Raw genomic sequence first — 57,671 nt, forward strand, 5'->3', positions numbered from 1 at the left:
TGCTAACGTGCGGCCGGTTATTTCCTTTAAAGGCACCAAAGCCCGTTACGAGAATATCGATATTATTACCATTCGCGAAAATACCGAAGGTATGTACTCTGGCCATCGGCAGCAGGTATCAGAAGATGGTCTGATTGCCGAAGCAAGCAGTATCATTACCCGCGAAGGCGCAGAACGCATAGCCGTATTTGCCTTTGAAACGGCCCGTCGCGAAAACCGTAAAAAAGTGACCATTGTTCACAAGGCCAATATACTGAAATCAACCTCAGGTTTATTTTTAAAAACTGCCCGTGAAGTTGCGGCCCGTTACCCGGATATTGACGCGCAGGAAATGATCGTTGATAACGCCTGCATGCAGTTGGTGATGAACCCGCAGCAATTTGACGTTATTGTTACCACCAACCTGTTTGGTGACATTTTGTCGGACTTGTGTGCTGGTTTAGTCGGGGGCTTAGGGATGGCACCAGGCGCTAACATTGGGAAAGACTGTGCCATATTTGAAGCCGTGCACGGCAGCGCCCCGGATATTGCCGGCAAAAACCTGGCTAACCCAAGCTCGGTTATTCTGGCGTCAATTCAAATGCTGGAATACCTGCAAATGCAAGATAAAGCAGAAAAAATTCGGGCAGCTCTGGCAGACGTTATAGCCAGTGGTGACAGAACCACCCGCGACTTAGGTGGCAGCTTTGGTACCACTGATTTTACCGCAGCGATGTTAGAACGGCTATAATCGGTTTTTCAAAAGAAATAGCTACCTGTTGGTGGCTATTTTTTTAGCGGTAAGAGCGCAGGAGTAAACATGAGCGAGCAACAAAACAACCCATTACACGGCATTAAACTAGAGCAAATTGTCACCGCTTTGGTTGATCATTACGGCTGGCAGGAGTTGGCAAGGCGGATTGATATTAACTGCTTTAAAGTGAACCCGTCGGTAAAAAGCAGCCTGAAGTTTCTACGGCGTACCCCATGGGCCCGCGAAAAAACTGAAGCGCTGTTTATCGCCACTACATTTCATCAGCAATAACCGGTTAAACATGAGCCAGCGCAGTCAACACCACCTAATGCAAAACATTTATTTATCATCTATTTACCAATAATTAATAAAAGCACCAACTACAACACCCTCTCCCTTCATTGATCGCATTATTACTGATTTAATACATGCGATTTGCTATTTGCAAGCCAGCTAAACTGTCGGACTTTTTTACAACGTCAAGCATTAATATTGGTTAAATTTTAAACAAATTTGAAATAACAAGTACTTAATTAGATGGCTCGATTATTGCCTCGTCAGATGTTAGCAACCCCCCTTAACCTTAATGAAGTGCAAAACAATAAAATTAAACAACTATTAACAACCATCAGAACATTTAGCTATGCAGAACTTGCTGCTTCTAATTGCTAGCTGGGCCGTGTTGTACCGTTAGGATTGAAAGATAATTTGGCTGCGTAACCTGAAAATCATAATGATGTAAATGGGAGAAGCAAATGAAATCAAATAACTACCTTTTAAGTGTTGCGCTATCAGCCGCGCTGGCGAGTACATACGCACTGGCAAATGCATCGCCGCATATCCTCCAGGTTGATGCCAGCCAGCTTAGCGCAACCGATACCGCCCCGGCTGCTTTAGCAGCGTCGGGGATGTATATCGTGGAGCTGAAAGACGCTACGGCAATCAATATGGCCACCAAACTCGGAGAGCTGATTCCCAGCAACCAGATGGTTATCAACACTGGCAATAATTACAATGCCAGTTCGCCGAAAATAAAAGCTTACGTTGCTGCAGTGAAAGCCAAGCAAGCGGCCGTTGCAACCGAGGTTGGTGTCGTTGAGGTGTTACACAACTACGCCCACACCTTTAATGGCTTTTCTGCCCGCCTATCACCGGCGCAACTGAAAGCCATAAGCAAGCACCCTGATGTTGCAGCAGTTTATCCCGACGAAGTACATCAACTGCACACCTCGAATACACCCACGTTTTTGGGTTTAATTAACGCAGCTGGTGATGGCCTGCATGATAGTGGCATAGTCGGTGAAGATGTTATTGTTGGCATTCTGGATTCGGGCATCTGGCCTGAAAATCCCTCTTTCATCGCTGCGGCAACTAATGCTGCTAATACCTACGGACCAGCTCCAGCGGGTTGGGCTGGCGAATGTAACGTAGGTAGCGTAGGCTCATTTGTACGTGATGGCGTGGTGATTTATGACGACTCCACCGCGCCGTCAGACGAATTTGCTTGTAATAACAAATTGATTGGTGCGCGCTATTTCGGCAGCACCTTCTCAAGCGTGTATGAAATGCAGTTTGGCTTAGGTGAATTCGCTTCTGCAAGAGACGCCGATGGCCACGGTAGCCACACTGCGTCAACTGCCGCAGGTAACGCTGACGTGACAGCTGTTTTAGGCGGCGCAGAGGTAGGTTCAGTATCAGGAATTGCACCGCGTGCGCGGCTTGCTGCATACAAAGTTTGCTGGAATGCAAACTATGTCAGTCCAGCAGGTGTTAACGAACGAGGTTGTTTCTTTGGAGACAGCCTGGCCGCAATAGACCAGGCGGTTGTTGATGGTGTCGACGTATTAAACTACTCAATCGGCAACTCACAAGCAATTAACACCCCAGTGTATAACGCTTCACTTAGTGCTGCTAATGCCGGCATATTCTTCACTGCTTCTGCTGGCAACAGTGGCCCTACAGCAGCGACGGTAAGTAACATCGCTCCCTGGATTGCAACAGTTGCGGCCTCTACTTATGACGGCACTTCAGCGGTTATTGGTAATGAGCTAATAATCAATAGCGGTACATTAGCGCCGGGCGAAATTTTCTCCGTTCCTGCGGTAATTGGTACACCGGTTCCTGAAGGAGGTGTCACAGCAGATTTAGGTCTCGCCAGTCCCGTTGAAGCCTGCGGCCCCTTAAGCAATGATTTGACCGGTCAAATTGCACTTATCGCACGTGGCGGTTGCCCGTTCGTTGATAAGTTATTGAATGCAGAAGCAGCTGGCGCCATTGGTGCAGTAGTATACACCCTGAGCGGCACGCCTATTGCGATGGGCGGAGTAGACCCGGGCATTGGTATTCCGGGTGTAATGGTATTCAATGCTGACGGTCTGGCTTTAGCAGATAGCGTAAGTACAGGTACTACAAACGTGACGATGTCTCGCAATGGCGCTGCAACTGAAGCGACTGAAGTGGGTAACATCATGGCTGGCTTCTCGTCACGTGGTGTCAATACCCAAACTGCCGACATCCTGAAACCAGACATAACTGCGCCGGGTGTGCGAATTTTAGCAGCGTCCAGCCCACAACAGTTACAATTTGGTGGCAACCCGCAAGGCGAAAACTTTGCATACCTGCAAGGTACGTCCATGTCCAGCCCACATATTGCCGGTATGGCGGCGCTGTTAGCGGGTCAGTATCCAAACTGGACGCCAGCGCAAATCAAATCAGCTATTATGACCACGGCACGGCAAGACCTTGTGAAAGAAGATAGCGTTACGCCCGCTGATCCATTTGATTTTGGTGCCGGACATGTAGCACCAGCGCCTGCTTTAAATCCAGGCTTAGTCTATAGCGCAAACTTAGGTGACTATCTTGGATTCTTGTGTGGCCAAGGCGAAGCAGGTTTAGTGTCATCTGCCAGATTTGGCGCTGATTGTACCGACATAGCTAACGCTGGTTTTGCCACTGACGCCAGTCAATTAAATTACCCTTCAATCGCGATTGGCGAACTTGCCGGAACTGAAACCATTTCTCGTACAGTAACGGATGTCTCGGGTAATGGTGGTACTTACAATGTTGTGGTTGATGCACCTGAAGGAACCGCTGTTTCAGTTGCAACCTTTGATGCTGCTGGCAACGTAATACCCAGTGGATTACTGGAAGTTGCACCAAACGGTACTGCAAGCTACAGCTTAACGTTCAACTCCGTACCTGGCTTTCCGGCCAATCAGTGGGTATTCGGTTCAGTAACACTTGAACGCACTGACGGCTTGACAGTTCGTAGCCCTATTGCGGTTAATCAGATACCAACACAAACGATTATTGTACCGGAGTTGCTGTCGCTAGAGTTAAACCGGGGCCGCGTGTTATTCTTTGTTGAGACGTTGTATTCAGGTAGCTTTGGGGTCGAACATCAGGGGCTCAGCTTACCCTTTGGTGTAAATAGAACTTCACCTAGCAACCCAGGCGCATTTAACTTTGGTATTAATGTAGCCTCGCCAACATTTTACACCACGTTTGGTGTACCTGAAGGTGCAACTTTACTGAGAATAAGCACCCGTGATGTCTTAGTTAGCGTTCCGGGTACCAACTTAGACTTAGTACTGTACACCTGCGTGCCCTCGCCAACAGGAAATAGCTGCTCACCTTTACAGACTTCAACAGGTCCAGATGCAAACGAAGATTTAATCATTGTTAATCCGGAAAATACGGTAAACAGCGGTCTTAGCTTCTATCTGTTGTTTGTTCAAGGGGTAGATTTACTGGGCAATGCCACTGTTGATTACACTCAGCTGATATGGATTCTGGATGGCGCCGAACCCTCTACCGTGGTTTCTGCCTCAACCCGCGCGGTTGAAAATCGTTTGCAGAATATCAGCCTCAGAACACGTGGCTTAGCGTCAGGTTTATATATGGGAACCGTTACCTTTACCGATGGTAATGGTGAAGTACAGGGCACCACGGCACTGGAAGTCGTCCAGCCGTAGTCAGGGAACGCCGGGATAGCCGAACTATCCCGGCATTTTAAAAAAATAAGGAAGCAGATAATGAAATCTCTCACAAAACTAATTAGTAAATCGTTACTGGCTATTACGTTAATGTTTGCCACATCGTTTGCCGCTAATGCCACGCTTATTAATATTAAGCAGGACATCATTGGTGATTTCTTTGGCAAAATTGGCTCTATTGAAATTCAGATAAATAAAAATCAGCTGAATACCGGCGTCCTGGATACCGCGTTTGGCGATGAGATTACTCTGGTAAACATTAACCTGAGCGATCTGTACTCCTGGGGTGACGTGTTTGATATTTTCCTGTTTGAAGTAGTTATTGATAGCGACAATATCTATGCTGGTATCGAATTTTTTGAGTTCGACGGCGATGATGTTGGCTTTGGTCCACTGACGTGGAGCTATCAGATGTTTTACGAAGCGGCGTTCGATTTCGGCTACTTAGAAGTGTTTGACCTTGACGGCAATTTAGTTGAGTTCGATTCTTTCCGCCTCGGCACGGCGCAGGTGGTATCAGCGCCTTCAACTCTGGCGTTGTTTACGCTGGCAATGGCTGCCTTACTTATCCGTCGCCGCCGTATCGTTTAAACCGTTTTAGTGTTATCAAAACCCAGCAAGGCTGGGTTTTTTCATTTTTATCATGCTAAATATAGAAAGCGCTTAATTGACGGCGACCTGCAGGATGGGCATAGTGTCCCACTGATACATTGGTATTATTAACGGTAGCTGTATTGTTATGCGTAGTGCTTCTTTTTTTATTCTGTTACTGGCTTTTAAGCTTAGCGCTTCGGAGAATCTGAGCGATCATGAGCAATTTTGCCAACAAGAAGTCAGCACAAGCTGCGAGCAATACATAACGCAGCAACTGTCAGCTTTATCTTCGTTCAGCCATGGTTGGTACCGGATAAAGGGCTTTCAGCTCGATTATATGTTTGATCAACGTCAGTTTCAGCAACTGCAAGCAGAGGCCGAACTGTTGCTGCAACAACAAGCGCTACCCGATATGTTAAAGGTGCAAGTGCATTTTTATTACGCTAAAACCCTGTTTATCAGTGGACAAGCTGAGTTGGCAAAGCACTATGCCAGCACGGCTATGCAAATGCTGCAACAAGTATATAGTGCCTTTGGTAATCCGCTTCGAATAATCGAGTTAGCCAACTTACAATACTCGTTAGGCGAGCTGGAGCAGGCAGAGCAGCTGCTGAATCAGGTTCAGCTGAAATATCAAAAAAGTAAAGACCCGTTGTTTCTCTATGAACTCTATTCAAATAAAGCACTACTTAGCCATCAGCGCGATAAGCTCGATGAAGCTGCACAGTATCGCACCGAGGCGTTGAACGCTTCACTTGTTATGGGACACAACAATAAGATTATTATCGCGATGGGTAATCTGGCACGTACTAAACAATTGCTGGGGCAACTGCAAGCCGCTTATGAGCTTTACGAGCAATCTCTGGTTTACACCTCACAACCAGAGTATCAGGTACAACATGCCATCCATCTTGTCCGGCTGACAGAGATCTGTCTGCAACAACAGCAACCTGCGCAAGCCCTCACTTTTTATACCCGTATTGATCCGCAATTACTGGGGGAGTTCCACCAACAGCTTTACCAGGAGTTTGGCAGTGTTCTGGTGGTTGTTACAGCGGATAAATAACACCGCTTTCTGACCCCATTACGGGAGCAAATTTTTAGAGGCTTGTTTGGCTTTTAAGTATTTTAACAATTCGGCTGTTAACAATTTCCGATAAGTTCCAATTATACAGCTTAGGATCCGTTGTGCTGTAAAACGTAATCACAACCGCATCAAGTTCATGGTCATATTTTGCGAAACTCTGATATCCCGGTACCCAGCCAGCATGTTCATACTGATAAATGGAGGAATATATGGCCTGTTCTTCGCCATCAAAAACTGAACCCTCTATCATTGCTCTGAGAAACCGCCCTACATCTTCCGCTGTCGCTACCATCCCATGTTCGTCTGCCTTCAAATCATAAGGATGTCCAACATGATAACCACTCATTACATCGTCCATATTTACTTCAGTTAGCGAACTAAAAGTATTGCTAAGGTTAAGTGGCATTAAAACCTGTTTCTGAATGTACTGGAAATTCCCATAACCGAGCTCATCATCCATTATCTTATTAATTAACAAATAGTTCGTATTACAATATTCGTAATCTTCATTGGGCTTAAAATTGGCTGCCTTGTCCAGTATCAATGCAAGACTTGCGGCATAAGTCTGGGTTGGCTCGACCCAAAAGTTAGGCGCGTCGGTAAAATTAGGAATGCCACTACGATGTTGAAGCATCATTCTTAACGTGATTTTATCTGCGTGCTCGATCCTTCCCAGCAGTTCTGGTAAATAATCAGCAATTGTTTTATCCAGCGAAAGCCGCCCTTCACTGACCAGTTTGGTTACAGCCACGGCATCGTATAGCTTACTAATGCTGGCAATTTTAAAAAGGGCTTGAGGCCTGGCGGGTACCTTAGCGTCTCGATCGTGCCATCCTGCAGCGAAATATTGTCCGGGTTGCGCCGTTTGATCAATATAGACAATCACGCCATCAAAACCATGATTAATAGCTTCATCCAACTGCGCTTGTATGGTATTTGGCAGCGGAAGTACCCATGCTTTTACTAAAAGCCACGGTACAAAAAACAAAGAGGATATAGATGCAACTATCAGCGCTATCCGCAACATCAGTTTTGCTTTATTTTTGTTCATAACACTTCAGTTGGTTATTTGTTTAATTGGCCAAAGGCTCCACCCTGACGAGCGACCCTTATTACGAAGATAACTCAATAAGCCTTTCAGTTACATATCTGGAGCCAAATCTTATGTCTTGCTGAATTGAGCAGTAAATATTAAAAACTGCCCCCATTGATTGTTAATGCTTGCTAAAACGCTCTTCTGCCCCCAGTTTATCACTACGTTCAGTTAGTCCAGCGCCGCGGTTCACCAAGACGCTAAGGCTTGCCCCTCAATGTATGAGGTAACACCGGTTTGCGACAAACCAAACCAGCTAACTCTTTAAGGAGCAAAAAATGTCGGACAGCAACATCGAACTTATTTCTACCATTAGCGAAGACAACAAACTCGCACTTTCCTTGCGCGAGATCGCTATGCCTGAGCCTGGCGAAAACGAAGTGGTCATCCGCATTGACGCCGCCCCGATTAACCCCTCCGATCTGGGCGTGATGTTCAGCGCAGCCGATATGACAACTGCCAGCCAATCCGGTAGCGACGATCGCCCGGTCATCAGTGCTGATGTCCCGGCAAAATTCATGGCTGCTGTTAAAAAGCGGGTTGGCCAGCCTATACCTGTAGGCAATGAAGGGGCCGGTACTGTTGTCGCTGCGGGCGCTTCAGCCACTGCGCAAAGTTTACTGGGCAAAACCGTTGCAGTAATTGGCGGTGGTACCTATCGCAAATATCTCTGTGCCAATGTTAAAAGCTGTCTGGAACTGGCGCCGGGTACTACTGCAGCCGAGGGCGCTTCAAGCTTTGTCAACCCGCTGACAGCGCTGACCATGGTAGAAACCATGCGCGCTGAAGGTCACAAGGCTATCGTACACACCGCCGCTGCCTCTAATCTCGGACAAATGCTTAACCGCATCTGTATCGCCGACGGCATCGACCTGGTCAATATCGTCCGTAAGCCAGATCAGGAGGCTTTACTCCGTGACCAGGGCGCCAAATACGTGATTAACTCCAGTAGCGACAGCTTTATGGCCGACCTGACCCAGGCATTAATCGCCACTGGCGCCACTATCGCGTTTGACCCTATTGGGGGCGGTAAATTGGCGAGCGATATTCTTACCTGCATGGAAGCTGCCGTCGCTCGCAATATCACTCAATACAGCGTGTATGGATCTGACATCTATAAACAGGTTTATATTTATGGCGGGCTTGATCGCGGCCCCATCACGTTAAACCGTAACTTTGGTTTTGCCTGGGGTGTGAACGGCTTTTTATTGTTTAATGCGTTGGGGAAACTCAGTAAGGAAACCACCTTCGCCATGCGCAAGCGTATTGCTGCCGAGATTAAAACTACGTTCGCCAGCCACTACACTGACGAAGTATCCCTGGCGGGTGCGTTACAACTGGATGCGATAGCAGTTTATGGCAAACAGGCTACCGGAGAGAAGTTCCTGATTAAACCACAGCACTAACTTTTATGCTCTGGCTAGAAGGTCATCAGCCGTTCTCATGCAGGTTTTCGCGCTAGCCGTTATAAATCTGACCGCCGCCGTTGGCATAATGCTGCAGTACCGCATTAGCTGCATCGCGCTGAACCAGACGGACGACTTCGATACCGGCATCAGTCAGGTACTGATAGCTGCTGGCCTCTACCGGCCCTTCATCAAAGCCGATGGCTCTGGCATCGTCTGCGGTGGCGGCGCATACCAGCCGTTTTACCCCGCTCCACAGCGTGCCACCCAAACACATGGCGCACGGCTCACAGGACGTAAACAACTCGCGTCTGACGCCATCGGCATTCAGGCTGAAGCTTTGCAGTTGCTGCCCGGCCAGCATTATGGCCACCATTTCGCCGTGGGCTGCCGGGTTATGCATTGGCATTACCCGGTTTACGCCTACGCTAAGTAGCTTACCGCTATCACAATCAAAAATGGCACTGCCAAAGGGGCCGCCGGTAGCGCGCAGCACATTTTGCTTTGACAGCTCTACCGCCAGGGCCATTTTCTCGTTGTCATCAGCATAAATTTTCTGCCAGTCGACAACGTCGTTAATCCAGTCAGGTAGGCTAATTGTTAACTGTTGTACTGCTGCCATATGCTTAGTGCTCCGCCAGCGGCTTGCTGTAGGCCAGTTCCATATCCCAGGGCAGCTGGATCCAGGTATCCTGCTCGATGTCGGTAACATAATGGTCTACCAGGGGCTTACCCTGCGGTTTGGCATAAACAGTAACAAAACAGGCCTTGGGGAAATGCTCACGCAGCGCGCGGGCGGTTTCACCGGTATCGACTAAATCGTCAACAATTAACAGCTTGGCGTTATCTTCCAGGCTGGCATCTTTTAAAATACGTAAACTGCCCTGTTTATCATGCTCATAGCTGGCAACACAAATACTGTCTACTACCCGGATATTCAGCTCACGTGCCAGTATAGCAGCAGGCACTAAGCCACCGCGGCTTACTGCCACTATCGCACTGAAGTCCCGGCCCAGTAGTTGCTGTGCCAGTTCTTTGCTGGCCCGGTGAAACGCTTCCCATGACACATAAAACATTTTATTGGTGGTAAGAGACATAATAATTCCGATTTTAATCAGATAAATAACTAAATTAATGACAGCGCGATTTCAACCATTTCATTGAAGCTGGTCTGGCGTAAATCAGCATCCAGCGCCTCACCGGTACGAATGTGATCGCTTACCGTTAAAATGGCCAGTGCGTTAATGCCATACTCAGCGGCAACACCATATAAGCCCGCCGCTTCCATCTCTACCGCCAACACGCCATATTTTTCCAGGGTATCAAACAGGGTTTCGCTTGGGTTGTAAAATAAATCGGAGGTGAACACATTGCCCACTTTAACGTTAATCTGCTTAGCGCGGGCAGCGTGGACCGCTTTTTCCAGTAAGTCATAGTTTGCTATCGCGGCAAAATCCATACCTGCCAGACGGTTGCGGTTAACCCCTGAGTCTGTGCTGGCGCCCATGGCGATAACCACATCACGTACTTTTACCTCAAGCGGTAAAGCACCACAGGAGCCAATGCGGATAATATTCTTAACCCCATAGAATTTGGCTAGCTCTGTGGCATATAGCGACATCGACGGAATACCCATACCAGAACCTAATACACTAACAGGCTTGCCTTGATAGGTGCCGGTATAGCCAAACATATTGCGTACTGTATTGACGCAAACTGCATCGGTTAAAAAGGTCTCAGCAATGTGTTTAGCCCGCAGCGGGTCGCCCGGCATTAAAACGGTTTGCGCAAAAGCATCATCTGCTGCGTTAATATGAGGAGTAGCCATAGTTCTCTCTTAGTGTAATTTAGCAATAAAGGAATCGCCGTGCGCCATCGCGTCCAGCTTAAAATAATCGGCCAGAGTCTGGCCTATGTCAGCAAAGCTCATGCGCTCGCCTAAATCAGTGCTGGCCAGGCCGTGCTGATACGCCAGCACCGGAATATATTCCCGGGTATGTTCGGTACCCGGCCAGGTTGGATCACAACCATGATCCGCCGTCATTAACAACAAGGTATCTTCAGCGCAGGCGTTAAGCAGTTCGGGCAAGCGGCTATCAAAATACTCCAGTGCTTCACCATAACCAATTGCATCACGCCGATGGCCGTAATTTTGATCAAAATCCACCAGATTAGTAAATACCAGGCTGTTATCTGGCTGTTTCGCCATTTCAGACAACGTGGTGTCAATCAGCGCCGCAAGACCAGTGGCTTTAATGTTTTCGCTGATCCCCTGATGAGCATAAATATCCGCTATTTTACCGATGCTGATCACCGTGCCACCTGCCCCGGTTAGTTTATCCAGCACAGTGGGTGCTGGCGGTAAGACTGAATAGTCACGGCGGTTGCCGGTGCGGGCATAGTTATCAGCGCTATCACCTAAAAAGGGCCGGGCGATAACGCGGCCAATATTGTATTCATCTAACAGCTCACGGGCTACCCGGCAAAAGCTCAGCAGCTTTTCCAGACCAAAATGTTCCTCATGGGCGGCGACCTGAAATACGCTGTCAGCAGAGGTATAACAGATTGGCCTGCCGGTTTTAATATGCTCATCCCCCAACTCGCGCAGGATATCAGTACCGGAGGCATGACAATTACCTAAAATGCCGGTTACCCCGGTCCGCTTGCATAATTCAGCAATAAATTGTGGCGGAAAACTCTCTGTTTTTGCGTCAAAGTAGCCCCAGTCAAACAGCACTGGCACGCCGGCCATTTCCCAGTGACCACTGGGTGTATCTTTACCACTGCTAAGTTCACGGGCATAACCATAGGCACCGACCGGCTGTACGCTGTCGTCCACTTCTGGGGCTCTGCCTGCGGCAGCAGTTGCCGCCTTTACCAGGCCTAAACGCGCCAGATTGGGTAAGGCCAGCTGACGGCCTTTATGTTTAACGAATTCACGCGCGATACTGCCAAACGTATTCGCACCCACATCACCAAACAGCTCGGCATCGGGCGCACTGCCAATACCAAAACTATCCAGAACCAGAATCACTGCCTTTGCCATACTGTGGACTCCCACTGCAAAAATGTACCGGCGGGATCTGAGCGCATGCTATGCGAAATCGCGCCGCCCAGAACCTGAAAAATAAAAAGGGCACGCACTTTAATACGCGGCCCGGCCTTTTACAAGTTTAACTGCTACTTTGGCGCTTGCAGCTGATTTTATCAAGCTTTACCCTGTTGAGCGCCAAACAAAAAACGGCGCCAATGCGCCGTTTGTTTGGTTAGCCGTACAGTTAAGGACGATTGCTGGCAGTATTACTGCGGTAGCTGCTGATATCCCATGTTGTACAGGGTAAAGCTGAAGATATCTGCAGCCTGATCTATCACCATCGATACCGGCATACCCGCACCGTGACCGGCGTTAACATCAATCCGGATCAACTGCGGATTAACTTTAGTGGCTTTATCTTGCAGCTCAGCAGCAAATTTAAAGGAATGCGCAGGTACAACCCGATCATCGTGATCTGCCGTGGTCACCATGGTGGCCGGATACGTGGTACCTTCCTGCACGTTATGCACCGGTGAATAGCCTTTTAAATACTGAAACATATCAGCAGACTGCTCAGCTGTGCCATAGTCATAGGCCCAGCCCGCACCCGCGGTAAAAGTGTGATAACGCAGCATATCCAGCACGCCCACAGCAGGTAGCGCAACTTTAAATAATTCAGGACGTTGCGTCATGGCAGCCCCTACCAGTAAGCCGCCGTTTGAACCACCTCGAATAGCCAGTTTGTCAGCAGACGTGTACTGCTGCTGTTGCAAATACTCTGCCGCAGCAATAAAATCGTCAAACACGTTTTGTTTTTGCTGTTGCACCCCGGCATTGTGCCAGGCTTTACCATACTCACCACCACCGCGCAGATTTGCTACGGCATACACGCCCCCCATTTCCATCCATACCGCATTTGCTACGCTGAATGAAGGGGTAAGGCTAACGTTAAAACCGCCATACCCATACAAAATGGTCGGGTTAGTACTATCTTTTTTCAGGCCTTTCTTATAGCTGATGATCATTGGCACCTTAGTACCATCTTTCGACGTATAAAAAACCTGCTCTGAAGTATAGTTTTCAGGGTTAAACTCAATTTTCGGGCTGTTATATAAATCAGACTTGCCAGTCTCTGGCACAAATGCATAAATGCTGGAAGGGGTGGTGTAATTGGCAAACGAATAATACAGCTGCTCAGCGTCTTTTTTGCCGCTAAAGCCCCCCACACTGCCAATTCCGGGCAAATTAATGTCTCTGACCAGTTTACCGCTATAGTCATACTGTTTTACTTTAGCAATCGCATCAACCATGTAGTTAGCAAACAAGTAACCTGCGCCTTTACTGATCCGCAAAACATTTTCGGTTTCCGGAATGAGCTCCTGCCAGTTATCCGGGGTAGGTTTAGTGGCAGAGGTAACAACCACTTTGCGGTTTGGCGCATTAAGATTGGTCACCAGATACAGTTTGTCGCCGTCATTATCCAATAAATCGGTATCCGATTCAGTATGATCAAGAATCGTTACAAACGGACTATTTTCTTTGGTTAAATCTTTTAAAAACAGTTTATTGCCAGAGGTTGATACCGCGGCAGACACCAGCAGGTATCGGTCATCTTCAGTAACAGATGCTCCAACATAACGATGCTTCTGTTCAGCCGAGCCACCAAACACCACGCGATCTTCAGTTTGAGCAGTACCCAGTTTGTGATAGTACAACTTGTGCTGATCGGTCATAGCCGACAGTTCACTGCCTGCTGGTTTATCATAACTGGAGTAAAAGAAGCCGTCATTGCCGACCCAGGAGATACCACTGAACTTAACATCAATCAGGGTTGGCTCCAGCTGCTCTTTTGTTTGCGCGTCAATCACGATGATTTTGCGCCAGTCGCTGCCACCCTCAGAGATAGCGTAAGCCGCCAGGCTGCCATCACGGGAAAATTCTATATCAGCCAATGAAGTGGTGCCATCTTCACTAAAGGTATTTGGATCTAAGAATACTTCAGCTTCGCCGCCATCTTTCTGCCGGTACAACACGAACTGATTTTGTAAACCATCATTTTTATAAAAATAGTGGTATTCGCCTTCTTTAAAGGGTGCACCAATACGCTCAAAATTCCAGGATTTCTCTAACTTGGCACGAACTTGATCCCGAAATGGTATTTGCTCCAGGTAGGAGAAGGTGACCTTATTCTGCGCCTTTACCCAGGCTTCAGTTTCGCTGCTGCGATCATCTTCCAGCCAGCGATAGGGATCAGCCACTGCGGTATCAAAATAGGTATCAACGGTCTCGCCCTTGCGAGTAGCGGGGTATTCTAATTGCTGGCGTTGCTCTGTACTCACGGTAACATCCTGGCTGGGTTTTGGATCTTGTTTAGCACCACCGCATGCACTGAGCATAGCCGTCGCTAACAGGGTAATCGCGTATTTCATTACAAGTAAACTCCATCGTTATTGTTCTTAAATAGAAGCGCTTATATCTGATGACTTCCTAAAGGAGTGTAAACAGCAGACCTGACCTGAGCTTACCAAAGATAGCGGCGGCTGCCTATTTCAACTAACTGAAATTTATGTGGACTCACAGGAAATATCGGGGTGTTATTCGCAAAGCAAAACGCCAGCAATATGCTGGCGTTTCAACTGAGATGGTGCCCAGAGGCGGAATCGAACCACCGACACGCGGATTTTCAATCCGCTGCTCTACCGACTGAGCTATCTGGGCAAAAAAATTGTGCTGGTAATATTGTCCTGCACCTGGCAGCAACAGAACACCAAAATATGGTGCCCAGAGGCGGAATCGAACCACCGACACGCGGATTTTCAATCCGCTGCTCTACCGACTGAGCTATCTGGGCAATGCGGGACGTATTAAACGGATTTTGCTAAGCTAAGTCAACAGATTTTTTCTAAAAGCATTGCAACCGGACAGGGATTAATCAAAGGGTGCTGCTTTGTTCGCCAGCTCCTAAAATTAACACTGCGCCAGCTACAAAAAACTTGTTACACTGTCCCCAGTTAACCGGCACGCCTTTCAATGCATTTAGATGGACAGCTGATGGAAAAAACCACCTACACCAAACCTATGTTTCGCCGCCTGGTATTAATGGCCTTGTTAATTCTGTTATTACAAGCCGCCTTGTTTATCTTGTTTACCTTGCCAGACCAAAACCGGGAAGAACAGCAGCTCGCCCGGTTAACTGCCGAGACAACCATCCTGGCCAGCGCATTAAGCGGGCCGCTGCGGGATGATAATATCCAAACTGCCGAGCAATTACTGTTACAAGCCCGTAATGCAGATATTCATCGGGCTATATATTTGTATCGCCAGGCCAATCAACAACTGGAATTGATCGCCAATACGGTAAACCTGGCTAATTTCGTACCACAGCCTGAATTGGCGAATCGTGAAATCCGCCAGGGCAACTACTTAATCGTCAGTAGAATCGTCAGCAATGACGTCGGGACAGTGCTGGTGAATGTGAATTATATTCCGCCAACCAGCCAGCTCCCCCTGTTGCTTGCCTTTATCATCAGTGCTGTGGTCGGTGTTTTACTTAGTTTAAGCTTTGCGTATGCCATTTCAGTTTATTTCGGCCGCAAACTGACGCCATTAGTAAGCGGCACTAAAACTGCGTTAGACAAAAACCAATATGATGGCAGTGTCGAGAGCCATGCCCAGGATAACTTTGGCGTGCTGGGCAGTTATATCAATAAACTTTTCAGGCGTATCGAGCAGGGGCAACAGGCCCTGAAGAACTCTGAAACCGATATCGCCCAGCTAAAGCAGGAAGTTGACACCCGGATTAAAGAACGAACAGACGCTTTAGAAACCGCCAAGCTAACTGCCGAGCGCGCTAATGAAGCAAAATCAACCTTTTTAGCGACCATGAGCCATGAAATTCGCACACCGATGAATGGCATTATCGGCACCATAGATTTACTGAGAAAAACCCAGCTCTCTACCTCACAATTCAGAATGACGGATACCATCCGTGAGTCATCTTTCTCGTTACTGCGCATATTGGATGATATTCTGGATTTCTCGAAAATAGAGGCTGGCAAACTGGAGCTGGAGAATATTCCGGTTTCCCTGGTCGATATCATTGAGGCGGTCGGTCGCATTCTGGTATCAGTTGCCTATCAGCGGCAAATTGATCTGAAATTATATATCGACCCGAAAATACCTGATGGCTTATTCGGTGATCCGGTCAGGTTGCGTCAGATATTATATAATCTGGCCGGCAACGCCATCAAATTTACTGAAACCACACCCCAGAAAACCGGCGTGGTGGTGATCCGGGCGGATTTAATGGAAGAAAACATTGAGTTTAGTCAGGTTCAGTTTAGCGTTGTTGATAATGGCCGGGGCATGACCCAGCGCCAGATTAACCATGTATTTCACCCGTTTAATCAGGCAGAAGGGTCTATTACCCGTAAGTTTGGTGGCACCGGCCTGGGGCTGTCTATCTGTCAGCGGCTGACCTCGCTAATGTACGGTGATATAGACGTGCACAGCGAAGTAGGTAAGGGCACTGAATTTAAAGTCAGGATCCCGATGCGCCGCTCTGACGAAATTGATTATGTTGGCAAAGAGCTGTTGCGGGATGTGCATATTTGCCTGTTTACCCAGGACAGCGACAATCAGGAACATTTAAGCGATTACTTCCTGCATGCGCATGCGGAACTTGAAGTCTTCAACAACATTGAAGCATTATTCAAGCGTGCCTCCGCACAAAAACCACTGCCGCCCAAGCAGGCTGCCGTGTGGGTGCTTGACGCAACCTATGAGCAAATCTCTGCTGAGCACATTAAAATGCTGCAGCAGGTGCCACAGCTGGAGCCTGTGCAGTTTATTGTAATTACCAATCAGGTTGAGTTATCAGAGCACAGTAATGAGCAAACGTACTACCTGCATAGCTCTCCTATATGCCGTAGTCATCTGTACGACGCCATTTTAGTAGCCGCCAGGCGCAAAGAGAAACCAAAACCGCAACAAACATCCAGTCTGAACTTAAGTAAAGGCGCTCCGGATATTGAAACCGCCAGGCGCGACAGACAGTTAATTCTGCTGGCTGAAGACAATATCATGAACCAACGGGTGATTGTCGATCAGCTAAATGCGCTCGGTTATGCTGTTGAAGTGGCAGATGATGGCGCTGTTGCGCTGGATATGTGGCGACATTACCATTACCCGTTAGTGCTAACCGATTTACATATGCCCAATATGAGTGGCTACGATTTAGCCATTGCTATTCGCAAAGAAAGTTTAAACCGGCAGGATGATAGTAACTTCAGTCGGATTGTCGCCGTTACCGCTAACGCCCTCAAAGGTGAAGAGCAAAAATGTATCAGTATTGGTATGGATGGTTATATTACCAAGCCCCTGGAACTGGTTACCCTGGAAACCATGCTCAAACGCTGGCTGCCCAACACGGAAAAAAAGTCGGCCACTGCGGCTGCCAGTAACGCTGAACCAGGCCAGCTACCCTCGCCCATTTGTTTTACCACCATTGCCAATTTTCTGGGCAATGAACCGGCGAAGCACGAGGAGTACCTTAACTACTTCGTTAAGCACGCCAAAGAGTTATTGGCTGAATTAGCCACTGTAGCGAAAGACCAGAATCGCAGCGCGGTCAGGGCTGTTGCCCATCAATTCAAATCAGTAGCCAAAAGTGTTGGTGCCGTTAGTCTGTCAGCGGAGGCATTAAAACTGGAACGGGCGGCGGAAAATAGTGACTGGTCAGTCATTAATGAACACGGCCGGGTAATGCAGGAGAAATACCAGGAAGTGGTTAATTACGTGCGTCAGCGCTATTAACCAAGGGGCAGGTACCACTGCCGTTACCAACATTATACCCTGTTAAAAAAACCGGCAATATTGCCGGTTTTTTTAACAGGGTAACCCCAAACTCAAGCATGATCAGCTGGCAGAAGTATCCAGCGGGGCAAAGCTTTTAACCAGTTGGTCAAGCTGCTGCATCTGGCTCAGATATCCTTCCAGCTTTGCTAAAGGTAACGCACAGGGACCGTCGCATTTTGCCTGCTCAGGATCAGGATGGGCTTCAATAAATAACCCAGCCAGACCAAGCGCCATACCAGAACGCGCTAACTGAGCAGCCTGAGCACGCCGGCCATCTGCTGAATCGGTTCGCCCCCCCGGCTTTTGCAGCGCATGCGTTGCATCGAATATTACCGGCGCGAATTGCTTCATTTCATCCATACCCAGCATATCAACCACCAGATTGTTATACCCAAAGCAGCTGCCGCGTTCGCATAAAATAACCTTATCGTTACCTGCTTCAGCAAACTTAGTAATAATATGCCGCATTTCGTGAGGTGCCAGAAACTGCGGTTTTTTGACATTAATCACCGCACCGGTTTTGGCCATCGCTACCACCAAATCCGTCTGCCGGGCTAAAAATGCCGGCAATTGGATAACATCAACCACTTCTGCCACTGGCGCAGCTTGCCAGGGTTCGTGCACGTCAGTAATCAACGGCACCTCAAAGGTTCGTTTAATTTCAGCAAAGATTTTTAAGCCTTCCTCCAGACCAGGGCCCCGGTAAGAGTGAACCGACGAACGATTCGCTTTATCAAATGAAGCCTTAAATACAAAAGGGATCCCCAGCTTAGTGCATACGGTAACGTAATGCTCGGCAATGCGCATTGCCATATCCCGTGATTCCAGCACATTCATGCCACCAAACAGCACAAACTGCTGCTGGTTGTTTACTGTAAGGTTACCGACTCTGACGGTTTTCTGTTCCATAATATTCCAGCAATCTGTTTAAATTAAAGCGGTATAAACACCGGTTGTTTGTCAAGTGCTACCCTAATCATTAATCCCAACCAGCCCAGTGCTCCTAAAAAGCATAACCAGCGTATTGCAATGGTACGGCCACGCAACGCCATAACTGCCAGCGCGATATAGGCCAGCAGGGCAATCAACTTCTCCGTCAGCCAGCTATTCACAAACGGATACTGATTGATACTGAACATCAGCACCACTGCGGTTAAAATAAGTAAGGTATCAACTATATGGGGGCCAATTTTCAGCAATTTGTGCTGCAACAGTGGCGAGCTGCGTAACATCATACCAAAGCGAATAAACAATAAACTGACACTCAGTACCGCAAATAACAAGTGTAAATTTTTAAACGCCATATACATACTGCAGGGTCCTTATTTGTATTACAACGCGCTACTGGTGCGCCATGCTAATCTTCAATATCTGGATATTTTTGTAAAATGGTTTCGAGCGTTTCAACCCGTTGCAGAAATAATTCAACCAGTGCAGGTTCGAACTGCTTGCCCGACTGAGCCACAATATGTGCTATTACCTCGTCTTTACTCCAGCTTTTTTTGTAGCAACGAGGATGGCGAAGCGCATCGTATACATCAGCCAGAGCAGCAATGCGGCCATACACATGAATATCCTTACCCTTTTTACCCGCAGGGTAACCCGTGCCGTCCCATTTTTCATGATGGTCCTGAGCGACAATTGCACCGGCCTGAATAATAACACGTTTTGAGTTTTTCAAAATATCATAGCCAATGCTGCTGTGGGTTTTCATTACTTCCCATTCACCATTATTAAGCTTGGCCGGTTTATTTAAAATGCCATCAGGAATGCCTACTTTGCCCACATCATGCAGCGGTGAAGCATACATTAGCCGCTCGGCTTCTTCCTCACTCAGGCCATATGCTTTTGCCAGGTCATAGCAAATAAAGGCAACCCGGCGAACATGGTTTCCGGTTTCTACCGAACGATGCTCCACCGCTTCGCTTAAGCGGTATACAATTTCACGTTGGGTGTCTTCTATTTCATGCTGCAACTGCACATTTTCGTAAGCGATCTGTACATTCTGCGCAAATAACTCGATGAGTTTTTTCTGATTGTCACTCACCTGCCCCGGCAAGCCAGAAATATATAGCAGCGAGCCATGGGTAAACTTACTGCAGCAGTAAGCCACCAGATAGTTGTCCCGATAGACGATACTGCGACTGTCCAGTGCAGTTTCAAATGCTGCCAGCAGCTCATGATTTAACACCTCTTGCACCGGTTTGCCCTCTTTTTGGGCGAACTGGCCCTGCCCGGCAAACACCACTAAATCGCGGGGGCCGGCATCGGATCGCACATTGCCCGCGACCATAGATGAGCTGGCCAGTAAGGCGTTTTCATGACTGCCCAGTATAGAGGTCAGTTGTTGCAGTACCCCTTCAATAAATTGCTCCATGGAATGTGCAGAAAACAGATCAATTGAAGCATTAATAATTTTTTCCAAGCCCTGACGGCTATGTTCCAGCGACAGGATATCGCGATAAGAACGCAGGCTGGACATAATCACGGTAAATAGTTTTTGCGCGGTCAGCTCAGTTTTTGATTTATAGTCGTTGATATCATAATTAACGATAACCTGACGCTCTGGTGCCTGGCCCGGCTGACCGGTTCGCAGAATAATCCGCACATGGTCATTTTTCAGCTCTTCCCGCACATGCCGTGCTACCAATAAGCCGGCATCGTCGGTTTCCATTACCACATCGAGCAAAATAATGGCGGTATCCGGATGGGCGGCTATCATTTCCCGGGCTTGTGCACCCGAATAGGCGCTTAAAAACTCGAGCCCTTTGTTATTGAAGCTAAAATCGCTGAGGGCCAGCTTAGTGACGGTATGAACTTCAGGTTCATCATCAACAATTAATACTTTCCAGTAGCCATGATTGACCACCTCAGGGCGTTCAGTTTCGTCAGCAAACAGAAAGGCGTCATTCATCAGGCGGGCTCCGAAAACAGATAGCGATTCAAAAAACGTCAAATAGTTATATGCGCTAATAGCTTGCGGGTCAAAATTTATTGTTATTCGTTGTGGCTATTTAAACAACCACCGCTGATCCGCCAGTTGCCACCGTAGTCTTTGCGCGACTGCACCTTGTTAAAGCCTGCCGTCGTTAATAACTGCTGCACGTCTTCAGCCTGATTGTAGCCATGCTCGAGCCATAACCAGCCTTTCGTGGCTAAATAAGCCGGTGCTTGCTGACATATAGTGGCTAAATCTGCCAGGCCCCGCTCTGCAGCAACCAGCGCTGATACAGGCTCATATTTCAGCGCCGGTAAATGCGGGTCGTCTGGCTCAATATAGGGCGGATTGCTGACAATAAGATCAAATTGCTGGCCTGTAACCGCACTGAACCAGTCGCTTGGCGAAATTGTGCAGTTGCTGGCCGCTAAACGGGTTGCATTGCGCCTGGCAAGCGCCACTGCTGCGCTTATTTTATCTACCGCGGTGACCTGCCACAATGGCCGGTTACAGGCCAGCGCCAGCGCGATAGCACCGGTACCGGTGCCCAAATCCAGTACTTTGGCATGCTCTGGCAAAGACAGCGATAACGCCTGCTCAACCAATAGCTCGGTATCTGGCCTTGGGATCAGGGTGCAGCTGGCAACTTCAAGTTCAATATTCCAGAACGGCCAGTGGCCAATAATATAAGCGATGGGCTCATCCTGCACCGCCCTGTGCAGTAGCTGATTTAGCGCCTGCAGATCTGGCTCTCCCAGCGTATCGTCACCATGACCGTATACATAACTGACGCTGACGTTTAACTGATGACACAACAACAACCTGGCGTCGTCAGCCGCCAGCGCTGAAACACCGCTAAGCTGGCGGGTTGCCTGTTGCAGCCATTCTGCCAGGGTCATCTCAGCGATTTTCGTCTGCCAGCGCTGCCAGTAAGTCAGCCTGGTGTTCCTGATTCAACGGTTCTAAAACTAACTCCAGATCACCTTCCATCACTTCGTTTAAACGATAAATGGTCAGGTTGATCCGATGATCTGTTAACCTGCCTTGCGGGAAATTGTAAGTGCGGATCCGTTCAGAACGATCACCACTGCCTACCAGAGAACGGCGGGTTGATTCTTCCGTTAAGCGGCGCTTTTCGTCTTCTGCTGCCTGAATCCGGGATTGCAGTACACTCATCGCACGGGCCCGGTTTTTATGCTGGGAACGTTCGTCCTGACATTCGACCACGATGCCGGTAGGTAAGTGGGTGATCCGGATAGCCGAGTCGGTGCGGTTAACGTGCTGACCACCCGCGCCAGACGCCCGGTAAGTATCCACCTTTAAATCTGCCGGGTTAATTTCTATTGCTTCATTTTCTGGTATTTCCGGCATAATAGCCACGGTACAGGCCGAGGTGTGCACCCTGCCCTGTGATTCAGTAGCGGGTACCCGCTGTACCCGATGACCACCAGATTCAAATTTTAAAATACCGTAAGCACCGTCGCCCTGCACGCCAACAATCACTTCTTTAAATCCGCCATGCTCGCCTTCGTTAGCGCTGATCACTTCCAGCTTCCAGCGCCGGCGCTCTGCAAAGCGGCTATACATCCGGTATACGTCGCCGGCAAATATTGCCGCTTCATCACCACCTGCCCCGGCCCGGATTTCGATAAAACAGTTATTGCTGTCATTCGGGTCTTTGGGCAACAATAACAATTGCAGCTCTTTTTCCAGTTGTTCAATGGCAGCGCGGGCGCTTTTATATTCTTCCTGCGCCATTTCACGCATGTCAGGATCACTATCTTTCTGCATTTCTTCAGCAGCAGCTAAATCCTGCTGCGCCTGTCGAAAGCGGTTAAACGCTTTACTGACATCTTCCAGCTGACTGTACTCTTTAGAAAGCTCGCGAAAACGTTTCTGATCGCCAATAACGCCTGGATCGCTTAACAACGCCTGCACTTCTTCATGCCTTTCGACTAAGCCTTCAAGCTTGCGGTATACCGAATCTTTCATGTTAGGTCTGTTACCTGTTTAAATATCTAATAAACTGTTGATTAGTGCCTGCGGCTCACTGGCCTCGTGTTGCAATAACTGACGGATAGTTTTGGTCGGGCTGTGCATCAGCCGGTTACTGAGCTTGTTGGCCAGCTCAGCCAGCACTTTCTCAGCATCCTGACCTGCAGCAAGCTGGTTTAATGCCCGGCCCAGCAACTCGGTTTTAATATTCTCACAGCGCTGGCGGTAATCCCGCACCCAGTCAACGCTGCCTTGCAATTGCAGCCATTGCAGATAATCATCGGCTCCCTGCCTGATTATCACACCCGCCTGCTCTGCGGCTTGCTGGCGCGAGCTGACATTTTGCGCCACTATACTTTGCAAGTCGTCGACCGTATACAAATACGCATCTTCCAGCTCAGCTACCTGTTGTTCGATATCACGTGGTACGGCCAGATCGACCAGAAACATCGGTTTATGCCGACGCTTTTTTAACGCCTGCTCCACCATGCCTTTGCCAACTATCGGCAAGGTACTGGCAGTTGAACTTATCACGATATCCGCCTGCGGTAGCTGCATCGGCACCTGCGACAACGTAATCACCTTGGCATTAAACTGCTCTGCCAACAGCACGGCCCGCTCATAGGTGCGGTTGGCAACGGTGAGTTCTTTAGCACCCTGTTCGGCCAAATGACGGGCAACCAACTCAATCGTTTCACCTGCGCCAATTAACAGCACCTGCACTTTTTCAAGTTTACCAAAGATTTGTTTAGCTAAACTAACCGCGGCAAAGGCGACTGAGACTGCATTGGCACCGATATCGGTGTTGGTCCGGACATCTTTGGCAACAGCAAAGGTTTTTTGAAACAATCGTTCAAATTGCGGATTAATCGTGCCAGCCTGACGTGACTGATTATAAGCCTGCTTAACCTGGCCCAGGATCTGTGGCTCGCCTAATACCAAAGAATCGAGTCCGGCCGCTACCCGCATCAAATGCTCAGCAGCCAGCCGATCGTAGTGCAGATACAGATGTGGCTGCAATTCATTGACAGCTAACTGATGAAACTGGGCCAACCAGGCAACAACGTGTTCTGCTTGATTATTTGTGCCGTTAAAATACAATTCGGTACGATTACAGGTCGATAAAATAACCGCATCGGTTACCGCAGTAGCCGTAGCCAGTTCGCGCAAGGCTTCATGCACCTGTTCCGGGGCAAATGCCACTTTTTCCCGTAAACCAACCGGTGCTGTTTTATGATTAATGCCTAGTGCAAAGATGGCCATCACCTGTATCATCAAGTTTGTCAGGGGCGAATTGTACGAAAAAGCCCATATTAAGAAAAGCGTAACTAAGGACTTTCAGCGTGCCAGCATCAATTAAGTGGCTTATCCTCGCCGGATTACTGCTCATTACCAGTGGTTGCAGCCTGTTATCAAAGCCCTCACCGGCACCGGCCCTGGACAATAAAAGTCGGCTGGCGCAGCTAACTGCGATCGAACAGTATAGGTTACAGGCTTCAGTCGGCATTAAAACCCCAGAAGAATCAGTAAGTGGTAACCTGAACTGGCAACAGCATAACACCGAACACTTTAAAGCACGTCTTGCTAATTTTTTCGGGATCAGCCTGTTTGAACTCACCAATGACGCACAGGGCAGCAGTATTCTGGTGCGTGGCGAGCGCTACCAGGCGGCTGACCCCGGTAGTTTACTCTGGCAACTGGCTGGCTGGTCGATGCCGTTGGACGATATGCCACTGTGGTTAAAAGGGATACCGGGTGCTAAGGCCAGCGCCGTGGAATACGATGATCTTGGCAGAGTGCTGGCATTTCAGCTGGTGGATAGCACCGGAATTATCTGGCAGCTTCGTTATCAGAGCTTCTTCGCTGATGCGCTGGCGTTGCCCCAGAAAATTAAGCTCAGCAGTGACGATACCACTATTAGTTTTTATATCAGGAGCTGGCAATTATGACCCTGAGCCTGCCTGCGGTTGCCAAGCTTAATTTATTTTTACATATTACCGGTCGCCGCCACGACGGCTATCACAATCTGCAAACCTTATTTCAATTGCTGGATGTCGGCGATCAGCTGCATTTCACGCTCCGTCATGACAATAAGCTGACCCTGCAATGTAATGATCTTAGCCTGCAAGGTGCCGACAATCTGATTATTAAGGCGGCAGTGTTACTGCAACAGCACACCGGTTGCAGCCGGGGCTGTGATATTATTCTGGACAAAAATTTACCAATGGGCGGCGGGCTCGGAGGGGGTTCATCCGATGCGGCCACGACCCTGCTGGCGTTAAATGTATTATGGCAACTAAACTTAAGTACGCCGCAATTGGCAGCACTGGCATTAACGCTCGGGGCTGATGTACCATTATTCGTCTGGGGCCGGAGTGCGTTTGCTGAAGGCATAGGTGAAAAATTAGTCGCGGTTGACCTGCCTGAAAAAATTTATTTAGTGGTCACGCCACCTTGCCACATCAGCACAGCAGAGATATTCCAGCATCCCGATTTAACCAGAAACAGCCGTGCCCTGAGTTTAGACACGCTGTTTAACAGTCCCTGGCGCAACGATTGCCAACCATTGGTCGAACAGCTGCAGCCGATTGTTGCAATAACCTTACAGTGGTTGGTAGAATATGCGCCGTGTCGAATGACGGGTACTGGCGCCAGTGTGTTCGCCGAATTTCCGGACACGGCCAGTGCTCAGCATGCCTTAGCCAATTTGCCGCCAAATTGCCGCGGCTTTATTGCTAAAGGAGTCAACCAGTCGCCAGTAATGGCGGCGTTGGCAGATACGGAATTTTACGCCTGATGCCATTTACTCTGGCATTTAATGATTTAACCGGACTCACCACCGCCCTGAGGATCCTACTGTGCCCGACATGAAGGTTTTCGCTGGTAACGCCATACCAGAACTTGCTCGTAAAATCGCCAGCCGTCTCTATATCAAACTGGGAGATGCCGAAGTTGGCCGTTTCAGTGATGGCGAAGTTAGCGTACAAATCAATGAAAATGTTCGTGGTTCTGATGTTTTTATTATTCAGTCAACCTGCGCCCCCACCAATGACAACCTGATGGAACTGATTGTGATGGTGGATGCATTACGCCGCGCCTCAGCCGGTCGGATCACTGCAGTTATTCCTTACTTTGGCTACGCCAGACAGGACCGCCGGGTGCGTTCAGCCAGGGTTCCTATCACCGCTAAAGTTGTGGCAGATTTTTTATCCAGTGTTGGTGTCGACCGGGTATTAACCGTCGACTTGCACGCCGAACAAATTCAGGGTTTCTTCGATGTGCCGGTAGACAACGTGTTCGCCAGTCCGGTATTGCTGGATGATATGCGCAAGAAAACGTTGCATTCCCCGGTTGTGGTATCACCGGATATTGGCGGTGTGGTGCGCGCCCGCGCAGTCGCAAAACTGCTTAACGACGCTGACTTAGCCATTATTGATAAACGCCGGCCCAAGGCAAACGTGTCGCAGGTTATGCACATTATCGGTGATGTTAAAGATCGCGACTGCATTATCGTTGACGATATGATTGATACTGGCGGCACCCTTTGTAAAGCCGCCGAAGCGTTAAAAGAGCAAGGTGCTAAGCGGGTGTTTGCTTATGCTACCCATGCAGTATTTTCTGGCAATGCCCCGGAAATTATCAGCAATTCAGTGATTGACGAGCTAATTGTTACTGACACCATTCCGTTGTCAGCGGCAATGAAAACCATCAGCAAAGTACGTCAGTTAACGTTAAGCGAGCTGATGGCGGAATGTATTCGCCGGATCAGCAACGAAGAATCTATTTCTTCGATGTTCGACTAATACAGCAAGCCAGCTTAATTAAGGCGCCGATGGGCGCCTTTTTCATTTGCAGCAGGTCGGTGCGGGTGGTAACATGTCGCGCCTTTTGAAAGGGCAATCAGGTTGGGGCTGGTCGCAAGCCGCAACAACAATCACTTTATTGGAGTACATCATGTCTGATGCAATTTTCGCGTTAACTGCAGAAGTCCGTACTGACCTGGGGAAAGGTGCGAGCCGCCGCCTGCGTCACGAAGACAAAGTTCCAGCCATTATTTATGGCGGACACAAAGATGCCTTATCTGTTACTTTAGAGCACTCTAAGCTGTTAAAAGCCCAGAGCTTTGAAGCATTTTATTCTCACATCCTGACCATCACTGTCGGTAAAGAGAAGATCCAGGCTATCGTTAAAGATATGCAACGTCACCCGTATAAGCCAAAAATCATGCACGTTGATTTCCAACGCGTTGAAGCAGGCCACGAACTGACCACTATCGTGCCGGTTCACTTCTTAAACGAAGATAAGCCAATCAAAAAAGGCGGTGTGGTAGTTCACGCCCTGAACGAGATTGAAATCAGCGTATTACCAAAAGACTTACCAGAGTTTATCGAAGTAGACCTGGCTGACGTTGAAGTAGGTACCACCTTACACCTGACTGACATTAAAGCACCTAAAGGTGTGACTTTTGTTCAGTTAAACAAAGGTGAAGGCCATGACCTGCCAGTGGTATCTGTGAACAAGCCAGCTGGTAAAGCCGTTGATACAGAAGAAGAAACTGAAACCGCTGAGTAATGTCTGACGCATTACCTGCCAATGTTCAGTTAATCGTGGGCCTGGGAAATCCAGGCCCCGAATACCAGCATACCCGGCATAATGCCGGGGTCTGGTTTGTTGAAAAGCTGGCTCATGCCTTTAATGTCAGCCTGAAAAACGACAGTAAATTCTTTGGTTATACCGGCAAATTTAGTTGTGCGGGTCAGGAATTTAAACTGCTTATCCCCTCTACTTTTATGAATCTCAGTGGCAAAGCCGTATTAGCTATGGCCCAGTTTTACAAATTGGCACCGGAGAATATTCTGGTTGCCCATGATGAGCTGGCACTGGAGCCCGGTATTGCCAAGTTTAAACTCGGTGGCGGCCATGCCGGCCACAACGGTTTACGCGATATTATGGCGCGCTTAAGTAATAACCCGAATTTTTACCGGTTACGTCTCGGCATTGGTCATCCCGGCCATAAAGACAAAGTAACCGGTTTTGTGCTGGGCAAAGCCCCGGCCAGTGAACAACAATTAATTGATGCCAGTATTGATGAAGCAGTCAGCTGCTTTGACATTCTGGCGCGCGACGGCTTAATTAAAGCCCAGCACCGTTTACACAGTTTTAAAGCCAGCTAGCCTTTTGGCCAGCAATACAGCGTAAAGGAAAATTATTATGGGTTTCAAATGTGGTATTGTCGGCCTGCCCAACGTTGGTAAGTCTACCTTGTTTAATGCGTTGACCAAGGCAGGCATTGAAGCGGCCAACTTTCCGTTTTGTACCATAGAGCCTAATACCGGCGTAGTACCGGTGCCAGACTTACGGTTAGATAAACTGGCAGAAATCGTTAAACCGCAGCGGGTTATCCCTACCACGATGGAGTTTGTTGATATTGCCGGTCTGGTAAAAGGGGCATCCCGCGGTGAGGGCCTCGGCAATAAGTTTCTGGCCAATATTCGGGAAACAGACGCTATCGGCCATGTCGTGCGCTGCTTTGACGATGAAAACATTATTCACGTTGCCGGCAAAATAGACCCGGCTGATGATATCGACACCATTAATATGGAGCTGGTGTTGTCTGATATGGATAGCGCAGAGCGGGCTATTTTCCGGGTCAGTAAAAAAGCCAAAGGTGGCGATAAAGACGCCAAAGCTGAAATACTGGTACTGGAAAAAGTAAAAGCCCATTTAGAGCAAGGCAATACCTTACGCCAGCTTGAACTGGATAAAGACGAAAAGGCGCTGATTGCCTATATGAACTTTTTAACCATTAAGCCGACCATGTACATTGCCAACGTTACCGATGATGGCTTTGAAAACAATCCCTACTTAGATATCGTGCAAGCCATTGCCGATAAAGAAGGCGCTATTGTGGTACCGGTGTGCGCTGCCATTGAATCTGAAATTGCCGAGCTGGAAGATGATGAAAAAGCCGAGTTTATGGCTGATATGGGCCTGGAAGAGCCAGGTTTAAACCGGGTTATCCGTGGTGGCTACTCGTTACTGAGCTTGCATACTTATTTTACCGCCGGGGTAAAAGAAGTGCGGGCCTGGACCGTGGAAATTGGTGCTACCGCACCACAAGCGGCCGGTGTAATTCATACCGACTTTGAAAAAGGTTTTATCCGTGCTGAAGTGGTAGGTTACAATGATTTTGTCAGCTTTAACGGCGAAGCCGGTGCCAAAGAAGCCGGAAAATGGCGCCTGGAAGGTAAAGATTATATTGTTAAAGATGGCGATGTAATGCATTTTCGCTTTAACGTGTAATTCCGTTTTAGCACATGAACAGCCGCTGCCATTGCAGCGGCTTTTTGTTTTAAGGCGTGGCTTGCTGCTGGTTACAGACACTTATTCGCCTTGCTGCTTAATATTAGCCACCCGATTTGCGTATAAAAACAGCAAACACACCCATGCTACGCACGAAACGCAAAAAAACGGTTGACGCTAATATGTCAGATCAGCATAATACGCGCCACTTGCTTAGGACAAGTTAGCGTGGCTACATAGCTCAGCTGGTTAGAGCACAGCACTCATAATGCTGGGGTCGCAGGTTCGATTCCCGCTGTAGCCACCACTTAATTTTCCTATGTATGCGGGAATGGCGGAATTGGTAGACGCACTGGATTTAGGTTCCAGCGCCGCGAGGCGTGAGAGTTCGAGTCTCTCTTTCCGCACCATACTTAGCAAGTAAGCAGTTTCTGCAGGGGCGTAGCCAAGCGGTAAGGCAGCGGGTTTTGATCCCGCCATGCCCAGGTTCGAATCCTGGCGCCCCTGCCATTAACTCAGGCAGTTGATTTTATCTCTCCTTGTGTTTATCTGAACTGCAATCTCTATTTTAGGGGCGTAGCCAAGCGGTAAGGCAGCGGGTTTTGATCCCGCCACGCCCAGGTTCGAATCCTGGCGCCCCTGCCATATTTAGAAACCCAGCCACGGCTGGGTTTTTGCTTTGTGCTAATCCTGACTCAATCCTGCCGGTTACAACATCTTTTGTGCTCGCCACAGCAACTCACTCACGCTTCGCATTCGCTCAGACACTCTGTGGCTGCGCAAAAAGAGTTCTAACCTCCCGGTATTAGAACGTCTAAACTATTTAATCCCAACAGCATAATGAGTAACTAATTTTTTAAGCGCACCACTACGCGACGCAAGCGTCAGCGCCAGTTGGCGTAATTTACGTAGCGGAGCAATGTCATTGCCAAATAACTGATAAAAGCCATCCATGGTGCTCATCATCAGTAAATTAGCTGGTTTACGTTTACGCTGATACCCGCTTAACAGTGTCTCATTACCAATATCTTGCTGTTGCTGGTGCGCACTAATAATCAGCTCCGTCAACAGCTTTGCATCGGCAAAGCCCAGGTTTACCCCCTGCCCTGCTAACGGGTTAATGGTATGGGCAGCATCGCCCGCCAGCACTACCCTGCCCGCAAAATAACGGTTAACATCCATTCGGGCTAATGGAAACCAGCTGCTGCTTACCACCTTCACCTCTCCGAGCTGTTCAGGGAAAGCCTTTAACAGTTCCCGGGTAAGTTGTTCTGGTTTAAGCGTTGCTAAGTGTTTTACTGTAGGCGCGTTGTCATACCAGACAATATTACCCTGCTGACCAGGCAACGGTAAAAACGCCTTGGGGCCAGTTGGGGTAAATTGCTGCCAGGTGACATCCTGCTGTGGGTAGGGTGTATTTACTAACGCCACTAAACAAGCCTGCTGGTATTGCCAGCCGCTAGTACCAATACCGGCCAACTGACGCAGTTGCGAATTGCCACCATCGGCAGCAATGACTAATGCGCTCCTTAGCTGCTCGCCACTATCCAGGGTTAACAAGGCATTGTCGGACGTTTGGCTTAATGCGCTAACCGAGGCCGGACAAAACCGTGTCACCTTAGCGGTAAATTGCTGCCATAGCGCCAACTGCAGCACATTGTTTTCAACAATGTGGCCCAGGTGGCTATTTTTAACCTCGGCAGCATCAAAGGTGACAATGCTGGCCGGATGTTCAAACGCCTGCAGCCGCTGATAAGGACACAGCCGCATCTGTTGCAATAACTGCCAGGCACCCAGCTTAGTTAGCCAGGCTTCACTGGCCAGATTAATCGAAGACACCCGCAGATCCGGGGCACTGGCAGAGTCAAACTCAGCAGGCGCCTGTTTCTCAATTAACGCAACCTGCAGGCCCGCCTGGCTGAGCGAAAGCGCAATAGCCGCCCCTACCATGCCGCCGCCGACAATGCTGATATCAAATTGCTGTACCGTGTTACTACTCATTAAACCTAACCTTATCTGTGCTTAGGGTGCCTATACTACAATTTATTTCACACCAGCCTGAAAGTGAACCTTTACTGCGCCGGTCTTTGATGTTGGGCAGGTTAACCCACTACTGCCAACAACTATAATGAACTCAGGAATACTTAATGAAACGCTATCTTATCACTGCTTGTGCAACCCTGTTCAGTATCAAACTTATGGCAGCAACCGGCATTGCCCAGAGCCCAGAGCAGGTCACTCCTCTGCTAAATGGCCTGGCCATTCCTGATGTTACTCTGACTACAGCAGATAACACTAACCTGGCATTGACTACTCTGGTAAAAAAACAGCCCAGTGTCCTGGTATTTTATCGCGGTGGCTGGTGCCCCTATTGTAACGCCCAGTTGGCAGCACTGCGAAATATAGAACCGGATTTAGCAAAGCTAGGCTACCAAATCATTGCCATCACCCCCGACAGTGTCAGTTCGATTAACAACAGCTTAAATGACACCGGCGGCCAGAAATTAACTTATCAATTATTGTCAGACAGCCAGTTTAAAGCCAGCAGCGCCTTTGGTCTGGCGTATTATCTGGATGATAAGACAGCCGCCATTTATAAAGGTAAATTAGGCAGCTTAATTACGACTGAAAACGGTACTGAAAAAGTGGTATTGCCCGTGCCAGCTGTCTATATCTTAAATACAGATGGGGAGGTCGTTTTTAACTATGTACATATCAATTATAAAAGCCGTTTAGAAAGCGAGTTGCTGTTAAAAGCCGCTGAACTTGCCTTGCAATAATATCTGTTTTTTCAGGTTGTCTCACCTGTTGACAGCAGCAACAATCTTTGAGGTTGGCGTTGCTGTTTTTTTCTGACAAAAACGTTGACGAGCGCACAAAAATACGGCATTTTGCGCGCCCTGTTTGGCAAGTATTGCTACTAATGCTAGCCTGTTGGTTTAACCCTCTGCTGGAGATAACTGATGCGTAATGTAACCGTTGCTGCAACTCAAATGGTTGGCGGCTGGAATGTTGAAGAAAACATCGCCCGTGGCGAAAGACTGGTGCGTGACGCAGCGGCTAAAGGCGCCCAGATTATTCTGCTGCAAGAGCTGTTTGAACGTAACTATTTTTGCCAGAAACAAAAGCCGGATTATCTGGAATTTGCGACTACCGTTGCAGAAAATCCGGCCGTCAACCACTTTATTAAGATTGCCAGAGAACTTAACGTGGTGCTGCCCATCAGCATTTACGAGCGTGCTGGCAACTGTTTATATAACAGCGTGGTGATTATCGATGCTGACGGTTCAAACCTGGGCACGTATCGTAAAAGCCATATACCGGATGGTCCTGGCTATAATGAAAAATACTATTTCACCCCGGGCGATACCGGCTTTAAAGTATGGCAAACCCGTCATGCCAAAATTGGTGTCGGTATTTGCTGGGATCAATGGTTTCCGGAATGTGCCAGAAGCATGGCATTGCAGGGCGCTGAATTACTGTTCTACCCCACAGCAATAGGCAGTGAGCCGCATGATGCCACCATTAATTCCCGCGGTCATTGGCAGCGTACTCAGCAGGGCCATGCTGCAGCGAATTTAATGCCGCTTATTGCCTCCAACCGGATTGGTACCGAAACAGAAGCTGACTACCATATTACCTTTTATGGCAGTTCATTTATTGCCGACGCTACGGGTGAAAAAGTGCAGGAAGCGAATCAAACCGACGAAGCGGTGTTAATACACACTTTTGATCTGGATGCCGTTGCAGCCAATCGCCGCGCCTGGGGCCTGTTTCGTGACCGTCGAATCGACATTTACGATACAGTGCTAACCAAAGATGGCAAAGTAAATCCGGAGAACAGCAAGTGAGCCGTTTACTGCCAACCACACCTAAACACGATGGTTTCTCGATGCCCGCCGAATGGGCCAGGCATAAGCAAACCTGGATGGTATGGCCTGAGCGCACCGATAGCTGGCGTATGGGGGCTAAACCTGCCCAACAGGCATTTTGTGCTGTTATTACCGCTATCGCGCGCTTTGAGCCGGTAACGGTAGCGGTGTCAGCGGCGCAGTATGCTAATGCCGAAGCGCAGCTAAGCACAGCCGGCGCATTATACCCGGTTCGGGTAGTAGAAATTTCCAATAATGACGCCTGGTGCCGTGATACCGGGCCAACTTTTGTTACTAATGACGAAGGTGAAGTACGAGGTATTGACTGGACCTTTAATGCCTGGGGTGGCCTCAACGGCGGGTTATATTTCCCGTGGCATTTTGATGATCAGGTTGCCAGTAAAATTTTAGGGATAGAACAGTTACCCCGCTACCGCACAGAAGACTTTGTGCTGGAAGGCGGCGCTATTCATGTCGATGGCGAAGGCACCTTATTAACTACCGAAGAGTGTTTATTAAACGCCAACCGTAACTCTGATTTAAACCGCGAGCAAATTGAAGCAAAACTGGCAGAATATTTAGGGATCAGCAAAGTGCTGTGGTTAAAAGACGGTATTTTTAACGACGAAACCGATGGTCATGTTGATAATATGGCCTGTTTCGTCAAACCCGGTGAAGTGGTGCTGGCCTGGACAGAGGATCAGAACGACCCGCAGTATGCCCGCAGCAAAGCGGCGCTGGATTATTTAGAAGCCAGCACTGATGCCAAAGGCCGGAAGATTAAGGTCCACAAGTTACCCCTGCCCAAACCCATTATTGCTGATGCTGAAGAATACGCGACCGTAGATGTCAATCTGAACTCGGCACCGCGGGAAGCTAACGCCCGACTGGCTGGCTCTTACATCAACTTTTATTTATGTAACGGTGGCCTGATCATGCCAACTTTTGATGACCCGAATGATAAAGTTGCCGCGGATATATTACAGCAGCTGTATCCTGATCATCAGGTTGTGACCGTACCTGGCCGGGAAATTTTACTGGGTGGTGGCAATATTCACTGTATTACCCAGCAGCAACCAAGGGGTTAACTCTGCGGAAAGGGTGTAGCTGCGATTGCAACACCCGCCCCGGCTCGCCACAGCAACTCGCGAGTGTTCGCGCACTCGCTCAGACACTCTGTGTCGACCGAAACGGGGTTCCAATCTTCGCGTTTTAATCTCAAGAGAGTTTTATGTCCAAAGCCTGCGCGTTACACATTCTGGTTAAAACCCGGGAACAAGCCGAAAAGCTAAAACAGCAACTTGCCAAAGGCGCTGACTTTAGCAAACTCGCCAAACAACATTCGCTGTGTCCGTCCGGCAAAAAAGGCGGTGACTTAGGCGAGTTTCGTAAAGGCCAGATGGTAAAGGCCTTTGACGATGTCGTATTTAAACTGGCGGTGTTAGAAGTACATGGCCCGGTGAAAACCCAGTTTGGTTTTCACCTGATTAAAACCCTGTATCGGAGTTAAGCTTTACCTAGCGCTTTGGCCCGCAATTTGGCTTTTAACTTACCCTGGGCCTGACGCTTCGCCTGGCCATCATTGCGCCCGGGGCGCTGGCCCGGGGTACGGGCAACCGCTTCATTTGGTGCCTGGTAGCTGGGGTCGTGCTCATAGCCCGGTATCACTTCGGTGCTCAGTACTTGCTGAGTCAGCTTTTCAATATCCTGCAGTGCACCTAAATCTTCCGGAGTAACCAGGGTTACCGCTATGCCGCTCATGCCAGCGCGGCCAGTGCGGCCAATCCGGTGGACATAGTCTTCGGCAATTTGCGGTAAATCGTAGTTTACTACATAGGGTAGTTCGTTAATATCCAGGCCACGTGCTGCAATATCGGTAGCCACTAATACCCGAACCGAACCGGCTTTGAAATCAGCTAATGCTTTGGTGCGTGCGCCCTGGCTTTTATCGCCATGAATGGCAGCAGTTTTTAAACCGTCTTTTTGCAGTTGTTTGGCTAAGCGGTCGGCCCCGTGCTTAGTGCGAACGAAGACCAGTACCTGCGGCCAGTTGCGGGCACCAATTAAATGCGACAGCATTTCTCGTTTACGATGTTTATCTACCAGATATACCTGCTGGGTTACGCGGTCTGCTGTGGCGTTGGCCGCAGCAACCTCAACCAGTACCGGGTTATCTAACAGCTCGTCGGCCAGCTTTTTAATGTCGTTTGAATACGTCGCAGAAAATAACAGTGTTTGCCTTTTAGGCGGCAATTTGGCCATGATGCGTTTAATGTCTACCACAAAACCCATATCCAGCATCCGGTCCGCTTCGTCCAGCACCAGTACTTCCAGCTGGCTTAAATCGATGGTTTGCTGGTGCAAATGGTCAATCAGCCGGCCCGGTGTCGCCACCAGAATATCCAGCCCTTGTTCAGCATCATCGTATTGGGGCCGGATTGACACGCCACCGTAAAATACCGCACTGCGGCAAGCAACATGGCGACTATAGGTCAGCACGCTTTCATGTACCTGCTGCGCCAGTTCGCGGGTGGGCGTCAGTACTAAAACTCTGACCTGACCCGCAGTTAACACCATAGGTGCATTGAGCAAGTGCTGCAGCAGTGGTAAAGTAAAAGCAGCAGTTTTACCAGTACCCGTTTGTGCGCCGGCCAACAGGTCTTTACCGGAGCGGATAAGCGGAATGCTGCGTTGTTGTACTGGTGTGGCTTCGGTATAGCCCTGCTCGGTTAATACCCGTAAAATAGGCTCTGCCAGCCCTAAAGATTGAAACGACATTGGTTATCCTGACTGCGCCCACGCCAAAATGGCCATGGCTAATTAAAGCGCGATTATAACAGATGCGCCAATAACAAGATATTCAGCCCCATGACAACAGCACCCTGGTTTCTTTATATGGTACGAACCGCTACAGGCCACTTGTATACCGGCATTAGTACCGACCCTGCCCGGCGCTTACGCCAGCATAACGGCGAACTGACTGGCGGTGCCAAAGCCCTGCGCGGTAAAGGACCACTGCAGCTGGTTTATCAGCAGCCAATGACAAACCGGGCTGAGGCCAGTAAGGCTGAATACCAGTTTAAACAACTTAGTAGAGCTGCAAAAGAGCAGCGGATAAGCGAGCAGTAATGGATAATTTTTACCTGGTACTGGCCTATCTGGTTATTGGCTTTATCTTACGCCGGCTGCCGGCAATGCCGGAAAATAGCGGTATTGTCCTGAATATCTACGTTTTATATGTGGCATTGCCGGCGCTTATTCTGAAAAACGTGCCATTGTTGCAGTTTTCGGCAGAACTCCTGATCCCGGCGCTAACGCCCTGGTTGTTGCTGTGCGCCGTGGTGGCGGCCGTACTGGCGCTAAGCAAACTATTTAACTGGACCCGCGAAGTTACCGGAGCCTTGTTAATTGTGTTGCCGCTGGGCAACACCTCATTTTTAGGCTTTCCGATGACCCAGGCCCTGTTTGGCAGCAGCGCCATGCCTTATGCCGTGGTGTATGATCAGGTAGGCTCTTTTATTGCTCTGGCGACCTACGTCACTATCATAGCGGCTATTTACAGCCCGCAAGTCAGTAAGCCCACAGCAAAAAGCATTGCCATTAAAATTATCTCATTTCCGTCTTTTATCGCGTTGGTCGCGGGCTTGCTGTTGGCTGATGTCAGCCTGCCGCCTCTGGCGGGAGCCTTAATTAATAACCTGGCGGCAACATTAGTACCGGTTGTAATGATTGCCGTCGGATTTCAGTTAAGCTTCCGCTTTAGCAAGAGCGAAATCTCGCCCTTAATCTCGGCCTTAGCCATCAAGTTACTCATGATGCCACTGTTAGCCTGGGCTATCTGGCGCAGTATGGGTCAAAGCGGGCTGGCGGTAGACATCAGTATTTTTCAGGCGGCGATGCCGCCCATGATCTCGGCTGGAGCCATTGCTATTATGGCAGGCCTGGCACCGCGTTTAGTCAGCGGCATTGTTGGTTTTGGTATTTTAATCGGGTTGGTAAGTTTGCCCGTAGTTTTTTGGTTATTGCGTTAAAGGATGATAATGGAAAAGTTTAACGAAATAGGACGGTCTCTGCTGACCAGCGTGCAACAATTTGAGTTTTGGTGGCAGCTGCTGGCATTAGCCTCAGCATTATTGCTGGCTTCACTGGCTAACCAGCGTTTACAGGCATTGTTAGAAAAACAACATACGCTGGATACCGGCTTGCGTCATTTAGCCGTGCGCAGCCTGCAACGCCTATTGTGGCCGCTGACGGCGCTGGCGGTCTTGGTGCCCGCCAAAATTATCTTTGAAATGAATGCCCTGCCGGTGCAGATTCTCGAAGTTGCCGTACCCGTGTTACTGGCATTGGCGGTTATCCGCTTAGTCGTGTATATCCTGCGCAAAGCTTTTAATGTCAGTCCGCTATTAAAGTCTTCAGAGAGCTTACTAACCTGGATTATCTGGTTTGGTGTAGTGTTGCATCTGGCCGGTTGGCTACCCGGATTACTTAAGGTACTCGAAGGGCTCGCCATGACAGTCGGCGAAACCCGTATTTCAGTGCTGGCAGTACTGAAACTGATTCTGATGGTGGCGCTGGCATTTACGCTTGCGATCTGGCTGGCCGAATTTATTACTCAGCGGGTGCAACGTTCTACCCATATCAGCCCAAGTATGCAGGTCGGCTTTGCCAAATTCAGTAAGTTCTTACTGATCACCATCGCGTTTCTGGTGGCGCTCAATGCCGTGGGTATTAACCTGAGTTCACTGGCCGTGTTTGGTGGTGCGCTGGGTGTGGGCCTTGGCTTTGGTTTGCAACGTATCGCTTCCAATTTCATCAGTGGTTTTATTCTGGTATTTGACCGTTCCATTAAGCCAGGTGACATTATTACGGTAGGTGATAAGTTTGGCTGGGTTGAACAATTAAATGCCCGATACGTGGTGGTGCGTAACCGTGAAGGGGTAGACACTTTGATCCCGAACGAAAACCTGATCACCTCAGAAGTGATTAACTGGAGTTATGCCGATACTAATGTGCGTCTGAGCATTAAAGTACAAATAAGTTATGATGATGATCCTGAGCAGGCATTAGCCCTAATGCTTGAATGTGCCAAAGTGTCCCCCAGGATCCTGAATACCCCCACCCCAACCGTGCGGCTAATGGAGTTTGCCGATAGCGGCATCGCATTAGAATTACGAGTTTGGATCACAGACATGGAAAAAGGCACGGCGGAAGTTCGTTCTGATATTAATCTGGCAATCTGGCGGGCATTTAAACAAAACAAAATTACCATTCCATATCCCCAGCGCGATTTACATATCAAATCAGGTTGGCCCCTACCTCCCACTGTGCAAGCTGAAGGTACAGAGTAAATGCCAGAACTATTACTGATTGGTTTGGGGGATTTAGGCACGCTTATTGCCGCAGAGGCGCTGAAACAAGGTATGGCGGTGCAAGCGATGCGTCGTAAAGCACAGGGCCTGTCCGGTGTCAGCATGGTGCGGCATGATGCGGCTACAACCTGGCCCGTCATTGCCGGTAGGGTCACTGATTTGGTGTTATGTGTTGCACCGGACAACTCTGGCGAGAGTGCCTATCAGCAAGCTTATATCGCGATCGCAAAGCAAGCACTATGCTGGCTCAGGCAACAATCGCAGCCTGCCCATGTTTGGCTCGTTTCTTCTACCAGCGTGTATGGTCAGCAACACGGCGAATGGGTTACGGAGCAAAGCCCGCGTTTACCAGCACGCAGCACAGCAAAAATCCTGGTAGCAGCTGAAGATCTATGGCTGCAAAGTGGTTTTTGCTGCACGATGCTGCGCCCGGCAGGCTTATACGGGCCTGGCAGGGAGATGATGCTGCGCCAGGCAAAGTCAGGCCAGCAAATTGTCGAATCCCGGCCGGTATACACCAACCGGATTGAAATCTCCGACTGCGCCCGGGCAGTTATTCATTTGATTGACCGCCGTCATCAGGGTTTCAGCCCCGAAGTGGCTTATAATCTTACTGATTTGCATCCGGCTCGCTACTGCGAAGTAATTCAGTTTCTGCAACAACAACTTGCTATTGCACCAGGCACCGAGCAGCACGTCACAAGAGGCAGCAAAAGAGTCAGCGCTGAACGGTTGCAACAAAGCGGTTTCTGTTGGCAATACCCCGATTATAAAACCGGCTACCAGGCCATGTTGTAAGGGTTTACTGTGAACTGTAATTAAGCGTAACCAACTGTTTGCATTGGTAAAACAGCGTAGCTATCCTGCCTGTTATTCCTTAGGCTGTGCCGGTTTAACTCACCAGCATGGAACCCGATATGAAAATAACCTTCTCGACCCAATCCTTATCACTACGCGCAATACTGACCCGAACCCTGATCCTTAGCACAATGCTAGGCCTGAGCGCGTGTGGCGGCAGCGACGATCAGCCGGAACAAAGCAAAAGCTATATCCAGTTTTACAACGCTGCGGCTACCAGCGCCAACCCCGAAGTTCGACTGGATGATGCCAGCATCAGCAGCGCCCGCTTTGCCAACGCCACAAACGTCATTGCAGTAGACAGCGCCAGTTATACCCTGGACTTTCAGGAAACGGGAGCCAGTAGTCCGCTGCTTTCTGCAGAATTCAACCTGACAGAGGATCAGAAGCATTTACTTATCCTAACCGAGCGCGAGCAACAATTTGATTATCTGAGCCTTAGTTTTGCCCGTGAAAAAAACCTGGAAGATGAATTTGATCTGTACCTGAGTAATTTAGCAGTAAGCCAGCCGGCACTCGATGTGTATCTAAGTGCGGCTACAGAGACCTTCGCTGACGCTGATTTACTTGACAGCTTAGCGCTGCACGAACTGAGCAGTGATGCCAGTCGCAAGGCTACCGGCAAGTATAATCTGTACCTGACAGTACCAGGTGGCAATCAGCCGTTGTTCGTCGCTGAGAATCTCGATTTCGCTTATGAAAGTACTTATGTTCTGGTGATCCGTGAGCAATATGGTCCCATAGCCAACCAACTTGCCATCGATGTCATTTTAAACTCCAGTAGCGTTGCCCGCTATACACACCACGATGCTCAGTCGCAGTTCCGGTTATACAATAGCTTGCCTCAATCGGTACAGGTGGCATTAGACAACAGTAATGTTGCCAACCTGCCTTCAGGTAGCCTCGGCAGTTACCATGCCTTGCAAAAAGGTGATTACAGCCTGTCGGTGCGTGACACTGAAGGCCAGTTGTTGCTTAATAGTGCTTTGCTCAGTGCTATTGCAGGCGAAAGCCAGCTGGTGCTGTTGTATCAGAACGAAAACGATGTTCTGGAAGCGTTGGCGGTTAAAGAAAGTGATAAACCGCAAATTCAAGCAAACGATATCATCGTCAGTAACCTGGTATCCGATTTTAGCCGGCTGCAATTCTATTTTATCCGCCAGGATGAAACCATCGCCACCGCCAGACACCATATTAAAAATCTGGAATTTAAAAAACAGCAAACGCTCAATTTACCAAAAGACTATTACGCTATCGCGTTGGTGCATGTCGCTGACAATGGCAGCACCACCTTACTGGACAAAACCGACAGTATGATGTTACAGCCTGGCGAGCGCTATTTGCTCAGCGCTCAGCAAGATAACAACGCCCCATCTGGCTACCGTCTGCATCTGACTTTCTAAAAAAATAACCAGCTCAGCCCCGGCATTTTCCGGGGTTGCATCACTATATAGCTGACAAAATTTATTTTTTGGTTAATACTTAGTCATTTTTCGAATCGATATTAAATCAGGTACAGGCTCACTCGGGGTTTGTAGGTATGTATGACCGTAGTAAAAGCGACTATAGTAAAACCCGCTACCGTTAGACTGGTAGTACAATATTTTTCACTGTTCAGCATGTTGATGGCAGCCACAGCACTTTCGGCTAAGGTTCAGCCGCCGCTGGTGCGAGGTGGCGTGGTCCAATCTTTTCCGGGGATCACGGTGATCGACGGTAACATAGAACCAGAGCCAGCGTATGGTCATGCTGAAATTATCAGCTGTATTGAGTCAGCGCTGAGCGTCAATATTGAATGGCAAAATTTGCCCACCGATCGCTTGCTAAAACTAACCCGGGAAAATGAACTGGATCTGATTTATCCGATGGGCTTTACCGCTGAGCGTGACAGCTATCTGCAATCCAGCGTCTGGTTAAGCAAGGATGATGATTACTTTGTGTTTAAAGCAGGCGCAGTGACAGAAGAATCATTGCAGCAAGCGCAGGCAAAAAACCGGACCATTGGCGTTAAACGTGGTTCGCCCCAGTTACACTACCTGCAAAGTCATAACTACCTGCACATTCATCAGGTTTATGACTATCAGCAATTGTTGCCTTTGTTGCAAAAAGATCGGGTAGAGTTGCTGGCCGTCCCGCAACCGCTGGCAGAGCAGCTTCAGGCTGAAATGGAAGCTGATCCGAACAAGCATAATTTACAACTTTACAACTACTATACCCGCGACGCCGGTTTTTATTTGTCGCCCGACTTTGCTGATGCCCACTTGCAGCGGGTCAATAGTGCGGTTATTGAGTGCCGCCAGCATGTAAAAACCTCTACCGCCATTAAACGAAAAAGCTGACATTACGTCAGCTTTTTTTTAAATGGCGCGTCGTAAGTACAAGGCGTTAACTCAAGCAAAAACCATTTATACCCATTTACACCATGCTTATGCTGTGCCAATCATCCGGCGTAACACATAATGTAAAATACCGCCATGCTGGTAATACGCCAACTCGTTACCGGTATCAATCCGACACAGCATGTCAATTTTTTGCTGGTCTCCATCCGGGTACGTAATTAACACACTGACTTTTTGCTTTGGCTTTAAATTATTCAAGCCGCTGATACTAAAGGTTTCCGCACCTGTCAGTTGCAAATGTTTGCGATCAACGCCGGCCAGGAACTGCAATGGCAATACGCCCATTCCAATCAGGTTAGAGCGATGGATCCGCTCATAGGATTCAGCAAGAACGGCCCTGACGCCCAGTAGCAGCGTGCCTTTAGCAGCCCAATCCCGTGATGACCCGGTGCCGTATTCCTTTCCTGCAACCACCACTAACGGCGTTTTCTGCTGGCGATAACGCTCTGCCGCATCATAGATATCCATTTGTTCGGCCGATGGCTGATGTAACGTCACGCCACCTTCTGTGTCAGGTACCATTTCGTTACGAATTCTGACATTGGCAAAGGTACCGCGCACCATCACCTCGTGGTTACCGCGCCGCGAACCGTAAGAGTTAAAATCGGCTTTGTTAATGCCAAGCTCTTTCAGATAACGTCCGGCCGGGCTGCTTTCTTTAATGCTGCCTGCCGGCGAAATATGGTCTGTTGTTACCGAATCCCCCAATAATGCCAGTACCCGTGCTTCGCTGATGTCTTTTACCGGATCTGGCTCGCGGCCCATACCCTGAAAAAAACTGGGCTGGCGAATATAACTCGATTCCGGCCAGGTATAGGTTTTATCCTTAGGCACCTCAATATTCTGCCAGGTCTCATCGCCGCTGAACACATCCGCATATTCGCTTTTAAACATGCTGCTTTGTACTTTGGCGACTTCATCAGCGATCTGCTGATTATCCGGCCAGATATCCTGAAGATAAACCGGATTACCGTCTTTATCTTCTCCAATAGCCTCTTTGCTTAAATCAATGTTAACTGTGCCTGCCAGGGCAAACGCCACAACTAACGGCGGTGATGCCAGCCAGTTTGATTGCACCAACGGATGGATCCGGCCTTCAAAATTACGATTGCCGGACAGCACTGCTGACACATTTAAATTATTTTCACTGATCGCTTGTTCCAGCTGTTTTGCCAGCGGCCCGGAGTTGCCAATACAGGTGGTACAGCCGTAGCCGACCAGGTGAAAACCCAAATTCTCCAGCGGTTCCATCAGCCCGGCTTTTTCCAGATAACGGGTGACCACTTTAGAGCCGGGCGCCAGCGAGCTTTTCACCCAGGGCTTACGTTTCAGACCTTTTGCCAGAGCATTTTTAGCAAGTAAACCTGCTGCCATCAACACACTGGGATTGGACGTATTGGTACAAGAGGTAATCGCAGCAATCACCACCGCATGATGATCAAGTTTAATTCGCTGACCATCCAGTTCAACGTGGTCATCATTATCTTCCGGCTGCGGCTGACCACCGCCCTCTTCAACCATTTTTGCTTCACGCTCATTTGCGGCTTTAAGCTGCAGTGCCAATACATCGTCACAATGTTGTTTCAGCTCACCCAGGCTGACTTTGTCCTGCGGCCGTTTTGGTCCTGCCAGTGAGGGGACGACTTTTGCCAGATCAAGATGTAACACATCGGTGTAAGTGGCTTTATGGCCGGGCTTACGCCATAAACCCTGCGCCTGACAATAGGCTTTTACTCTGGCGATAACCTTGTCATCCCGCCCCGTCAACGCCATATAATCAAGGGTTATCTGGTCTACCGGAAAAAAGCCGCAGGTTGCGCCATATTCTGGCGCCATGTTAGCGATTGTGGCCCGATCGGCCAGGCTAAGATAATCCAGACCATCGCCGAAGAACTCGACAAATTTACCAACAACACCGTGTTTACGCAGCAGCTCGGTAACCGTTAGTACTAAGTCAGTTGCCGTGATACCCGCCGCGAGCTTACCGGTGAATTCCAACCCCACTACTTCAGGAATGAGCATCGATACTGGCTGCCCCAGCATCGCGGCTTCGGCTTCAATCCCCCCCACACCCCAACCTAAAACACCCAAGGCGTTAATCATGGTGGTGTGTGAGTCGGTGCCCACCAGGGTATCCGGATAGGCTTGGGTGCCCTGCTCGGTTTCTTTCGCCCAGACACTCTGGCCCAGGTACTCCAGATTTACCTGATGACAAATACCGGTGCCTGGCGGCACCACTTTAAAGTTGGCAAAGGCCTGCTGACCCCAGCGTAGAAAGGTGTAGCGTTCAAAGTTACGCTCCATCTCAATCGCCACGTTCTGTTCGAATGCGTTATCTGTTGCGAAATGATCGACCATAACGGAATGGTCTATTACCAAATCCACCGGAGACAACGGATTAATTTTCTGCGGATCTTCACCGAGCTCGGCCACCGCCGCCCTCATTGCAGCCAAATCGACCACCGCCGGTACCCCGGTAAAATCCTGCATCAATACCCGGGCGGGGCGAAACGCAATTTCCCGGTCAGCATGGCCGTGTTTCTGCCAGTCGACCAGCGCCTGAATATCTTGCTCAGTTACGGTGTCCTCATCCGTATTGCGCAGCAGGTTCTCCAGCAGCACTTTTAAACAAAAAGGCAAACGGTCAACCGTACCATGCCGGGTAGCAGCTTTGGTCAAGCTGAAGATCTGATACTCCTGTTCAGCAACTTTCAGCACATCGGCGTAGGGATTACTCTGGCTCATAACATTCCTCGGTTATTGCGTCTTCATCAAGTGTAGTGCATCGGGGCGCAGATGCGAAAAAGCAAGGTAAATCCGTCGGAAATTTCACTTGGCAACTGGCAATAAAAAGGCCGCACTATGGCGGCCTGTTGAGTCACTAATAATTGCTGCCTTAGCAAAACGACACTAACTCAGGGTTACTTTGGCAAACTTACGTTTTCCTACCTGATAGATCGCGGTACTGCCTTTTGTCACTTCAAGCCGGGTATCGTCAATCCGGGTATCGCCATTCAATTTCACTGCACCTTGCTTAATCATTCGCAGCGCCTCTGACGTGCTTGCTACTAAGCCGGCCTCTTTTAGCAGGTTAGCGATGGGCATGGTTTGCCCTTCACCACTGACAACACGCTCAGGAATATCGTCCGGCAAGGCGTTTTTACTAAAGCGCTGAATAAAATCCTGATGGGCGGCTTCAGCTGCAGGTTCATCATGAAACCTTGCAATAATTTCTTTTGCCAGGCTGATTTTAATGTCACGTGGGTTAGCCCCCTGAGCCATTTGCTGCTTTAGCTCTGCAATTTCCGGCAACGGCCGGAAACTGAGTAAGTCGTAATAGCGCCACATCAGCTCGTCTGAAACTGACATAATCTTGCCGAACATTTCTGTGGGCGTATCCGTGATCCCAACATAGTTACCTAGCGACTTAGACATTTTCTGCACGCCGTCTAACCCTTCAAGTAACGGCACCATCATGACAGTCTGTGGCCGCTGGCCCTCATCTTTTTGCAATTCACGGCCCATCAGTAAATTAAAACGCTGATCGGTACCGCCCATTTCAATGTCTGCTTCTAACGCAACCGAATCCCATCCCTGTACCAGAGGATACAGAAACTCATGGATAGCAATAGACTGATTATTCGCGAAGCGCTTTTTAAAATCGTCCCGCTCCAGCATCCGGGCAACGGTTTGGCGTGAGGCCAGTTTAATCATGCCCGCGGCGCCCAGCTCGCCCATCCACTGTGAGTTGAAGGCTACCCGGGTCTTCGCCGGATCCAGTATTTTAAATACCTGCTCTTTATACGTTTCCGCATTGGCCAGCACATCTTCCCGGCTCAGCGGTTTGCGGGTGACGTTTTTGCCACTGGGATCACCGATCATGCCGGTAAAATCGCCAATCAGAAAAATAACCTCATGCCCTAGCTGCTGAAAGGTACGTAATTTATTAATCAGTACAGTATGGCCTAAATGCAAATCAGGTGCGGTAGGATCAAAGCCAGCCTTTACCTTAAGCGGCTTGCCTGTTTTTAACTTGGCAATAAGCTCCTCTTCCAGCAAGATTTCCTCGCAGCCGCGTTTTAATTCAGCTAACGCCTGTGCCCAATCGGCCATTTTAAACTCCTGACTTAGTGCTATTTTGTCTAAACAACCGCCATTCTATAGCATGTTCCAGCCAGGGGAAACGCACAAAACTCTGGTATCTTCGAAAAAAAACGTTTATGCTCGGTTTTTGTGCGTTTCCAACAGATGACGGGGCTTATGCGGCAACTGGTAGCAAAAATTCCTTCTCAACACCGCGCGTTAATTCTTGCAGTGTCGGTATGTTTAGCCATTATTTTGTTACTTCCGTCTGAACAGGCGGCAGCGTCGAAAAGCACGCACAGTAACTCGCTGGAAATTGGCAAACGCTACAGTTTAGCTATTCCTCAGACTCAGCCATTGGTTAGCGAAAATGATACCAACGACACCACAGAGCCTGACTTCATTGACGATCTGGCTGCAGAAGATAATCTGCAGTGGTCCAGCCTGCAGGTTCAGCGCGGTGATGTGCTGTCTAATTTATTCAAAAAAGCCAATGTCAGTCAGCAAACTATGCTGGCAATCCTTGCCCTGGGTGACACCACCAAAACCCTGACCAGACTGTTTCCCGGTGAAACGCTGGAATTTGGCTTAAATGAGCAGGGTGAATTGACCGAATTGCGTTATGCCATTAACAAACTGAAAACGTTGCGGGTGAGCCGTGATCCGCAGGGCCAGTTTATTGCCCAGGAGCTGGAAAAAACGGTAGAGCATCGCCAACAGTTCGCCAGTGCTGAAATTAAATCCAGCTTCTGGAGTGCCGGCATTGAAGCAGGCTTATCTGAAGCGCAGATCATGAATCTGGCCGGAATATTTGGCTGGGACATCGATTTTGGTCTGGATTTACGCGCCGGAGACAGCTTTAGTGTGCTTTATCAGACCAATTACGTTGATGGTGATTTCGTTGGCTATGGCACTATCATTGCCGCTCAATTTCAAAATCAGGGTCAGGTGATTCAGGCGGTACGTCATACCGACGGTAATTATTACAAACCAGATGGCGCCAGCATGCGTCAGGCGTTTCTACGGGCGCCGGTTAGCTTTCAATATGTCAGCTCGAACTTTAATCCACGCCGCTTACATCCGGTACTGGGCAAAGTGCGGGCACATAACGGGGTAGACTATGTCGCACCGGTCGGCACGCCCATTATGGCGGCAGGAGATGGCAAAGTAACCCACTCTGGCTATAACAACTTAAATGGTAATTACGTGTTTATTAAACACGCTAATAATATTGTGACTAAATACCTTCATTTGTCCCGGCGTAATGTCAAAACCGGTGACAGAGTTAAACAAAGTGAAACGATTGGCCGGCTAGGTGCTACCGGGCGGGTTACCGGAGCGCATTTACATTATGAATTTTTGTTAAATGGCGTGCATCGTAATCCCCGTACCGTAAAACTGCCTCAGGCACACCCGCTGCAGGGCGAAGAGCGTGATCTGTTTATTGCCAGTGCAGCTCCGGTACTGGCAGAGCTACAGACCAAAGAACGGGTGTTGTTAGCTAAAACAGCACCTTAAGGCTGCAACACCATGTACTACATCGGGATGATGTCGGGTACCAGCCTCGATGGTATCGATCTGGTGCTTGTCAGTTTCAGCCCGCAGCCGCGCTTGATAAGCAGCCTGCTTTATCCCTTTCCGCCTGAACTCAAATTGCAGCTTCAGCAATTAAGCCAGCCCGGTGACAATGAAATTGAACGGCTTGGCCTGACCGAGCAGCAACTGGCCAACTGTTACGCCAGCGGCGTCAAGGCTCTGCTGGCACAAGCAGGTGTTGCCGCCAGCACAATTGCCGCTATTGGCTGCCACGGCCAGACCATCCGGCACCGGCCCGATGCGTCATTTCCGTTCAGCTATCAGATTGGCGATATGCACAGGCTGGCAATGCTTTGTCACATTCCGGTTATTGCCGATTTTCGTCGTAAAGATATTGCCTACGGCGGCCAGGGTGCGCCGCTGGTACCGGCTTTTCACCGTGCAGTATTTCAACACCCAAACTACCAACGGGCCATTGTCAACATTGGCGGCATAGCTAATGTTAGTGTGTTATCCGCTGATAGGCCGGTAACGGGTTTCGATACCGGCCCGGGTAATGCCTTGCTTGATAACTGGGTTATGCAATGCCGCAAAAAGTCCTATGATAATAATGGGGAGTTTTGTAGCGAAGGTCAGCTGATGCCTGAATTGCTGACGGCGATGCTGGCTGACCCTTATTTTTCAAAGCCGGCTCCGAAAAGTACCGGCCGCGAGTACTTTAATCTGGCATGGTTGCAGCAGTTTGAACCTGAACGCTTTAACCCAGCAGATGTTCAGCGGACTTTGTGTCGTTTAACGGCACAAAGTATCAGTAACAGTTTACAAAATAAGCAGCTGCAGCAGGTTTTTGTGTGTGGTGGAGGGGTGCATAACCGGGTATTAATGGCTGATTTAGCCTTGCTGTTACCAAATTGCACCCTAAGCAGCACCCAAACCCTGGGCGTTAACCCTGACTGGGTAGAAGCACTGGCGTTTGCCTGGCTGGCCTGGGCTTATCAGCATAATGTCACCGGCAACCTGCCTGAGGTTACCGGTGCCAGTAAAGCCTGCGTATTGGGCGTCGCCTATTTTCCCTGAACAATCGGGGAAGATAAGCAATAACGCTGGCTTACTAACCTACCAGCGCCAGTAAAATACCAGCGGCGACGGCAGATCCGATAACCCCTGCCACATTGGGTCCCATCGCATGCATTAGCAGGAAATTATGCGGATTCGCCTGTAGCCCTACTTTATTGACGACCCGTGCCGCCATTGGCACTGCAGAAACCCCGGCCGCTCCGATTAAAGGATTAATAGGTTGTTTAGATAACTTTGCCATTAACTTAGCCATTAACACACCGGTAGCGGTACCGATAGCAAACGCTATCGCGCCTAATATCAGAATGCCCAAAGTTTGCGTGGTCAGAAATTTATCAGCGCTAAGCTTGGAACCTACTGCCAGCCCAAGGAAAATAGTAACGATATTAATCAGTTCATTTTGGGCGGTTTTGCTTAAACGCTCCACGACCCCCGCTTCTCGCATCAGGTTACCCAGACAGAACATACCAATTAGCGGCGCTGCGGTGGGCAATAATAAAATGGTCAGTAGTATCAGCATTAATGGGAAAATAATTTTTTCCCGTTTACCCACCGAACGCAGCTGGGTCATCTGAATTTCCCGCTCTGCTTTACTGGTCAGGGCTTTCATAATAGGCGGCTGAATAATCGGTACTAGTGCCATATAGGAATATGCAGCAACAGCGATAGCCCCAAGTAAGTCAGGTGCCAGCTTCGATGCCAGGAAGATTGCGGTCGGGCCATCGGCACCACCAATAATCGCAATAGCGGAAGCTTCTTTTAAGGTAAAACTTAACCCTGGTACCCAATTCAACGCAATGGCACCAAACAGCGTGGCAAAAATACCAAATTGAGCGGCAGCCCCTAAAAACAGCATTCTTGGATTGGCAATTAAGGCACTGAAATCGGTCATGGCTCCCACGCCCATAAAAATCAACAGCGGGAAGATGCCAGTACCAATCCCGACTTCATAAATCATATACAGCAAGCCACCCGGCTCACCCATGCCGGCCAGTGGAATATTGGTTAAAATAGCTCCAAAGCCAATTGGCAACAGCAGCAAAGGCTCGAATCCGCGGGCAATGGCAAGATACAACAGCAAAAAGCCCACCAGCATCATCACTACCTGGCCAACTGTAAAATGCACGATCCCGGTTGAAGCAATCAGGGTATTAAGCGCGTCCATGTAAATTCCTTAAGCCGGTAGTACTACTCATAACTAATCAGCACGTCGCCAGTACTGACTGAATCACCCGCCGCGATATGAATATTAGCGATGACACCATCGGCAACAGCCCGCACTTCAGTTTCCATTTTCATCGCTTCCATAATGATCACCACGTCGCCCCGCTTGACCGTCGCGCCAACTTTAGTGGTAATTTTCCAGATATTACCGGCAAGCGGTGCATTCAGGGTCGCGCCGCCGGTAACCGAAGCACTGCCTGGAATGTTCTCTGAAACCACAGGCTTAATGCTGTTTAGCTCGCCACTGGGCGCCACTTCAACTTCATAAGCCTTACCGTCTACCCTGACACTGTATGCAGCCGGACCGGAGGTTGCCGTTTTAGGCTTGCCGGACGCCTTACCAGTAGCTTCTTCTTCCTCTTCCGGAGCCGGTTCAAATGCAGCCGGATTATTACGGTTTTTCAAAAATTTCAGACCCACTTGTGGGAATAAGGCATAGGTCAGTACATCGTCGATGGTATCTTTCGCTAAATCAATGGACTCGGCTTTGGCGATATCAAGCAACTCGCTATTGAGCTTATCAAGCTCAGGCTCAAGTAAATCAGCGGGCCGGCAAGTTATCGGTTTGGCACCATCCAGCACTTTCTGTTGCAGTTCCTGATTAACCGGGGCCGGGGTTGCACCATATTCGCCTTTGAGCACACCGGCAGTCTCTTTGGTGATACTTTTATACCGTTCACCCGTTAATATATTCAACACTGCCTGGGTGCCAACAATTTGCGAGGTGGGTGTCACCAGGGGTAAAAAGCCTAAATCTTCCCGCACTCTGGGGATTTCTTTGAGCACCTCATCCAGTTTATCCAGCGCGCCCTGTTCTTTTAACTGGCTTTCCATGTTTGTTAACATGCCGCCGGGTACCTGCGCCAGTAAAATCCTGGCATCGACGCCTTTGAGTGAACCTTCAAAACGGGCATATTTTTTCCGCACATCGCGGAAATACGCTGCAATTTCGGCCAACAATTCCAGGTTAAGACCAGTATCACGTTCAGTACCTTCGGTAATCGCAACCATGGTTTCGGTAGCGCTATGGCCGTAGGTCATGCTCATTGATGAAATAGCGGTATCCAGCATATCAATACCGGCGTCAATCGACTTCTGATAGGTGGCAGTGCTCAGGCCGGTGGTAGCATGGCATTGCATTGCCAGTGGAATATTAGTCGCCTCTTTGATCCGGGTCACTAACTCCTCTGCCACATAGGGCTTCAGCAAGCCGGCCATATCTTTAATAAAGATAGAATCACAGCCCATGTCTTCTAACTGGCGGGCCATATCAACCCACATGTCGATAGTATGCACGGGGCTGACGGTGTAAGAAATAGTGCCCTGGGCATGCGCACCAACACTAATGGCTGCCTGTACGGCGGTTTGCAGATTGCGGATATCGTTCATTGCATCGAAAATACGGAACACATCCACACCATTAGCATGGGCCCGCTCGACAAAAGCTTTCACGACATCATCGGCATAATGGCGATAACCCAGTAAATTCTGGCCGCGCAGCAACATTTGCTGCTTGGTATTGGGCATCGCTTTTTTCAGCTCACGGATCCGATGCCACGGATCTTCACCAAGATAGCGAATACAGGAGTCAAATGTAGCGCCTCCCCAGGATTCCATTGACCAATATCCAACCTGATCAAGTTTGCTGGCAATAGGTAACATATCTTCCAGACGCAGGCGGGTAGCCAGTAAAGACTGATGCGCATCGCGCAACACTAACTCAGTTAATAATAAAGGCTTCGACATGCCAGCTTCCTCTTATTTATGTTGTTGGCGATATTGGTGCACTGCAGCACTGATAGCCGCAACGACCGCAGGTGAAACACCCTGCGTTGCTGACTCGGTTTTGCCACCCTGGTTTGCAACCTTGGCAGGCGAATAACGCCGCAGTAAGCTGCTCATCGCGTTCATTAGCAACACCAGCAGTAGTAAAAAAGTAAACACACTTACCATTCCAATCACCATTAACGTGGCTGATTCGAGTAATAAATCAGTTACCATCTGCGTGTTCTCCTTTTCTGGCCTGTGTTTTCAGGCAGCCAGTGTTTCATGACAATAAAACCAATGCAAACAGCATAGTTTAGCCTTTGCCTGTTTACCGTGTTTCGTAACCGCATTATGGCGCCAAGCACGCCGGCTGAATAATAATCCTGCGTGATGCCAGCCATTTCGGCTGCGAATCAACAAAGACTTGTTAACGTCTAGCCGTCCAGAAAGATACCTTGAAGCCATACGGATTACAAGTATTGCTGCTTGAGATCCAACATCAGGTCATCGACTAATTGTTGCCAGCCCGCGCTTAACGCACTAACCATGGCCGGATAACCGTCCGCGGTTAAAGGCTGCTGATAGCTAAAGCTTCGGGTAGCACGATTATCGCCAGAAAGCAGCGTGTAATAACCACTAATCACGGCAACGCCATTATCCTGCGCATGAAACCGATCAATGATCAGCTGCAGCCGCATATCAGCGGCGTTGCTAACCGGGGTCAGCTGCACCACTGGTAACCTTGCCTGCAATTGTTCAGCCAGTAAACGATACATTTGCTGATCCAGCGCATCAGCCCACAAATGGCGACTGGCAATAACCAGTTCTACGTCTGAGCGCTGCATCACCAGGCCCGCACCATTTAAGTAATTTGCGACCATAACCGGTTGCAGGTGCAGGCTATATTCAGGTTGCAGCCGCTCGGCAGGATTAGCGCGCGGCGATTGCGACGTACTAAGCTGATAATAGCTTACCGGCGGTGGGCTGCTACAGGCAACTAAACCGATCACAATCAGCATCGTCAATAATAATTTCATGGTCTGGCTTTCCTTGGTTCAGGTTCTGGCTTATCACTGGCGTTAAATATTAGCGAGTTACTTTGTTGGTTCAGGGTTTTAATCACCGGCTGCAGTTCCCTTAATACTTGTTCAAGCGCCTGTAAATTAGCATTAACACTGCCATATGCCGCCCCTTCAGGGCTAAAGCCCTGCAAGGTATCCCTTAGCTGTTGCAGGCTAAGCTGAATATCTGCCGGCAGCTGTTGCAGCTGTGGCTGATCTACCAGTGCTTGCATGCTAACCATCAGTTGCTGGGCGTTGTGCATAACCTCATTGGTCGCCGCGAGGGTTTGCTCTCCCTGCGCCAGCATCGATTCAACCGGTAAGTTATTAATTTTATCCAGTGCCATCAACAGTTTTTGTTCCATATTGCTAAAACCACTGCGGGCTGATGGCAGCGCCGGATAGCCCACGGATCGGCTTAATTGCAGCTGGTCGTTAAATAGCTGTTGTCTTGCTTTGTCCTGACGCCAGCTGCCATTCATATCAAGGTCTATATACAAGGCGCCGGTAATTAAATTGCCGGTTTTTAATACGGCATGCAAACCATCATCTATTGCTCGCTGCAATTCAGCATCAAGCTGTGACACATTTAGTTTTTCATACAACCGGGCCGACTCGATCCGAATAAGAACCGGAACGCCTTGTTGCAAAGACACTTCAAACGGTTTATCGATAGCAAAGAAAAAAGGCACCGTCGCCACGGTACCGACCCTCACCCCACGATATTCCACCGGCGCCCCTGCTTTCAAGCCACGTACCGATTCGTCGAAAAACACCAGATATTCAATAAATTGGCTATACAGGCCCTCTTGAATACTTTGTTTATCCGGAAACAATTGAAATTCAGCACCATCGGCTACCTGCTCACCGGCTGGCCAGCCGTCCATTAAGTCAAAACTGACACCACCGGTTAGCAGCGTGGTTGCAGAACCAATATCAACACTTAACCCCTCTGCAGACAAATCAAAAGCCAGGCCACTGCTTAACCAAAATCGGATATTGTCTGTCACCAGCTGATCATAGGGTTCCCGGATATACAGCTGAAACGTAGTACTGCGCTGCGACACATTAAACTCACTCAACTCCACCGTCCCTACTTCATAACCCCGGTACAATACCGGGTCACCTACCGCGAGGCCGGTGGTGTCCGCAGAATTTAAATTAACCCGCACGCCAGGGGCATCGGCCGGCGCAACCGGTGGTGAATTTAATAACGGATGGCTCAGCTGAGTTTCGCCGGTGTCACCCGGTTGCAGTTCAATATATACTCCGGACAACAAGGTATTGAGCCCGGTGACTCCGCCGCGCCCAACCTGAGGCTTTACTACCCAGAATTGTGAACCTGCATTGAGCAGCGGCGACATATTCGGTTTCATCCTGGCCTGGATTAAAACCTGGGTTAAATCTTCGCTTAATTCAACCGACACTACCTGGCCGACATCGACACTCCGATTCTTGATCTGCGTTTTACCCGCCACGATCCCTTCGGCATCTTCAGCAATCAGCAGTAACATTACCCCCTGATGCTGAAAGTGACTAAACAACATCCACAGACCAATTAATACTGCCGCTATCGGCACCACCCAGATAGGGGACCACTGTTTAATAACCCTGACATTAGCCTTAACCTGTGCCGACTCAGTCACTTTATCTTTCCTTCTGCTTGTCTATATTGGACGGCTTTCGCCGCCGGCTGCTGATTATCCCATAACAAGCGGGGATCAAAACTTACCGCTGCCAGCATGGTAGTAATCACTACCGCTGCAAATACCAGCGCGCCAATACCCGGATAAACACTGGCCAGCAAGCCAAAGCGCACCAATGCCGCCATAAACGCTACTACGAGCACATCTACCATCGACCAGCGGCCAACCCAGTCAACCAACCGGTAGATATTACCACTATGTTTTGCGCCAGCATGCCTGGGCTTAGCCGCCAGGTAACACAGCCAGAACATCAGAACTATTTTAATAATTGGAATAACCACACTGGCCAGAAAGATAATAATCGCTACCGGATATTCGCCATCCTGCCACATCATAAAAAAACCGCTAATTATCGTTGAATCCGTAACATCGCCAAATGACACAGTGCGCATTATCGGTAACATATTGGCCGGTATATAAAGCACGCAGGCTGTAATAAGTAAGGCCAGAGTTTTCTGTATACTGGCTGGCAAGCGAGCGGTTACCTTAGTGTGACAACGGCTACAATGGCGTTGGCGCAGCGGCACCACCGCGGTACAACAATGACATAGTTTCAACTGCTGGTCCAAACCCGTGCTGCCCGCAGTGACTTCTGTATCAGGTTGCGGACTGGGTGCGATACTGGCCCACAGCGCATGGCGATCCAGCACCTGAAAAGTCCGCAAATGTAATAAACAAAACAGACAAAAAGCCCAGAAGCTCATCCCCAGCGAAATTTCTGCCGTCGCCACCAGCTTCACAAAGCTAATTAACAAGCCCATCAGAAATATATCAACCATACTCCAGGGTTTGAGCATAAAAAGCACCCTGGCTACCCAGATACGGGCAGGTAAATGATAACGCATACCAAGTTTCAGATAGATAATTGCCAGCATACAAAAGGCTGGAACCGCCTGAATAAATAGCCAGATTAATATGGCCAATACTTGCTGGTACTCGGTAAAAAGCACCGCTGAGGTATCAAAAAAATGAATTTCACTGCGATTACCGGCCAGCGCCATACTGACAAAGGGAAACAAGTTAGCGAGTAACAACATCAACAACGCTGACGCCGCGTACAGCGCCGGGCGCAGAATCGGATTAGGTTGACGGGCATCCAGCTGATGCTGGCACCGCAGACAATGCGCTTGTTCACCCGCTGCCAAAACGGGCAGATACTGCAGTAAATCACAATGTGGACACAAAACCAGCTCGTCCTGCCGCGGATCTGCTACCTGATCCGGACAATGGGTCTGACGTGCTGATAAGGTGGCAGTTGTGTTCACGGGTTACCCTGAGCTGCTGTGTTAAAGGTAATAGTGTGACAAAGTTACCTTATATAATCAGCAGTATATAACACTTTGCAGATAAGCAGAGGCTGAACGAAAAGAAAAAACCCGCTAAGGCGTTAGCCGTAGCGGGTTCTTCGTATATGGTGGACGCAGGAGGATTGCAGGCGGCTATCCTGCCGCCTGCCCTTCGGGCCAGCTGAAGCTGTGCCAATTTGCTCCCGGCAAATTGGTCGAACCTTACGGAGCTTCTCAACCACCTGCGTCAGGCAGCATAATGTGAGTATAAAAAAACCCGCTAAGGCGTTAGCCGTAGCGGGTTGTTCGTATATGGTGGACGCAGGAGGATTCGAACCTCCGACCGCTCGGTTCGTAGCCGAGTACTCTATCCAGCTGAGCTATGCGTCCTTGGGGTATTACACTATCTGATCTGTATTCTTTTATAGATGGTGGACGCAGGAGGATTCGAACCTCCGACCGCTCGGTTCGTAGCCGAGTACTCTATCCAGCTGAGCTATGCGTCCGCTCTATAAAAAAATGGCGGAGAAAGAGGGATTCGAACCCTCGATAGAGTTTCCCCTATACACCCTTAGCAGGGGTGCGCCTTCAGCCACTCGGCCATTTCTCCGCTCTGTGTTGCGGCGTGTATATTAATGTCTCAGGAAAATAAGTCAAACAATTTTTAGGACAGTAAAGTCTGTTTGCCGACCTTTTAAACAATTCGCTCAATATTTACCGGCTATTGATTAAAACAGGCTGTTTTTGGCTACCAGCATCCTGCCGGTATTTTTTTAATTGGTTTCGTTAAAGTCACCACCAGAGGTATCTTTTTCTGCCTGGATCCGCATATAAATTTCTTCACGATGGACAGACACTTCCTTTGGTGCGTTAACTCCAATCCGAACCTGATTTCCTTTCACCCCTAACACGGTCACAGTGACTTCGTCACCGATCATCAGAGTCTCACCAACCCTACGGGTAAGAATTAGCATTCGCTTGCTCCTTTTCCTTGCGTTTACAGTGACCTTTCACCGTTGTTTTCGATAAAACGCCGTATAGTAACTCAGCTGGCCCCTGCTTGAAAAGCCAACTCCTGATATTTATAAAACAGCCCGGACCTGTTCTTAGCAGAGTGTAGCAACTTTGCTACCGGCCCGGGTAATTTCGCGATATAACACAGCTTTAAGACGGCAAAGCGGCGCTTTGCTATTTTTACGCCGCAATCGCCTTGGGCGATCAGCTGTTCAGTTGCTCGCTGATATGTGACTGAGCACTGCTAAGCACAGCGGGTAACGCACTGGCATCAGTCCCGCCGGCCTGGGCCATATCAGGTCTGCCACCGCCTTTGCCGCCAAGTTGCTGTGCCGCCCAGGCAACCAGTTGCCCGGCATGAACCTTAGCGGTCAGCTCGCTACTGACACCCGCTATTAAACTAACTTTAGCATCATTCACGGTAGCCAGCAGAATAACCGCCGGGCTCAGTTTATTTTTCAGCTCATCAAGCATGGTTCTTAAGCTTTTCGGATCAGCCTGCTCAACAGCGCTGATTAACACATTAACGCCTGCTATCTGCTGTACCTGGCTTTCCAGTGACGATCCTGCCTGACTGGCCAGCTTCGCTTTCAGTTGTTCAACATCTTTTTCCAGCGCCCGGCTTTTATCCAGCGCTTGCTGCACTTTATCGGCCAAACTGAACACATCGCCTCTTAACAGCGCAGCAGCCTGTGCCGCCTGCTGCTCCAGCTGTTGAATATACTGCAGCGCCCCGTTACCGCTGACAGCTTCAATCCGGCGGATCCCAGAGGCAATACCGGCCTCGGCCACAATTTTAAACAGCCCGATATCACCGGTCCGGCTGACATGCGTGCCACCGCACAGCTCAATCGAGAAATCGCCCATCGTCAGCACCCGGACTTCTTCATCGTATTTTTCGCCGAACAACGCCATAGCGCCAGCGGCTTTTGCTTGCTCTACCGGCATTAACCGGGTTTGCAGCGCGTTGTTCAGCTGAATTTGCTGGTTCACCAGCAGTTCAATTTGCTGTAGCTCGCCGGCCGTAACCGCTTCAAAGTGACTGAAATCAAAGCGCAACCTATCCGGCCCAACCAGAGAGCCTTTCTGGGTAACATGCTCACCCAATATCTGGCGCAGCGCAGCATGTAATAAATGGGTAGCCGAGTGATTTTGTTTAATCGCCGCCCGGCGCTCACTGTCAATCCTGGCGGCAACTTTATCGCCGACCTGGATATCAGCTTTGGCCTGGCCCTGATGAGCGAACGCTTTGCTCAGCTTGATAGTGTCTGCCACTTCGAACTCGCCCCCCTTGGCCAGTAGCAGCTTACCGCTATCACCCATCTGGCCGCCTGATTCAGCATAAAACGGGGTTTGATCCAGCACCACTAAGCCACTGGCGC

General features: G+C 49.1%; 49 protein-coding genes and 9 tRNA genes (2 of these 58 running past the window's edge). 29 read left to right on the forward strand and 29 right to left on the reverse strand.

The annotated features are described in order from the left end of the window. From B2Q61_RS17185 to B2Q61_RS17205, 5 genes are all read left to right on the forward strand, one after another. Nucleotides 1–730, forward strand: partial view of an isocitrate dehydrogenase gene (locus tag B2Q61_RS17185; RefSeq protein ID WP_290618000.1) — the 3' portion only. It extends 278 nt beyond the left edge of the window; only the last 730 of its 1,008 coding nucleotides appear in the window; the start codon falls outside the window, past its left edge; it ends in the stop codon at nt 728–730. 69 nt (nt 731–799) lie between these two features. Then, nucleotides 800–1,024 carry a VF530 family protein gene (locus B2Q61_RS17190; RefSeq protein ID WP_290618002.1) on the forward strand — a complete coding sequence of 75 codons (225 nt, stop codon included), beginning with the start codon at nt 800–802 and terminating at the stop codon, nt 1,022–1,024. Nucleotides 1,025–1,488: 464 nt separating this feature from the next. Next, complete coding sequence (locus B2Q61_RS17195) at nt 1,489–4,707, forward strand: S8 family serine peptidase (protein WP_290618004.1); 3,219 nt, start codon at nt 1,489–1,491, stop codon at nt 4,705–4,707. A 60-nt stretch (nt 4,708–4,767) separates the two neighbouring features. Further along, on the forward strand, nt 4,768–5,319 hold the full coding sequence (locus B2Q61_RS17200; protein WP_290618006.1) for a PEP-CTERM sorting domain-containing protein: 552 nt from the start codon (nt 4,768–4,770) through the stop codon (nt 5,317–5,319). A gap of 148 nt (nt 5,320–5,467) precedes the next feature. Further along, nucleotides 5,468–6,388 carry a tetratricopeptide repeat protein gene (locus tag B2Q61_RS17205; RefSeq protein ID WP_290618008.1) on the forward strand — a complete coding sequence of 307 codons (921 nt, stop codon included), beginning with the start codon at nt 5,468–5,470 and terminating at the stop codon, nt 6,386–6,388. A 34-nt stretch (nt 6,389–6,422) separates the two neighbouring features. Here the strand turns inward: B2Q61_RS17205 and B2Q61_RS17210 are convergent, their stop codons facing one another. Further along, the gene (locus B2Q61_RS17210) at nt 6,423–7,460 is read right to left on the reverse strand and encodes a serine hydrolase domain-containing protein (protein WP_290618010.1); all 1,038 of its coding nucleotides are present in this window, start codon (nt 7,458–7,460) and stop codon (nt 6,423–6,425) included. Nucleotides 7,461–7,780: 320 nt separating this feature from the next. Between B2Q61_RS17210 and B2Q61_RS17215 the strand changes: the two genes are divergently transcribed. Further along, a complete protein-coding gene (locus B2Q61_RS17215; RefSeq protein ID WP_290618012.1) occupies nt 7,781–8,908 on the forward strand; it encodes a zinc-binding dehydrogenase in 1,128 nt (375 codons plus the stop codon). Between the two features lie 52 nt (nt 8,909–8,960). Here B2Q61_RS17215 and B2Q61_RS17220 read toward each other — a convergent pair whose 3' ends face one another. From B2Q61_RS17220 to B2Q61_RS17250, 7 genes are all read right to left on the reverse strand, one after another. After that, the gene (locus tag B2Q61_RS17220) at nt 8,961–9,530 is read right to left on the reverse strand and encodes a nucleoside deaminase (protein WP_290618014.1); all 570 of its coding nucleotides are present in this window, start codon (nt 9,528–9,530) and stop codon (nt 8,961–8,963) included. Between the two features lie 4 nt (nt 9,531–9,534). After that, the gene (gpt, locus tag B2Q61_RS17225) at nt 9,535–10,005 is read right to left on the reverse strand and encodes a xanthine phosphoribosyltransferase (protein WP_290618016.1); all 471 of its coding nucleotides are present in this window, start codon (nt 10,003–10,005) and stop codon (nt 9,535–9,537) included. A 29-nt stretch (nt 10,006–10,034) separates the two neighbouring features. Beyond that, nucleotides 10,035–10,736: a purine-nucleoside phosphorylase gene (gene deoD, locus B2Q61_RS17230; RefSeq protein WP_290618018.1), complete on the reverse strand. Its 702-nt coding sequence runs from the start codon at nt 10,734–10,736 to the stop codon at nt 10,035–10,037. A 9-nt stretch (nt 10,737–10,745) separates the two neighbouring features. After that, on the reverse strand, nt 10,746–11,954 hold the full coding sequence (locus tag B2Q61_RS17235; RefSeq protein WP_290618020.1) for a phosphopentomutase: 1,209 nt from the start codon (nt 11,952–11,954) through the stop codon (nt 10,746–10,748). A 254-nt stretch (nt 11,955–12,208) separates the two neighbouring features. Then, nucleotides 12,209–14,371: a prolyl oligopeptidase family serine peptidase gene (locus B2Q61_RS17240; RefSeq protein WP_290618022.1), complete on the reverse strand. Its 2,163-nt coding sequence runs from the start codon at nt 14,369–14,371 to the stop codon at nt 12,209–12,211. A gap of 213 nt (nt 14,372–14,584) precedes the next feature. After that, nucleotides 14,585–14,660 (reverse strand) — tRNA-Phe (locus B2Q61_RS17245). Nucleotides 14,661–14,717: 57 nt separating this feature from the next. After that, a tRNA-Phe gene (locus tag B2Q61_RS17250) sits at nt 14,718–14,793 on the reverse strand. A 200-nt stretch (nt 14,794–14,993) separates the two neighbouring features. On the opposite strand from B2Q61_RS17250, the gene B2Q61_RS17255 reads away from it, so the two are divergent. Next, entirely contained in the window at nt 14,994–17,756 is a 2,763-nt protein-coding gene (locus tag B2Q61_RS17255) for a hybrid sensor histidine kinase/response regulator (RefSeq protein WP_290618024.1), read from the forward strand. Between the two features lie 102 nt (nt 17,757–17,858). Here B2Q61_RS17255 and kdsA read toward each other — a convergent pair whose 3' ends face one another. The 6 genes from kdsA to hemA all read right to left on the reverse strand — a co-directional run bounded on the left by kdsA (nt 17,859) and on the right by hemA (nt 23,994). Next, nucleotides 17,859–18,707, reverse strand: a complete 849-nt coding sequence (kdsA, locus tag B2Q61_RS17260) for a 3-deoxy-8-phosphooctulonate synthase (protein WP_290618026.1) — start codon at nt 18,705–18,707, stop codon at nt 17,859–17,861. A gap of 23 nt (nt 18,708–18,730) precedes the next feature. After that, nucleotides 18,731–19,102: a SirB2 family protein gene (locus B2Q61_RS17265; protein WP_290618028.1), complete on the reverse strand. Its 372-nt coding sequence runs from the start codon at nt 19,100–19,102 to the stop codon at nt 18,731–18,733. A 53-nt stretch (nt 19,103–19,155) separates the two neighbouring features. Beyond that, a complete protein-coding gene (locus B2Q61_RS17270; protein ID WP_290618030.1) occupies nt 19,156–20,712 on the reverse strand; it encodes a DUF3369 domain-containing protein in 1,557 nt (518 codons plus the stop codon). 83 nt (nt 20,713–20,795) lie between these two features. After that, nucleotides 20,796–21,635 (reverse strand): peptide chain release factor N(5)-glutamine methyltransferase, encoded by an 840-nt coding sequence (gene prmC / locus B2Q61_RS17275; RefSeq protein ID WP_290618032.1) that lies wholly within the window; start codon nt 21,633–21,635, stop codon nt 20,796–20,798. A gap of 1 nt (nt 21,636) precedes the next feature. After that, on the reverse strand, nt 21,637–22,728 hold the full coding sequence (prfA, locus tag B2Q61_RS17280) for a peptide chain release factor 1 (protein WP_290618034.1): 1,092 nt from the start codon (nt 22,726–22,728) through the stop codon (nt 21,637–21,639). An 18-nt stretch (nt 22,729–22,746) separates the two neighbouring features. Then, nucleotides 22,747–23,994 (reverse strand): glutamyl-tRNA reductase, encoded by a 1,248-nt coding sequence (gene hemA, locus B2Q61_RS17285; protein ID WP_290618035.1) that lies wholly within the window; start codon nt 23,992–23,994, stop codon nt 22,747–22,749. 80 nt (nt 23,995–24,074) lie between these two features. On the opposite strand from hemA, the gene lolB reads away from it, so the two are divergent. The 10 genes from lolB (at nt 24,075) to B2Q61_RS17335 (ending at nt 29,679) form a co-directional block, all read left to right on the forward strand. Then, nucleotides 24,075–24,680 (forward strand): lipoprotein insertase outer membrane protein LolB, encoded by a 606-nt coding sequence (gene lolB / locus B2Q61_RS17290; RefSeq protein WP_290618037.1) that lies wholly within the window; start codon nt 24,075–24,077, stop codon nt 24,678–24,680. Continuing rightward, complete coding sequence (gene ispE / locus B2Q61_RS17295; RefSeq protein WP_290618039.1) at nt 24,677–25,528, forward strand: 4-(cytidine 5'-diphospho)-2-C-methyl-D-erythritol kinase; 852 nt, start codon at nt 24,677–24,679, stop codon at nt 25,526–25,528. The genes lolB and ispE overlap by 4 nt, the downstream gene beginning before the upstream one ends. 70 nt (nt 25,529–25,598) lie before the next feature. After that, nucleotides 25,599–26,534 carry a ribose-phosphate pyrophosphokinase gene (locus B2Q61_RS17300; protein WP_290618127.1) on the forward strand — a complete coding sequence of 312 codons (936 nt, stop codon included), beginning with the start codon at nt 25,599–25,601 and terminating at the stop codon, nt 26,532–26,534. Between the two features lie 151 nt (nt 26,535–26,685). Next, nucleotides 26,686–27,303: a 50S ribosomal protein L25/general stress protein Ctc gene (locus tag B2Q61_RS17305; RefSeq protein ID WP_349679147.1), complete on the forward strand. Its 618-nt coding sequence runs from the start codon at nt 26,686–26,688 to the stop codon at nt 27,301–27,303. Next, the gene (gene pth, locus B2Q61_RS17310; RefSeq protein WP_290618043.1) at nt 27,303–27,905 is read left to right on the forward strand and encodes an aminoacyl-tRNA hydrolase; all 603 of its coding nucleotides are present in this window, start codon (nt 27,303–27,305) and stop codon (nt 27,903–27,905) included. The genes B2Q61_RS17305 and pth overlap by 1 nt, the downstream gene beginning before the upstream one ends. 37 nt (nt 27,906–27,942) lie before the next feature. After that, nucleotides 27,943–29,034 (forward strand): redox-regulated ATPase YchF, encoded by a 1,092-nt coding sequence (gene ychF, locus B2Q61_RS17315; RefSeq protein WP_290618045.1) that lies wholly within the window; start codon nt 27,943–27,945, stop codon nt 29,032–29,034. Nucleotides 29,035–29,264: 230 nt separating this feature from the next. Continuing rightward, a tRNA-Met gene (locus B2Q61_RS17320) sits at nt 29,265–29,341 on the forward strand. Nucleotides 29,342–29,359: 18 nt separating this feature from the next. Beyond that, nucleotides 29,360–29,444 (forward strand) — tRNA-Leu (locus B2Q61_RS17325). Between the two features lie 25 nt (nt 29,445–29,469). Then, nucleotides 29,470–29,544, forward strand: a tRNA-Gln gene (locus B2Q61_RS17330). 60 nt (nt 29,545–29,604) lie between these two features. Further along, a tRNA-Gln gene (locus B2Q61_RS17335) sits at nt 29,605–29,679 on the forward strand. Nucleotides 29,680–29,853: 174 nt separating this feature from the next. Here the strand turns inward: B2Q61_RS17335 and B2Q61_RS17340 are convergent. Then, a complete protein-coding gene (locus B2Q61_RS17340) occupies nt 29,854–31,035 on the reverse strand; it encodes an FAD-dependent oxidoreductase (RefSeq protein ID WP_290618047.1) in 1,182 nt (393 codons plus the stop codon). Between the two features lie 146 nt (nt 31,036–31,181). On the opposite strand from B2Q61_RS17340, the gene B2Q61_RS17345 reads away from it, so the two are divergent. The 4 genes from B2Q61_RS17345 to ppiC all read left to right on the forward strand — a co-directional run bounded on the left by B2Q61_RS17345 (nt 31,182) and on the right by ppiC (nt 34,416). Next, on the forward strand, nt 31,182–31,814 hold the full coding sequence (locus B2Q61_RS17345) for a peroxiredoxin-like family protein (protein ID WP_290618049.1): 633 nt from the start codon (nt 31,182–31,184) through the stop codon (nt 31,812–31,814). A 180-nt stretch (nt 31,815–31,994) separates the two neighbouring features. Beyond that, the gene (gene aguB, locus B2Q61_RS17350; protein WP_349678770.1) at nt 31,995–32,885 is read left to right on the forward strand and encodes an N-carbamoylputrescine amidase; all 891 of its coding nucleotides are present in this window, start codon (nt 31,995–31,997) and stop codon (nt 32,883–32,885) included. Further along, complete coding sequence (gene aguA / locus B2Q61_RS17355; RefSeq protein ID WP_290618053.1) at nt 32,882–33,994, forward strand: agmatine deiminase; 1,113 nt, start codon at nt 32,882–32,884, stop codon at nt 33,992–33,994. Before aguB ends, aguA begins: the two co-directional genes overlap by 4 nt. A 143-nt stretch (nt 33,995–34,137) precedes the next feature. Next, a complete protein-coding gene (gene ppiC / locus B2Q61_RS17360; protein ID WP_290618055.1) occupies nt 34,138–34,416 on the forward strand; it encodes a peptidylprolyl isomerase PpiC in 279 nt (92 codons plus the stop codon). On the opposite strand, the gene B2Q61_RS17365 is transcribed toward ppiC, so the two are convergent. Then, nucleotides 34,413–35,684, reverse strand: coding sequence for a DEAD/DEAH box helicase (locus B2Q61_RS17365; protein ID WP_290618057.1), 1,272 nt, complete (start codon nt 35,682–35,684; stop codon nt 34,413–34,415). The genes ppiC and B2Q61_RS17365 overlap by 4 nt on opposite strands. A 90-nt stretch (nt 35,685–35,774) precedes the next feature. Here B2Q61_RS17365 and B2Q61_RS17370 point away from each other — a divergent pair, with 90 nt between their 5' ends. The 6 genes from B2Q61_RS17370 to B2Q61_RS17395 all read left to right on the forward strand — a co-directional run bounded on the left by B2Q61_RS17370 (nt 35,775) and on the right by B2Q61_RS17395 (nt 41,475). Further along, nucleotides 35,775–36,035, forward strand: coding sequence for a GIY-YIG nuclease family protein (locus tag B2Q61_RS17370; RefSeq protein ID WP_290618059.1), 261 nt, complete (start codon nt 35,775–35,777; stop codon nt 36,033–36,035). Beyond that, entirely contained in the window at nt 36,035–36,937 is a 903-nt protein-coding gene (locus B2Q61_RS17375) for an AEC family transporter (protein WP_290618061.1), read from the forward strand. The genes B2Q61_RS17370 and B2Q61_RS17375 overlap by 1 nt, the downstream gene beginning before the upstream one ends. A gap of 9 nt (nt 36,938–36,946) precedes the next feature. Further along, nucleotides 36,947–38,257 carry a mechanosensitive ion channel family protein gene (locus B2Q61_RS17380; RefSeq protein ID WP_290618063.1) on the forward strand — a complete coding sequence of 437 codons (1,311 nt, stop codon included), beginning with the start codon at nt 36,947–36,949 and terminating at the stop codon, nt 38,255–38,257. Further along, nucleotides 38,258–39,076 (forward strand): NAD-dependent epimerase/dehydratase family protein, encoded by an 819-nt coding sequence (locus B2Q61_RS17385; protein WP_290618065.1) that lies wholly within the window; start codon nt 38,258–38,260, stop codon nt 39,074–39,076. Nucleotides 39,077–39,195: 119 nt separating this feature from the next. Next, nucleotides 39,196–40,539, forward strand: coding sequence for a DUF4397 domain-containing protein (locus tag B2Q61_RS17390; protein ID WP_290618067.1), 1,344 nt, complete (start codon nt 39,196–39,198; stop codon nt 40,537–40,539). Nucleotides 40,540–40,680: 141 nt separating this feature from the next. Beyond that, nucleotides 40,681–41,475 carry a substrate-binding periplasmic protein gene (locus B2Q61_RS17395; RefSeq protein ID WP_290618069.1) on the forward strand — a complete coding sequence of 265 codons (795 nt, stop codon included), beginning with the start codon at nt 40,681–40,683 and terminating at the stop codon, nt 41,473–41,475. An 87-nt stretch (nt 41,476–41,562) separates the two neighbouring features. Here the strand turns inward: B2Q61_RS17395 and acnA are convergent, their stop codons facing one another. Together acnA and tyrS are read right to left on the reverse strand one after the other, a co-directional pair. Beyond that, the gene (acnA, locus tag B2Q61_RS17400) at nt 41,563–44,280 is read right to left on the reverse strand and encodes an aconitate hydratase AcnA (protein WP_290618070.1); all 2,718 of its coding nucleotides are present in this window, start codon (nt 44,278–44,280) and stop codon (nt 41,563–41,565) included. A 165-nt stretch (nt 44,281–44,445) separates the two neighbouring features. Continuing rightward, the gene (gene tyrS, locus B2Q61_RS17405; protein WP_290618073.1) at nt 44,446–45,648 is read right to left on the reverse strand and encodes a tyrosine--tRNA ligase; all 1,203 of its coding nucleotides are present in this window, start codon (nt 45,646–45,648) and stop codon (nt 44,446–44,448) included. Between the two features lie 147 nt (nt 45,649–45,795). Between tyrS and B2Q61_RS17410 the strand changes: the two genes are divergently transcribed. Then, entirely contained in the window at nt 45,796–47,136 is a 1,341-nt protein-coding gene (locus tag B2Q61_RS17410; RefSeq protein WP_290618075.1) for a peptidoglycan DD-metalloendopeptidase family protein, read from the forward strand. Nucleotides 47,137–47,148: 12 nt separating this feature from the next. Continuing rightward, complete coding sequence (locus tag B2Q61_RS17415) at nt 47,149–48,231, forward strand: anhydro-N-acetylmuramic acid kinase (RefSeq protein ID WP_290618077.1); 1,083 nt, start codon at nt 47,149–47,151, stop codon at nt 48,229–48,231. A gap of 34 nt (nt 48,232–48,265) precedes the next feature. On the opposite strand, the gene B2Q61_RS17420 is transcribed toward B2Q61_RS17415, so the two are convergent. The 11 genes from B2Q61_RS17420 to alaS form a co-directional block, all read right to left on the reverse strand. Beyond that, complete coding sequence (locus tag B2Q61_RS17420) at nt 48,266–49,396, reverse strand: sodium ion-translocating decarboxylase subunit beta (RefSeq protein ID WP_290611322.1); 1,131 nt, start codon at nt 49,394–49,396, stop codon at nt 48,266–48,268. Between the two features lie 23 nt (nt 49,397–49,419). Then, nucleotides 49,420–51,201: a sodium-extruding oxaloacetate decarboxylase subunit alpha gene (gene oadA, locus B2Q61_RS17425; protein ID WP_290618079.1), complete on the reverse strand. Its 1,782-nt coding sequence runs from the start codon at nt 51,199–51,201 to the stop codon at nt 49,420–49,422. A gap of 12 nt (nt 51,202–51,213) precedes the next feature. Beyond that, nucleotides 51,214–51,456 carry an oxaloacetate decarboxylase subunit gamma gene (locus tag B2Q61_RS17430; protein WP_290618081.1) on the reverse strand — a complete coding sequence of 81 codons (243 nt, stop codon included), beginning with the start codon at nt 51,454–51,456 and terminating at the stop codon, nt 51,214–51,216. Between the two features lie 236 nt (nt 51,457–51,692). After that, the gene (locus B2Q61_RS17435) at nt 51,693–52,259 is read right to left on the reverse strand and encodes a PqiC family protein (RefSeq protein WP_290618083.1); all 567 of its coding nucleotides are present in this window, start codon (nt 52,257–52,259) and stop codon (nt 51,693–51,695) included. Continuing rightward, on the reverse strand, nt 52,256–53,929 hold the full coding sequence (pqiB, locus tag B2Q61_RS17440; protein ID WP_290618085.1) for an intermembrane transport protein PqiB: 1,674 nt from the start codon (nt 53,927–53,929) through the stop codon (nt 52,256–52,258). Before pqiB ends, B2Q61_RS17435 begins: the two co-directional genes overlap by 4 nt. Further along, a complete protein-coding gene (locus B2Q61_RS17445; protein ID WP_290618087.1) occupies nt 53,926–55,254 on the reverse strand; it encodes a PqiA/YebS family transporter subunit in 1,329 nt (442 codons plus the stop codon). Before B2Q61_RS17445 ends, pqiB begins: the two co-directional genes overlap by 4 nt. A 334-nt stretch (nt 55,255–55,588) precedes the next feature. Then, a tRNA-Arg gene (locus tag B2Q61_RS17450) sits at nt 55,589–55,665 on the reverse strand. Nucleotides 55,666–55,704: 39 nt separating this feature from the next. Continuing rightward, nucleotides 55,705–55,781 (reverse strand) — tRNA-Arg (locus tag B2Q61_RS17455). A 14-nt stretch (nt 55,782–55,795) separates the two neighbouring features. After that, nucleotides 55,796–55,885: transfer RNA gene (locus B2Q61_RS17460), tRNA-Ser, on the reverse strand. Between the two features lie 163 nt (nt 55,886–56,048). Then, nucleotides 56,049–56,249 carry a carbon storage regulator CsrA gene (gene csrA, locus B2Q61_RS17465; protein WP_290618089.1) on the reverse strand — a complete coding sequence of 67 codons (201 nt, stop codon included), beginning with the start codon at nt 56,247–56,249 and terminating at the stop codon, nt 56,049–56,051. Nucleotides 56,250–56,493: 244 nt separating this feature from the next. Further along, nucleotides 56,494–57,671, reverse strand: the final stretch of a protein-coding gene (gene alaS, locus B2Q61_RS17470; RefSeq protein WP_414631477.1) for an alanine--tRNA ligase. The gene runs 1,444 nt beyond the window's last position; the window shows 1,178 of its 2,622 coding nt (coding positions 1,445–2,622); its start codon lies beyond the right edge, outside the window — the gene reads right to left on this strand; its stop codon occupies nt 56,494–56,496.

Source organism: Arsukibacterium sp. UBA5043 (assembly GCA_002415085.1).
GTDB lineage: Bacteria > Pseudomonadota > Gammaproteobacteria > Enterobacterales > Alteromonadaceae > Alishewanella.

What these genes read in the sequence shown, in the direction of transcription:
- prfA (WP_290618034.1), bottom strand. Translation starts at nt 22,728, where the DNA reads ATGAAAGATTCGGTATACCGCAAGCTTGAAGGCTTAGTCGAAAGGCAT.
- B2Q61_RS17390 (WP_290618067.1), top strand. Translation starts at nt 39,196, where the DNA reads ATGAAAATAACCTTCTCGACCCAATCCTTATCACTACGCGCAATACTG.
- B2Q61_RS17340 (WP_290618047.1), bottom strand. Translation starts at nt 31,035, where the DNA reads ATGAGTAGTAACACGGTACAGCAATTTGATATCAGCATTGTCGGCGGC.
- ppiC (WP_290618055.1), top strand. Translation starts at nt 34,138, where the DNA reads ATGTCCAAAGCCTGCGCGTTACACATTCTGGTTAAAACCCGGGAACAA.
- B2Q61_RS17305 (WP_349679147.1), top strand. Translation starts at nt 26,686, where the DNA reads ATGTCTGATGCAATTTTCGCGTTAACTGCAGAAGTCCGTACTGACCTG.
- kdsA (WP_290618026.1), bottom strand. Translation starts at nt 18,707, where the DNA reads ATGGAACAGAAAACCGTCAGAGTCGGTAACCTTACAGTAAACAACCAG.
- B2Q61_RS17270 (WP_290618030.1), bottom strand. Translation starts at nt 20,712, where the DNA reads ATGAATGACGCCTTTCTGTTTGCTGACGAAACTGAACGCCCTGAGGTG.
- B2Q61_RS17265 (WP_290618028.1), bottom strand. Translation starts at nt 19,102, where the DNA reads ATGGCGTTTAAAAATTTACACTTGTTATTTGCGGTACTGAGTGTCAGT.
- B2Q61_RS17420 (WP_290611322.1), bottom strand. Translation starts at nt 49,396, where the DNA reads ATGGACGCGCTTAATACCCTGATTGCTTCAACCGGGATCGTGCATTTT.
- B2Q61_RS17430 (WP_290618081.1), bottom strand. Translation starts at nt 51,456, where the DNA reads ATGGTAACTGATTTATTACTCGAATCAGCCACGTTAATGGTGATTGGA.
- B2Q61_RS17345 (WP_290618049.1), top strand. Translation starts at nt 31,182, where the DNA reads ATGAAACGCTATCTTATCACTGCTTGTGCAACCCTGTTCAGTATCAAA.
- B2Q61_RS17380 (WP_290618063.1), top strand. Translation starts at nt 36,947, where the DNA reads ATGGAAAAGTTTAACGAAATAGGACGGTCTCTGCTGACCAGCGTGCAA.
- B2Q61_RS17395 (WP_290618069.1), top strand. Translation starts at nt 40,681, where the DNA reads ATGACCGTAGTAAAAGCGACTATAGTAAAACCCGCTACCGTTAGACTG.
- B2Q61_RS17190 (WP_290618002.1), top strand. Translation starts at nt 800, where the DNA reads ATGAGCGAGCAACAAAACAACCCATTACACGGCATTAAACTAGAGCAA.
- B2Q61_RS17410 (WP_290618075.1), top strand. Translation starts at nt 45,796, where the DNA reads ATGCGGCAACTGGTAGCAAAAATTCCTTCTCAACACCGCGCGTTAATT.
- B2Q61_RS17255 (WP_290618024.1), top strand. Translation starts at nt 14,994, where the DNA reads ATGGAAAAAACCACCTACACCAAACCTATGTTTCGCCGCCTGGTATTA.
- csrA (WP_290618089.1), bottom strand. Translation starts at nt 56,249, where the DNA reads ATGCTAATTCTTACCCGTAGGGTTGGTGAGACTCTGATGATCGGTGAC.
- B2Q61_RS17220 (WP_290618014.1), bottom strand. Translation starts at nt 9,530, where the DNA reads ATGGCAGCAGTACAACAGTTAACAATTAGCCTACCTGACTGGATTAAC.
- gpt (WP_290618016.1), bottom strand. Translation starts at nt 10,005, where the DNA reads ATGTCTCTTACCACCAATAAAATGTTTTATGTGTCATGGGAAGCGTTT.
- B2Q61_RS17385 (WP_290618065.1), top strand. Translation starts at nt 38,258, where the DNA reads ATGCCAGAACTATTACTGATTGGTTTGGGGGATTTAGGCACGCTTATT.
- B2Q61_RS17210 (WP_290618010.1), bottom strand. Translation starts at nt 7,460, where the DNA reads ATGAACAAAAATAAAGCAAAACTGATGTTGCGGATAGCGCTGATAGTT.
- B2Q61_RS17435 (WP_290618083.1), bottom strand. Translation starts at nt 52,259, where the DNA reads ATGAAATTATTATTGACGATGCTGATTGTGATCGGTTTAGTTGCCTGT.
- ychF (WP_290618045.1), top strand. Translation starts at nt 27,943, where the DNA reads ATGGGTTTCAAATGTGGTATTGTCGGCCTGCCCAACGTTGGTAAGTCT.
- ispE (WP_290618039.1), top strand. Translation starts at nt 24,677, where the DNA reads ATGACCCTGAGCCTGCCTGCGGTTGCCAAGCTTAATTTATTTTTACAT.
- oadA (WP_290618079.1), bottom strand. Translation starts at nt 51,201, where the DNA reads ATGTCGAAGCCTTTATTATTAACTGAGTTAGTGTTGCGCGATGCGCAT.
- tyrS (WP_290618073.1), bottom strand. Translation starts at nt 45,648, where the DNA reads ATGGCCGATTGGGCACAGGCGTTAGCTGAATTAAAACGCGGCTGCGAG.
- B2Q61_RS17370 (WP_290618059.1), top strand. Translation starts at nt 35,775, where the DNA reads ATGACAACAGCACCCTGGTTTCTTTATATGGTACGAACCGCTACAGGC.
- deoD (WP_290618018.1), bottom strand. Translation starts at nt 10,736, where the DNA reads ATGGCTACTCCTCATATTAACGCAGCAGATGATGCTTTTGCGCAAACC.
- B2Q61_RS17300 (WP_290618127.1), top strand. Translation starts at nt 25,599, where the DNA reads ATGAAGGTTTTCGCTGGTAACGCCATACCAGAACTTGCTCGTAAAATC.
- B2Q61_RS17240 (WP_290618022.1), bottom strand. Translation starts at nt 14,371, where the DNA reads ATGAAATACGCGATTACCCTGTTAGCGACGGCTATGCTCAGTGCATGC.
- B2Q61_RS17415 (WP_290618077.1), top strand. Translation starts at nt 47,149, where the DNA reads ATGTACTACATCGGGATGATGTCGGGTACCAGCCTCGATGGTATCGAT.
- B2Q61_RS17375 (WP_290618061.1), top strand. Translation starts at nt 36,035, where the DNA reads ATGGATAATTTTTACCTGGTACTGGCCTATCTGGTTATTGGCTTTATC.
- hemA (WP_290618035.1), bottom strand. Translation starts at nt 23,994, where the DNA reads ATGGCCATCTTTGCACTAGGCATTAATCATAAAACAGCACCGGTTGGT.
- prmC (WP_290618032.1), bottom strand. Translation starts at nt 21,635, where the DNA reads ATGACCCTGGCAGAATGGCTGCAACAGGCAACCCGCCAGCTTAGCGGT.
- pth (WP_290618043.1), top strand. Translation starts at nt 27,303, where the DNA reads ATGTCTGACGCATTACCTGCCAATGTTCAGTTAATCGTGGGCCTGGGA.
- B2Q61_RS17215 (WP_290618012.1), top strand. Translation starts at nt 7,781, where the DNA reads ATGTCGGACAGCAACATCGAACTTATTTCTACCATTAGCGAAGACAAC.
- B2Q61_RS17200 (WP_290618006.1), top strand. Translation starts at nt 4,768, where the DNA reads ATGAAATCTCTCACAAAACTAATTAGTAAATCGTTACTGGCTATTACG.
- B2Q61_RS17205 (WP_290618008.1), top strand. Translation starts at nt 5,468, where the DNA reads ATGCGTAGTGCTTCTTTTTTTATTCTGTTACTGGCTTTTAAGCTTAGC.
- B2Q61_RS17195 (WP_290618004.1), top strand. Translation starts at nt 1,489, where the DNA reads ATGAAATCAAATAACTACCTTTTAAGTGTTGCGCTATCAGCCGCGCTG.
- acnA (WP_290618070.1), bottom strand. Translation starts at nt 44,280, where the DNA reads ATGAGCCAGAGTAATCCCTACGCCGATGTGCTGAAAGTTGCTGAACAG.
- B2Q61_RS17235 (WP_290618020.1), bottom strand. Translation starts at nt 11,954, where the DNA reads ATGGCAAAGGCAGTGATTCTGGTTCTGGATAGTTTTGGTATTGGCAGT.
- B2Q61_RS17365 (WP_290618057.1), bottom strand. Translation starts at nt 35,684, where the DNA reads ATGTCGTTTCAATCTTTAGGGCTGGCAGAGCCTATTTTACGGGTATTA.